Genomic DNA, 54,302 nt, shown 5'->3' with positions numbered 1-54,302 from the left:
CGGCGGCAAGGGTTCCGAGTCGCACTCCGCGACCGTCATCGGCGACACCGTCGGTGACCCGTTCAAGGACACCGCCGGCCCGGCGATCAACCCGCTGATCAAGGTGATGAACCTGGTCTCGCTGCTGATCGCCCCGGCCGTGGTGGCCTGGAGCGTGGGCGACGACCGGAACACCCCGCTGCGGCTCACCATCGCCGTGGTGGCCGCGCTGATCATCGTGGCGGCCGTGGTGTTCAGCAAGCGCAAGGGCGTGGCGATGGACGACTCGGACACCGGTGCGGGCACCCCGGACCAGCGCCCGGAGACGGTCAACGCCTGATCTCCACGGAACGGTTCCCGGTCGGCCGCCGGCCGGCCGGGAACCCCGTGAAACCTGACCGGTGGCAGTTCCACCCGGAGGTCGTACGCTGCAAGCCATGCGTACGCGCCGGGCGGCAACCGCCGGAAAGCTCACGGTGGTCCTGGCCACGCTGGCCCTCGTCGTCGCCGGTTGCGGCGGCCCCAGCCCGCGCGCCTGGGCCGCCTCGGTCTGTCAGGCGCTCAGCCCGTGGCGCGCGGAGATCTCCAAGCTGACCAGCAGCACCCAGCAGCAGATGACCGCGCAGACCACGCCGGCGCAGGCCAAGGAGAACCTGGTGCGGCTCTTCGCCGGGGCCGAGGAGGCCAGCGAGACCGCCCGGCGCAAGGTCGAGGAGGCGGGCGTGCCCGAGGTCGAGCGCGGCACCGAGGTGTCGGCCGGGTTCCAGGGCTCGCTGGGCAAGATGCGGGACGCCTACGGGCGGGCCCGGACCACCATCGACGGGCTCGACACCGCCCAGGCCGGCCCGTTCTACGACGGCGTGCGCGCCGCCGTGGACACGCTCAACAAGGAGTACGACGCGAGCGCGCTGGACACCAGCAAGCTCGACTCACCCGAACTCAAACAGGCCTTCGACGAGGTCCCGGAGTGTCGCTGACGCCACCCGCGAAGAACCCGGCCCGCCAGCCCTCGCTGTTCTCCACCGAGGCGGCCGACCCCGTGCTGGCGGATCTCGCCGGCCTGCTCGCCGGGCCGGGGGAGGTGGTGCGGATGGGCGGCACGGCGCGGCTCTCCGTGGTGGTGGACGCGGCCTGGCGGGTGCACGTGCTGGTCGCCGAGCTGGGCGCCCGGGGGGTGCCGGCGAGCTGGGAGCCGACCGAGGACGGCCGGCACCGGGTGCGCACCGCGTACTCGACCACGCTGGCGCCGCTCGCGCGGGCCTGGCTGCGTGGCACGGCGAAGCGGCCACCGGCCCGGTTCCACCTCGACGGGCGGCGGCTGCGGCTCTGGGCCGCCGCCGCCGGGGCGGCCGAGCCGGGCGGGTTCCGGCTCCGGCTCGGTCCGGCCGACGAGCCGACCTGGCCGGCGGTACGCGCCGCGCTGGCCGCGGTGGGTCTGCCGGCCGCGTTCGTGGAGCCGGAGGAGGGCGGGCCGGCCTACCGGATCGGTGGGCGGCGGGTGACCCGCCTCGCCGAGCTGGTGGGCGAGCGGCCCCGGGCCGCGCCGGCCGCCGACTGGCCCGGCTGAGCCGCCGCGCCACCCCGCCGGCTGTCCGATCACGGACACCCGCTCCGGCGGTTCCGTCCAGGAAAACGACCGGGGTGACCTCCGCCGGGCGGTGTGCGATCGTCACAGTGACCCGCTCGGCGCCCTACCCACGGTGTACGGTGGCGCCGTCCGGCAGGGTTCGGCCGGCGGCCGCCGGAGGAGGCGGCCCGTTTGCCGCCCACGAAACCCGGAACGTGGACGGCGCGTTACGTTGGACGTCCGGGCCACCGGTGGTCCGCGCGGTGCAACACGGCCCGAAGCGGGCATGGCGTAGGAGTGAGGTCGGGGAGAGACGTGCCGAGCAACGCTGGAACCACCCGTCTGGTCATCGTCGAGTCACCGGCGAAGGCCAAGACGATCTCGGGCTACCTCGGCCCGGGGTACGTCGTGGAGGCCAGCTTCGGCCACGTCCGGGACCTGCCCCGCAACGCCGCCGACGTGCCGGCGAAGTACAAGGGTGAGCCGTGGGCGCGGCTCGGCGTCGACGTCGACAACGGCTTCCACGCGCTCTACGTGGTCTCCGCAGACCGCCGCCAGCAGATCAACAAGCTGGTGAAGCTGGCCAAGGAGGTCGACGAGATCTTCCTGGCCACGGATGAGGACCGCGAGGGCGAGGCGATCGCCTGGCACCTGGTCGAGACGCTCAAGCCCAAGGTGCCGGTCAAGCGGATGGTCTTCCACGAGATCACCAAGCCGGCCATCCAGGCGGCGGTGGCCAACCCCCGGGAGATCGACCGCGACCTGGTCGACGCCCAGGAGGCCCGGCGCATCCTCGACCGGCTCTACGGCTACGAGGTCTCCCCGGTGCTGTGGAAGAAGGTCATGCCGAAGCTGTCGGCGGGCCGGGTGCAGTCCGTGGCGACCCGGATCGTGGTCGAGCGGGAGCGCCAGCGGATGGCGTTCCGCACCGCGGAATACTGGGACATCCTGGCCACCCTGGCGGTGGCGAAGCCGGGCGAGGGCCCGCGCACGTTCAACGCCACGCTGGTCGCGTTGAACGGCGACCGGATCGCCACCGGCAAGGACTTCGAGCCGACCACGGGTCGGGTTCGCGCCGGTGCCGGGGTGGTGCACCTCGACGAGGGCGGGGCCAGGGGGCTCGCGGCCCGCCTGGCGGACCGGCCGTTCACGGTCACCCGGGTCGAGGAGAAGCCCTACCGCCGCCGCCCGTACGCGCCGTTCATCACCTCCACGCTCCAGCAGGAGGCGGCCCGGAAGCTGCGGTTCTCGTCGCAGCAGACGATGCGCACCGCGCAGCGGCTCTACGAGAACGGCTACATCACCTACATGCGTACCGACTCGGTGAACCTGTCGGAGACCGCGATCGCCGCGGCCCGCCGGCAGATCGTCGAGCTGTACGGCGAGCGCAGCGTGCCGCCGGAGCCGCGCCGCTACACCGGCAAGGTGAAGAACGCGCAGGAGGCGCACGAGGCGATCCGCCCGGCGGGGGACAACTTCCGCACCCCGGGCGACGTGGCCAAGGAGCTCTCCGGCGAGGAGTTCAAGCTCTACGAGCTGATCTGGCGGCGCACCATCGCCTCGCAGATGACCGACGCGGTCGGCTCCAGCGTGTCGGTGCGGATCCGGGCGGTCTCGTCGGCGCAGGAGGAGGCCGACTTCGGCGCCACCGGCAAGACCATCACCGACCCGGGCTTCCTGCGCGCCTACGTCGAGTCGAGCGACGACGAGAACGCCGAGGCCGAGGACGCCGAGCGTCGGCTGCCCACGCTGGTCAAGGACCAGCCGCTGGCCGCCGACGAGCTGGCCGCGCAGGGCCACCACACCCAGCCGCCGTCGCGCTACACCGAGGCCTCGCTGGTCAAGGCGCTGGAGGAGCTGGGCATCGGCCGTCCCTCCACGTACGCGTCGATCATGCAGACGATCCAGGACCGCGGCTACGTCAACAAGCGCGGCCAGGCGATGATCCCGACGTTCCTGGCGTTCGCCGTGATCGGGCTGATGGAGCGGCACTACCCGCGCCTGATCGACTACGACTTCACCGCCAGCATGGAGAACGAGCTGGACGAGATCGCCGGCGGTGACCACGCCGCGGTCGACTTCCTCACCTCCTTCTACTTCGGCAGCGCCAACGGCGCCGGCGACCAGGCGATCGCGCACGCCGGTGGGCTGAAGAAGCTGGTCACCGAGAACCTCAGCGAGATCGACGCGCGCAGCGTCAACTCGATCCCGCTGTACACCGACGACGAGGGCCGCGAGGTCGTCGTCCGGGTCGGGCGTTACGGGCCGTACCTGCAGCGGGCGCTGCCGGGCGGCGAGCAGCCGGCGCCGGCGGCCGAGGGCGAGGAGGGCGGCGCCCAGGGTGACCGGGCACCGATCCCGGAGGGCCTCGCCCCGGACGAGTTGACCCCGGAGAAGGTGCACGAGCTGTTCCTCGGTGGCGGCGGCGAGCGCAAGCTCGGCGACGACCCGTCGACCGGCGAGCCGATCCTGCTCAAGTCCGGCCGCTTCGGCCCGTACGTGGCCAGCGGCGAGCGGAAGTCGTCGCTGCTGCGCTCCCAGTCGCCGGACGACCTCACCCTGGACCAGGCGCTGCGGCTGCTCAGCCTGCCCCGGCTGGTGGGCGTGGCGCCGGACGGCGTCGAGGTCTTCGCCAACAACGGCCGCTACGGCCCGTACGTCAAGCGCGGTGACGAGTTCCGCTCGCTGGACTCGGAAGACAAGATGTTCACCGTCACGCTGGACGAGGCGCTGGCGTTGCTGGCCGCACCGAAGACGCGCCAGCGCCGGGCCGCCGCGCCGCCGCTGCGGGAGATGGGCGTCGACCCGCTGACCGAGAAGCCGCTGGTGATCAAGGACGGGCGCTTCGGACCGTACGTCACGGACGGGGAGTTCAACGCGTCGCTGCGGCGCGCGCAGACGCCGGAGGCGCTGACGCTGGAAGAGGCGTCGGAGATGCTCGCCGAGAAGCGGGCGAAGGGTCCGGCCCCGAAGAAGAAGGCCACCAAGAAGGCCGCTCCCGCCAAGAAGACGACCGCCGCCAAGAAGACGACCGCCGCCAAGAAGACGACCGCCGCGAAGAAGACGACGGCGGCGAAGACGACCGCGGCCGCGAAGAAGACCCCGGCGAAGAAGGCGGCCCCCCGGAAGGCGACCTCCACCCCCAACGAGTGAAGCCCGGTCGGTGGGCGTGGGCGATGGGCGTGGGCGACGGGCGTGTCGCGCTGGAAACGAGGCATCGCTGTTGAGCGGTATGCCTCCGAGTCATAATTATGACCCGGAGGCATACCGCATTTTTCTGAAGTCTCTTCCGCCGCGCAACACGGAGAGTGATCGAGGTCAGGAGCCGAGCACCTGACGCAGATACGGGTTTCCGAAGATGTTCTTCGGGTCCAGGCGGGTGCGGACGGCTTGGAAGGCGGCGAACTTCGGGTAGGCGGTGGCGAGCGACTCCGCGTCGCGCCAGTGCAGCTTGCCCCAGTGCGGTCGACCGCCCAGCTCGGTCGCCACCTGCTCGAACGCGCGGAAGTACGGCTCGTACGGCATGCCCACGTACTGGTGGACCGCGAGGTAGGCGGAGTCTCGCCCGTAGGAGTGGGAGAGCCAGATGTCGTCGGCGGCGGTGAACCGCACCTCGACCGGGAAGAGCACCTTGAACGGCAACCGGTCGACGATCCGGCGCAGTTCGGTGAGCGCGGTGGGCAGCGCGTCGCGCGGCAGCCCGTACTCCATCTCCACGAAACGGACCCGGCGCGGGGTGCAGAAGACCCGGTCGGAGCGGCCGGTGTAGGTGCGTTCGGTGAGTGCCCGGGCGGAGACGGCGCTGATCCGGGGGGCGAGACCGGGCGCGGCGCGGCCGAGCCGGCAGGCTCCGGCGAAGACGGTGTTGGACAGGAACTCGTCGTCGAGCCAGCCGCGCCAGCGGGGCAGCGGCCGGTCGTCGGCGGGTACCCGGTCGTTGGTCTTGACCTGCACCCGGTCGGTGTAGGGGAACCAGTAGAACTCGGCGTGGTCGTGCGGCTCGTAGAGGCCGGGCAGGTCGTCGAGCACCTCGGCGAGCGCGGCCGGCCGTTCGTGCGCGCGCAGCACGAACGCGTCCACGCAGCTCAGGGTGACCTCGACGAGGACGCCGACCGCGCCGAGGCCGACCCGGGCGGCGTCGAAGACGTCGCGGTTCTGGTCGGCGGAGCAGCGCAGCACCTCGCCGGTGCCGGTGACCAGGGTCAGCCCGGCCACGAACGTGGAGAGGCAGCCGAGCTTGGCGCCGGTGCCGTGGGTGCCGGTGGAGAGCGCGCCGGCGATGGTCTGCGCGTCGATGTCGCCGAGGTTGGGCACCGCCAGCCCGTGGCCGGCGAGCAGGTCGTTGAGCGTGTGCAGGGTCATCCCGGCCGGTACGGTGACCAGGCGGCGCGCCACGTCGACGGTGACGTCGGTCGCCAGGTCGGCGAGGTCGAGCCGGTGCCCGTCGGCGACGGCGGCGGCGGTGAAGGAGTGGCCGCTGCCGACGGCCCGGATCGTCGTGCCGGCGGTGGCGGCCCGGCGGACCGCCTGCGCGACGTCCGCCACGCTCCGGGGGCGCTCGGTGACCAGCGCGGTGCTGTGTTGGTTGCCGGCCCAGTTGGACCAGGCGGCGGGGGGACCGGCCATGGCGAACACTCCTCGACATGAATATGAACTGAATTCATATCAGGAACGTTGTGCCTGGTAAATACCGCAATCGAGCCCGGCTCGTTGTACCGGTAGTCACAGACTCGTGACGTGCAGATATGTTCATCCGTCGAAGGGGGGTGGCGCCGAGTGTCCACACCAGCCGCCACGACCGGGCCGCTGCGTCGGGTACCGGTGCAGGGTCGAAGTGTCGCGCGCGTCCAGCGGATGCTGGACGCCTGCGCCGAGCTCGTCGACGAGGTGGGGTACGAGGGCTTGACCACGACCCTGCTCGCCGAGCGTGCCGAGGTGGCGATCGGGTCGGTCTACCAGTTCTTTCCCGACAAGCGGGCGATCGTGCAGGCGCTGACCCTGCGCACGATGGAGTCCTACCTCCAGCGGCTCGACGAGCGTTTCGCCTCGGACGACCTGACCCACTGGTGGGACGGGGTCGACGCGGCGATCGACGAGTACATCTCGATGCACCGCACCGTCCCCGGTTTCCGTACCCTGCACTTCGGCGACGTGGTCGACCTGCACCTGCTGGACGACCAGCGGGACAACAATGGGGTGATCGCGGAGCAGCTCGCCCGCGTGCTCACCGAGCGGTTCGGTCTGGCCGGGGTGCCCGACCTGCGGTTCCACCTGGAGGTCGCGGTCGAGGCCGCGGACGCCCTGATCAAACTGGCGTTCCGCCGCCGCGCCGACGGCGACGAGCGGGTGCTCGTGGAGGCGAAGGCGCTGATCCGGGAATACCTGCACCGGCAGGTGAACGCCCCGGTGGAGGCCGCGCACCAGGGCTGAGCGGCACGCGAGCGGCGGGTTCCCGAAGTGCGCCGGGGCCCGCCGTCGTCACGTCAGAGGAACGCGTGGCCCTCGCCGCGGTAGGTGGGCACCGTCGCGACCACGGCGTCGCCCTCGATCAGGTGCAGCTCGTTGACGTGCTCGCACACCTCGCCCGCCTTGGCGTGGCGGAACCACACCCGGTCGCCGACCCGCAACGCGTCGGCCGCGTCACCGGTGAGCGGGGTCTGCACCTCGCCGGCGCCCTCCGGGCCGAGCAGCTTCAGCCCGGCGGGCAGCCACGGCCGGGGCAGCCGGCTCTCCGCGGCCGGGCCGGAGGCGATCCAGCCGCCGCCGAGCACGGTGGCCAGCCCGGCCGCCGGCCGCCGGACCACCGCGCAGGCGAAGAACGCCGCCGGGGTCGGCCGCCAGGCACGGTACGCGTCGAAGAGCGTCGGCCCGTAGAGCCCGGAGCCGGCGGTGACCTCGGTGACCGCCGGGTCGGCGCTGGTGGCGGCCACGCTGCCGGTGCCGCCACCGTTGACGAACTCCAGGTCGGCGTGTTCCCGGACGGCGGCGACCGCGGCCGAGCGGCGGGCCAGCAGTTCCCGGTACGACCCGCGCTGGGCGACCCGGATCGCGGAGCCGACCAGCGCCTGCCCGGGCGGGGCGTCGCCGAGGCCGGCGATCTGCGCCTCGTACGACATCAGGCCGACCAGCCGGAAGCCCGGCCGGCCGGCGACGGCGGCGGCGAGCGCGCCGGCCGCCCGGGCGCTGTGCACCGGCGAGCGGCGCACCCCGACGTGCACCCGGCCCCGCAGCGGTCGCCAGGAGGCGTCCAGGTCGAGGCAGACCCGCAGCGCGGGTCGGCCGCCGGGCGGGCAGACCCGGTCGATCAGGTCGAGCTGCCCGGCGTCGTCGATCATCAGGGTGACCGCGTCGGCACGGGCCGGGTCGGCGGCCAGTTCGGCGAGCGCCCCCCGGTGGGCGGTCGGGTAGGCGACCAGCACGTCGTCGGCGACGCCGCCGCGGGCCAGCCAGAGCGCCTCGGGCAGGGTGAAGGCCATCACGCCGTGCCAGCCGGGCCGCTTGAGCGCCCGGGTGAGCAGTTCGCGGACGCGTACGGACTTGCTCGCCACCCGCAGCGGCTTGCCGCCGGCCCGGGCGGCCAGCGCCTCGGCGTTGGCGTCGAACGCGGAGAGGTCGACCACCGCGTACGGCGGGTCGAGGTGGGCGGTCGCCCGGTCGAGACGATCGCGAAGTTCGGCACGGTCGATGGCCACGTCTGCACGCTAACTGTCGGGACGGCAATGCGAAATACCCTCGCGTCTGTCCGGGCTGCGCGCGGTCGCTCCGGCGGCCTAGGCTCGACGAGCAGGCGATGTCACGGGGGGCGACGCCCTCCGCGCGACTAGAGTGTTCCACCGGGGATGCCCAGACCTGGGCCGGCACGTGGAGGTACGGCCATCGAAAGCCAGAAGAACGGCGAGTCGTCCGGCGTGTCGTCGCCCGGCACACAGGCCGACCGGTCCGGCATCGCCGCGATCCGCTCGGTGCTGCGCATCCGGCCGTTCCGCCGGCTGTGGCTCGTGCTCAGCGCGGCCTCCTTCGGCGACTGGCTCGGCCTGCTCGCCACCGCCCTGTTCGCCGCCTCGCAGGTGTCCGGCAGCACGGCCCAGGGCGCGGCCTTCGGCGGCGTGACCGCGATCCGGCTGCTGCCGGCGCTGGTGCTCGGCCCGATCGCGGGCGTCTTCGCCGACCGGTTCGACCGCCGGTGGACCATGGTCATCTGCGACCTGCTGCGCTTCGTGCTGTTCGCCTCGATCCCGCTCTACGCGCTGACCGGTGCCGCCGGTGGCCTGGTGGTCGGCTGGGCGCTGATCGCCACCTTCCTGATCGAGTCGATCACGTTGCTGTGGATCCCGGCCAAGGAGGCGGCGGTCCCCAACCTGATCCCGCGCACCCGGCTGGAGGCGGCCAACCAGCTCACCCTGATCACCACGTACGGCCTGACCCCGGTGGCCGCCGCGATCGCGCTGGCCGTGCTGGACCGCGGCGTACGCGGGGCGGTCGGCGGCGACCTGCCCGACTGGGCCGAGCCGGCCCAGCTCGCGCTCTGGTTCAACGCCTTCTCCCGGCTCGCCACCGCGCTGGTGGTGGCGTTCGGGATCAAGGAGATCAGCGAGGCGCAGCGCGGCGAGGGGGAGCGCGCCGAGCAGAGCATGTTCCGCCAGTTCGCCGAGGGCTGGAAGTTCATCGGCCAGACGCCGCTGGTGCGCGGCCTGGTGCTCGGCATCTTCGGCGCGTTCGCCGGTGGCGGCATCGTGGTCGGCACGGCCAAGTTCTTCGCCAACTCGCTCGGCGCCGGTGACGCCGCGTTCTCGCTGCTCTTCGGGGCGATCTTCGTCGGTCTGGCGCTCGGCATCGGGCTCGGCCCGATGATCGTGCGGGACATGTCCCGCCGTCGCTGGTTCGGCATGAGCATCGTGCTGGCCAGCGCGTCCGTGCTGGTGCTCGCGTTCGCCATCCACCTGTCCATGGCCATCGTCGGCGCGATCCTGGTCGGGGCCGGTGCCGGCATGGCGTTCCTGGCCGGCACCACGCTGCTCGGCGGCGAGGTCGCCGACGAGGTGCGCGGCCGGGTCTTCGCGGTGGTGCAGATCGGCACCCGGCTGGTGCTGATCCTGGCCATCGCGCTGAGCAGCCTCCTGGTCGGCGTCGGCGGTTCCCGCCAGCTCACCATCGCCGACCTGGGCATCTCCATCTCCTCGACCCGGCTTCTGCTGCTCGCCGCCGGTGCGGCCGGCATCTTCGCGGGGATCAGCGCGTTCGGCCAGATGGACGACAAGAAGGGCGTGCCGGTCCTCGCCGACCTGTGGGGCTCGATCCGGGGCCGCCCGCTGATGCCGGCCGAGCCGTTCGTCTCCTCCGGCCTGTTCGTGGTCTTCGAGGGCGGCGAGGGCGCCGGCAAGTCCACCCAGCTCGCCGCGCTCGCCGAGCGCCTGCGTGGCGGGGGCCGGGAGGTCGTGGTGACCCGCGAGCCGGGCGCGACCGGGGTCGGCGAGCGGATCCGCTCGCTGGTGCTGGGCACCGCTGCCGACGACGCGCCGTCGCCGCGCGCGGAGGCGCTGCTCTACGCCGCCGACCGGGCCCACCACGTGGCCACCGTGGTCCGCCCGGCGCTGGTCCGCGGCGCCGTGGTGATCAGCGACCGCTACGTCGACTCGTCCCTGGCCTATCAGGGCGCCGGCCGGACGTTGCCGGTCGACGAGGTCTCCTGGCTCTCCTCCTGGGCCACCGGTGGGCTCAAGCCCGACCTGGTGGTCCTGCTCGACGTCGACCCGCACACCGGGCTGGGCCGGGTGGCGGCCCGCAGCGAGGACGCCGACCGGCTGGAGGCCGAGTCGGTGGCGTTCCACGAGCGGGTCCGCTACGCGTTCCTCGACCTGGCCGCCGGCGACCCGAAGCGTTACCTGGTGCTCGACGCGTCGCGCCCGGTCGGGGAGATCGCCGACGCGGTCGCGCGCCGGGTGGGCGAGTTCCTCGTCGACCCGGCCGGGATCGTGCACCCGCGCCCGGCACAGGGTCCGGACACCTCGGTCCAGCCCGAGTTATCCGAATCGGAGCTGGTGACGATGGAGCAACGCCGAAGATGACGGACGTCTTCGCCGACCTGGTCGGGCAGGACGAGGCGGTGGCGACGCTGCGGCGGGCCGCCGCGTCGGCCGCCGCGCTGCTGCGGGCCGGCGCGCCCGTCGCGACGCCCGCCGGCGGCGGGGACACCGACGGGTACGACGACCTCGACGCGCTCGCCGAGCAGTTCGACGAGCCCGGCGACCCGCGCGCGCTCGGCGCGGGCGCGTCCGGCGGTGACCGAGGCGTGCCTGGCGGTGACCCGGGCGCGTCCGGCGGTGACCCGGGCGCGTCCGGTGGTGGGTCGGGCGAGGTGGCCGCCGCCGGGGCCGACCCGGGCGCCGGGATGACGCACGCCTGGATCTTCACCGGGCCGCCCGGCTCCGGCCGCTCGGTGGCCGCCCGCGCGTTCGCCGCCGCCCTGCAGTGCGTGCACGGCACCGGCTGCGGCACCTGTCCCGGCTGCCACACCACGCTGGCCGGCACCCACGCCGACGTGCGGCTCGTGGTGCCCGAGGGGCTCTCCATCTCGGTCGGCGAGATGCGCGCGCTGGTGCTGCGCGCGGCGAGCACGCCCTCCGGTGGTCGCTGGCAGGTGGTCATCATCGAGGACGCCGACCGGCTCACCGAGGCCGCCGGCAACGCGCTGCTCAAGGCGGTCGAGGAGCCGCCGCCGCGTACCGTCTTCCTGCTCTGCGCCCCGTCCACCCACCCGGACGACATCTCGGTGACCATCCGGTCGCGGTGCCGGGTCGTGCCGCTGCGCCAGCCGCCGGCCGGCGCGGTGGCCGAGATGCTGGTCCGGCGGGACGGCATCGCCCCCGACGTGGCGCAGTGGGCCGCCGCAGCCGCGCAGGGGCACGTCGGCCGGGCCCGGCGGCTGGCCCGCGACCCGGAGGCCCGGCAGCGGCGGGAGGCCGTGCTCGCCGTGCCGCGCCGGCTCACCGGCGTGGGCGCGGCGTTCGACGCCGCCTCGGCGCTGATCGAGGCCGCCGAGGCGGAGGCCGCCGCCTCGGTCGCGGAGGCCGACGAGACGGAGCGGGCGGCGTTGCAGACCGCGCTCGGTGCGGGCGGCACCGGCCGCGGCGCGGCCGGGGCCATGCGGGGCGCCGCCGGCCAGCTCAAGGAGCTGGAGAAGCGGCAGAAGTCGCGGGCCACCCGGGCCCAGCGGGACGCGCTCGACCGGGCGCTGGTCGACCTGGCCGGTTTCTACCGCGACGCGCTCACCGTGGCGCTGCGGGCCCCGGTCGCCCCGGTGCACACCGACACCGCGACGACGGCTGCGGCCGGCGCCCAGAAGTGGGACGCCGAGGGCTCGCTGCGCCGCCTGGAGGCGGTGCTGGAGTGCCGCGCGGCGATCGAGGCGAACGTCAAGCCACGGATCGCGGTCGAGGCGATGATGCTCTCCCTCTGGCGGGGTTGACCGCCCGTCCGCACGCTGTCCACAGGGCATCGACACGCGCGATTGACGTGCGGTACGGTCCGGTGATGCCGCGGTGACCGAGGCGGCACGCTCAGTGAGGGTGGCGCCGGGGTGGGGCCGGCGGCGCCGACCGGCCGGGAGGAGTGCGCCGATGGCGCGGGGGGAGATCGACGAGGCCTGGATCGAGGAGGCGGTGCGGCGCTATCGCCGCATCGAAGCCCAGCAGGCCGAGTTCGACCAGGCGGTCGCCACGGTGGAGGTCACCGTCCGTTCACCCGACGGCCTGGTCGAGGTGGTGGTCACCGCCGGCGGGCGGATCACCGACGTCCGCTTCCTCGGTCCGCTGCACCAGCGCCACCCGCGCGACGTGGCCAACTCGGTGCAGGCCGCGGTCACCGCCGCCGCCGACGCGGCGCAGTGGGCCCGGGAGAAGCTGCACAACGAGACCTTCGCGGCCTACCGGCCGCTGGCGGGAGCCTGACATGGAATCGCTGCGCGCGCTGGCCGCCCGCCTCGACGACGCCGGCGCCACGCTCGCCACGCTGGCCCGCACGGTGACCGCCACCGACCCGCCGCACCCGGCGTTCGGCGCCCAGGCCGCCGGCCGTCCCGGCGAGGTGGGGCGGGCCCTGCACCGGCAGTGGACCGCCGCCACCGCCGACCGGGCGCGTGAGGCGCAGGCCGCCGCCCACCGGCTGGCCGCCGCCGCGGCGGCGCTGCGCAGCGCCGCCGAGCGTTACGCGGCGGCCGACGACGCGGTGGCGCGCCGGCTGGCCCGGGAGGCCTGATGGACGCGCTGGACCGCCTCGCCGAGCCGGGCCTCGACCTGCTCACCCGGGTCGACACGCTGCTCGCCGCCGGTGCGCCCGAGGGGCACCGGCTCTGGCCGCTGCTGCGCCGGATGCAGGTGCTCCCCGGCGCGGCCGTGCGCGAGTTCCTCGAACTGCACCCCGCGCCGCTGACCGGCGCCGGCCACGCCGTGCGCCGGCTCGTCCGGGGATACGACGACGCCTGTGCCGTCCTCGCCGACCAGGTCGCCTGGTCCGGGTCGGCCGCCGCGGCCTACGACGACGCGCGCACCGCGCTGCTCCGGCACCTCGACGAGGGGCCGGAGAGCCTGGTCGGCCGGTTGGAGTCGACCGCGGGCTACGCGGACGCGCTGGCCGGTTGGGTGGAGAGCAGCCGGGCGGCGCTGGCGCGGGCGCTCGCCGAGGTGATCGGCTCGGCCGAGGCGGTCGCCGTGCACGCCGCCGCCCGACCCGGGGTCGAGGCCGGCCCGGCGGGTGCCGCCGCGGCGGCGGAGATCGCCACCCGGGTGCTGGGTGTGCTCGGGGTGGCCTACGACGGGGCCGAGACGTTGCTGCGCCAGTGGGGGCCGAGCCTGGCGGAGACGACCTGGCGGGACCGCGCCGTCGCCGCGCCGCGCCACGGCGGCACCACCCGGATCGGCTACTGACGGTCCACGGCGTCGCACGCCGATCCGGCCGTGGCCGGGCACCGGCGTGCGACGCCGTGGCCTTCCCCTGCACCCCCCGCAGGTATGCCTTCACTCAACGCGGTCGGCCGGCGTTTGTCCCGGGGCCGGCCCAGGTTTCAACCGTCCGGGCGAGGGGTGGACGTCGCTTCGGTCGGGTCGACCGGGATGGATCGCTGCGCGGTGTGACCGGACGGCGACCGGTGAGCCGTCCGGGCGCGCGGGCCCGCGTAGGGTAGGCGCATGGGCATGCTCTGCGCGGTCAGCTTCAACCGGTACGGGCGCCTCTACTACCTCGACCCGGGTGAGCTGCGCCCGCAGGTGGGCGACCGGGTGCTGGTGCCCACCGACGACGGTCCCGAGGTGGCCGAGTGCGTCTGGGCGGCGCAGTGGGTCAGCGAGGACACCGACGGTTTCCCCAAGCTGGCCGGCCCGGCCGGTGACGAGGACATGCGCCGCGACGAGGTGCTGCGCCGGCGCAAGGCCGACGCCAAGGTGGCCGCCAAGCGGCTGATCCGGGAGCACGGCCTGCCGATGAAGGTGGTCGCCGTCGACCATGTCCTCGGCACGCCGGAGACCGGCAGCGACCGCACCACCATCTACTTCACCGCGCCGCACCGGGTGGACTTCCGTTCCCTCGTGCGCGACCTGGGGGCGACCCTGCACTGCCGGGTCGAGCTGCGGCAGCTCTCCGCCCGCGACTCGGCGCGGGTGCAGGGCGGCATCGGCTCCTGCGGGCGTGACCTGTGCTGCGCCACGTTCCTCACCGACTTCGAGCCGGTGACGATCCGGATGGCGAAGGACCAGGACCTACCGCTCAACCCGCTGCGCATCTCCGGCGCGTGCGGTCGCCTGATGTGCTGCCTGAAATACGAGCACCCGCTCTACCAGCGGTTCCAGGAGTCCGCCCCGGCGGTCGGCACCCGCGTCGACACCCCCCAGGGTGAGGGCAAGGTGGTCGGCCACAGCGTCCCGCGCGACGCCGTCACGGTCCGTCTCGACGCCGACGGCTCCCGCTGCCAGTGCAGCCGCGCCTCCGTCTGCGCCCCCCGCCAGTCCCACGACCAGCACTACAACCCCTCCCCCTGACCCACCCCCCGCGCATCCCCCTGGGCGTGGGTCGTGAAGTTGAGGGTCAGGGTCAGCGGAGGGTGATGGGGGGTTCGGCCAGGCGGGGGGCCAGCGGGGTTTTCGGGGTCAGCCAGGAGGCCGTGGGGGACTGGTCGGGGTTGAGCTGCCAGGCGTGGGCGACCCGGTCCAGGGCGATCGGATAGATGGTGAGGGTGCCGTCGGGGTCGAAGCGGAACCGGAGGAACGCCTTCGAGTCCTCGATGCCCTGGCCGGCGAAGAGCTCGTTCAGGTTCACCCCGAACGCGCCCGCCACCAGCAGGTAGAGCGCCACCAACTGGCTGGCGACCAGCCCGCTGACCGGGCCGTACAGCACCACCGCCGCGACCGCCGGCAACGGCCACGGCCACTCGTAGAACGGCAGGTGCAACCAGACCCAGGTGCCGCCGGCCGCCAGCGCCACGTGGGCCACCCCGTGCGCCACCCCGAGGATCCAGTGCCGGGCGTGCCGCTTCCCGCCCGCGCTCGGCGGCTTGGCGAAGAACGCCGCCCCCAGCAGCGTCACCACCAGCATCGCCACCAGCGGGACGCTGAACAGTCGCTGCGCGGTGGAGTCGGCCCGCTGCGCCGCCACCCCGGCCATGGCCAGCATGAGCAGCGTGTGCAGGGTGCCCAGCAGCGTGGTGAAACCCGGGTTGCGGAACGGCAGCCGGCCGAAGATGCCCCAGCCGTACCGGCGGGAACGCGCCTTCTCCGGATAGCGGGCGGCCAGGTCGTACTCGCGGGTGCGGCTGGCGCGCCGGGTCAGCGTGTCCCGCGGCGGCACCTCCAGCTTCTCCGGCAGCCTGTGCGTGGGATACAGGTAGGCGCCACCGCCGCCGCACGTGATGAGCTGCCGCTCCGGGCCCTCGTACCGGGCGTAGTGGTGCAGGTCGCCGGAGACCAGCACCCGGACCTGCGCCCCGGTGGGCGCCACGATGGTACGGATGAAGTAGTCGACCGAGTCGTACGCGTTGGGATGTTCGGCGGCCTTGACCCACGTCGGCGCCGGCACCGCCACGATCACCCGGGACCGTGGGGTGAGCTTGCGGGCCACCTCGTCGAAGTAGGTGAGCTGCGGATCGTCCAGGTACGACCCGGACTGGTCGTCGAGACCCAGCAGCCACCATCCGGCCGGCAGTTCGACAGCGAAGTACGAGCGGTACTGGCCGGTGCCCCAGCCACCGAAGTGGCGGTCCCGGGACCGCACGAACAGGCGCAGGAACGCGGTCAGCCCGTCGTACCAGTCGTGGTTGCCCGGCACCGCGAAGAGCGTCGGGCGTTCCGGCGGCGCGACCGGCAACGCCGCCTGGTACGGGCCCTTGGCCCGGTCCTCGTACGCCTCGTAAGCGGCCGACGGGTAGACCTGGTCGCCGCCCATCACCAGCGTCTGCGCCCGGGGCAGCCGGTGCCCGTCCACGGTCAGCTCCGGCTGGGCGAGCAGGTAGGCGATCGAGTAGGTGGCGTCGAAGCCGTCGCCCAGGTCGGCCACGTAGTCCAACCAGAGCCCGCCGTCCGGCCCGACCTGCCGGAACGTGTCGTCGCCGAACGCGTTCTGGAGTTCCCGCTTGTCCAGGTACGCCCCGAACAGCATGGCCAGCAGCGTCCGCAGGCCGGTGCTGATCAGCAGCAGCGGCGCGAGCCAGGGCACCGGCCGGCGCGGGGTGAACCCCAGCTCTCGCGGGTCCAGGCTGTGCGGCCGACGGGTGGCCCGCTCACCGGGGCGCGTCTCGGGGTCCGGCTGTCGCGGCGGTACGTGATCGTCGCTCACCCGCCGCAGGGTAGTCCGCACCGGGCGGGAAGTCTCTCCCGAGTCGCGCCGGCTGGGCCTTGATGTCCGGTTCCGGACGAGGGGGATCCCGTTCGGCTCCCGGCCGGGCGTGCCGTACACTTGACGATCGTTGCCGCCTTAGCTCAGTCGGCTAGAGCGACGCACTCGTAATGCGTAGGTCGACGGTTCGATTCCGTCAGGCGGCTCGGTACGGAAGCCCAGGTCATCGGCCTGGGCTTCGCCGTTTCCCGAGGCCGGTCACGCCGCCGTCCGTGCTGCCACGGCCGGTCGCGGGCAGTGGCGCGGAGGGGAACCGCCTTGATCGTCCGGGCTAGTGTCCGGCCATGCCTCTCTCCGGCCGCAAGCGGCGGCGAGCATCTCAGCTGCCGCTGTGGCCCAGGTCGACCATGGCCGGCGTCATGGCCTCGACCGCGCTTCTCCTGGCGGGCCTGTTCGCCGATCTGGGACCGCCGCCGCCGGCGGGCGAGTTGGTCCCAGGCACCGTGCTCGCCTTGGAGCAGGATAGCGCCGGCCGCCCTGCCGTGGCGCTGCTCCGAGTCGATGCGACCGACGGACCGGTCTTCTGTGGCATCGACCGAACGGCGTTTCCCGGAGAGCACCTCCCTCGCTTGAACACACAGATGACCGTCGACTACACACCCACCCACTGCGCCCCGGCTCCGGTGTCGCGCGAGTTGCCCCGTTGGCTGCTCCTCACGACGGGCGGTGGCGGACTGGCACTGATGGTGCTCTACCTGCGCCGGGCCGGGCCGATCACCGTAGGCCGATTCATGGCGGCGTGGACCCGGGGCGGCATCGGGCGAGGCAGGTGACCGGCGGGTGGCGCCCGGTGGGACGAGTGAGCGTAGGTGTCGCCCGAGGCAACCCTCGCCTCGGGCCAACGCGTAGATGAGGTGCAGGCCCGACGGAGGAGGACGGTTGGCCGACCGCACCGAGTACGACCAGTTCGTGGTCGACCGATCGCCCCGGTTGCTGCGCGTCGCCTATCTGCTCACCGGCGACTGGGCGGCGGCCGAGGACCTGCTCCAGACGGCCCTGGTCAAGGTCTGGTTCGCGTGGTCCCGGGTACGCGGGGACGCCGAGGCGTACGTCCGTCGGACCATCGTGAACACCTACCTGTCGTGGCGCCGCCGTCGCTGGACCGGGGAGATCCCGCAGGCGGTGCCCGAGCGCGTCGAGGCGGCCGACCGGGTCACGCAGTACGTCGAGCGGGACGCGTTGTGGCGGATGCTCGCGGAGCTTCCCCGGCGGCAGCGGGCGGTCCTCGTGCTCCGCTACTTCGAGGACCTCACCGAGGCGCAGATCGCCGAGACGCTCCACATCAGCGTCGGCACCGTCAAGAGCCAGGCCAGCAAGGGCCTGGCCAAGCTGCGCGCGCACCCCGCACTTGCCGACCGCCGGGACGAGAAGGAGCTCATCCGATGACCGTCGAAGAGGAGCGCCTACGCCGTCTCCTGACGGCGCAGAGCGCGGAGGTTCCGTCCGGCGAGGACCGCCTGATGAAGCTGCACCGTCGCATCACCCGACAGCGGCGGGTGCGCGCCGCCGGCGTCGCCGCCGCCGTGCTGGTGGCGAGCACCGCGACCTCGGTGGGTCTGGTCGCGCGTCAGCCCGTCGACTCGACGCCGTCGCCGCTGGCCAGCACGTCCTCGGCGTCGCCGGCCCCGACCGCCACGCCGGGTCCGGCGCCCACGCCCGCCGGTGAGCTGCTCCCGGAGTACCTCCGCGGGCATCATCGGGTGCTGGCGCGCGAGGTGGTCCTGCCGGGGCAGTCGACCGTCACCCTGACGTTCACGCCGGACGCCACGGACTTCCGGCTGGGCATCAACTGTGACGACCGGCTGCGTGCGGGGGCGGTGCCCGGTCGATCCGACCACCTGATCCAGGTCACGGTCGGCAGGAAGGTCGTCGGCACCGGAGACTGCGGCTCGTCGCTGCTGCCGGGGCCGGCGCTCGTCGACGCCGGGATGAGCGGACACTACGTCCAGTGGAGTGAACTGGGAATCCGTGCCGGGAAGCCGGTGACGATCGTGGTCAGGATCGGCAAGCCGCTGGCGACCGACAACGCGGATGCCCGGCCGGGCGCCGCGACCCACCTCGCCGGCACGATGGCGGTCGGCGTCTACACGCCGGTGCCGTTCGAGCAGTTCCCGATGCCGCCCCGGCCACCCGAACTGGTCGATCTGGACGCCGTCGCCGAGTCGGCGACGGGGAATCCTGGTGTGCCCTTCCCGACCGAACTCGGTGCGGTCGACGCCCGCACCGCCGCGTCGCCGAACGGCTCGTACCGGCTCGACCTGGCCATGCCGCTGCAGTTGAACATCTACGTGTGCGCCGTGGCGCCCGGTCGGATCCGCGTGCTGGTCGACGGGAAGGAGGTGGAGCGGCGGGCGTTCTACGACTGGTCCGGCGAGTGCGGGACAGGAAGCGCGTTGGCCTCCGAGTACGATCTGCCGCCCCGGTTCAAGGTGCCGGTCCGGACCGGGAAACGGGTGACCGTCACGGTCGTCGCCGACAGCTTCGCCGTGGCGGGTTGGCAGGTCGGCTTCGCGCCGGGTCTCGATTGACCGGCGGGCGTCGGGGGAGTGACCGATGAGTTCGGACCGGCCGCGCGGTCCACCTCGATGACCGTTCCTCTTCGCGCAGACCTGGAGTTGCCACCATGGCCGATCCGACCGTGACCGTCAGCCTGCCGATCGCCGACCGCGCGACGTCACACCGCTTCTACGTCGACGCTCTCGGCTGGACGGCCATCGGTGAGCCGGCGGCGGACGGGATTCCCGAGCCGCTGCAGTTCGCCGTGAACGACGGCCTGCGGCTGATGCTGGTGCCGAGCGGGGGCTTCGGTTGGGTGATCGGCGACCACGAGGTCGCCGAGCGGGGCCACAGCGAGTGCGTGCTGAGCTGGGTCGCCGGAGACCCCGACGAGGTCCGGGGGATCGTCGACCGGGCCCGGGTCGCGGGCGCCCGCGTGGTGACGCCGCCGGCCGAGCAGCCGTGGGGCTACACCGCCGCGTTCGCCGACCCGGACGGTCACCTGTGGATGGTGACGACGGCGTGAGGCCGGCGGCACGCGGTGGGACAGAGCCGACCGGGCCGCCCGTACCCGTCGCCGCCGCCGGTGTCCTGCTCGCGCTGCTCGTGGTGGTCGGTTCCTGGGGCGGCATGGTGCTGGTGGTCGCCGGCCGGGTCGTCCCCACCTGGCTGGTGAGCGGCGCCCTGCTGCTCACACCGCTGGTGATCACACCGTTCTGGCACCTCGTCGACAGGTGGGCGCGCGTGCCGGACGACGTGGGACGGAGCGTGCGGATCCGCCGGGTGCTCACGCTGCTGACCGTCCTCGCCTGGCTGGGGACCGGCCTCGGCCTGCTCGACGACCTGTCCGCCACCTACCGCGTGCTGGAGCCGGGCGGACCGGACGGCTGCCGGGCGGTGGCCCGGCAGACGTCGTTCCTCTTCGCCGGCGGTGGTGAGGTGTACGCCGTCCCGGCGACCGGGATCGGATGGCAGGTGAGCACGTGGACCGCCGACGACGGCGGCACCCCGATCACCGACCACGCGTACGAGCTGAGGTGGAGCGACGACGGCGGCAGCCTGATCCTGCACGGCGACGTCGGTCAGCCGGTCTGGCCCGCCCTGCACGAGGTGGACTGCCGCTGACCGCTCTCGCGGGCACCGGCCGCCCCGCCGGTTCCGCTACTGTACGACGCCGAGTACGGGGCCGAAGCTGGCGCTGGTCACCACGTTGAGCGGGCACGGGACGGCCATGAAGATCAGCGAACCGTCGGGCGCGGCCGAGGCGGCCGACTTCTACTACAGCGAGTAACGAAGGGAGCCCGGCGGGCGCGGCCGAATCGGCCGGCCCACCGGGCCCACTCCGGCAGGGCGGAAGAAGGTCTATCGAGGCGGGTACGCGCCGGTCGGCGCGTACTCCGGTTCGGTCTCCGGCGGCGGCGGTTCCTCGTCGGTGTCCGCGCGGTGTCGGGCCGCCGGCTCGGCCGGGCCGACCTCGGCGGACGGCTCGGGGATGCCGCCCGGGGCGATGGTGCCGCGCCAGCCGCCCGACTCCGCCTGGCGACCCTCGATGAATTCCTTGAACCGCTCCAGGTCGGACTCGGCCTGCCGGTCCACCAGGTGCAGCCTCTCGCCGGCCTGCTCGACGAGGCCCTCCGGCTCGTACTCCAGCAGGAGCTGGACCTGGGTGTGGCCGGCGTCGATCGGCGCGAACCGGACCATGCCGGCGTTCGCCTTGCCGCCGGTGGCCGCCCACGCGACCGACCGGTCCGGCACCTGCTCGACGATGGTGGCGTCCCACTCGCGCTGCACGCCGGCGATCTCGGCAACCCAGTGCATCCGCCGGTCGTCGATCTGTCGTACCTCCCGCACGCCGCCCATGAACCGCGGGAAGTCCTCGAACTGGGTCCACTGGTTGTAGGCGGTGCTGACCGGCACGTCGACGTCGATGGACTTCTCCACCTTCCTGGTCATGACCACTCCTTGTCGTCCCGTCGTCTACACCGGATCCGTACCCCGGCGGATCCGGCCTAACCGGCCGGCGTTCAGACGTAGAGCTTCTTCGCGTAGTCGGGGCCGTAGTGCCGTTCCAGGTCGGCCAGGCTCTCCGCGGGCGCCTCGACCTCCTTGACCAGCCGGGGCCGGGTCGGCAGCGCGTCCGGCCGCCAGGTCGCCGGCTGCCACAGCTCGGAGCGGAGGAACGCCTTGGCGCAGTGGTAGAAGATCTGCTCGACGGCCACCTCGACGGCGAGCACCGGCCGGTGGCCCTTGATCTCCATGTCGGCGAACCAGGGCGCGTCGCGCACCAGCCGGGCCCGGCCGTTGATCCGCAGCGTGTCGGTGCGCCCGGGAATCAGGAAGATCAGCCCGACGTGCGGGTTCTGAAGGATGTTGCGGTAGCCGTCGGCGCGCCGGTTGCCGGGCCGCTCCGGGATGGCCACCGTGGTGTCGTCGAGCACCAGCGCGAAGCCGGGCGGGTCACCCTTGGGGGAGACGTCGCAGGCGCCGTCCGCGCCGGCGGTGGCGACCAGGCAGAACGGCGAGGCGGCCAGCCACTCCCGGTCACGCCGGTGCAGCGTGCGGCGTTCCTTCGCCAGCGCCCGCGGCATCGGCGAGCCCAACAGGTCGCGTAGTTCCTCCGGGCTGGTGATCTCGTGCGTCGTCACGTCTGCCTCCCCCGTCCGTTGACCTTGACGACGGTTCCGGCCCGCGACGGGTCGGGATCCGCCATGGTCAGTCTAGGAGCACGTCGGCCGCCGGGTTTGCCCCCGATGTCGCCGGGTAGGGACCGGATCACAGCGCGTGTCCGGACGCGACGGTTGGAGGTCGAGATGGAGAGCCGACTGAAGGTGCTCGGCCATCCCGTGCATCCGATGCTGGTGATGTTCCCGGTCGCGCTCCTGGTGACCGCGGTGATCTTCGACGTGGTCGACACCGTGGGCGGGCCGGACTTCCTCGGCGAGGTCGCCTACTGGAACATCACCGTCGGTCTGATCGGTGGCCTGCTGGCCGCCGTGGCCGGCGCGTTCGACCTGCTCGCGCTGCCGACCGGCACCCGGGCGAAGCGGGTCGGGCTCCTCCACGCCGCCGCGAACATCGCGGTGATCCTGCTCTTCGCCGCCGTCTGGGTGGTTCGTCTCAACGCCGACTCGCGGGCGGCCGGTGGCGCCCTGATCGCCATCGAGGTGGTCGCCGTGGCGATCCTCGGGATCAGCGCCTGGCTCGGCGGCGAACTGGTGGACCGGCTCGGCGTCGGCGTCGACCCGGAGCACGACCTCAACGCGTCCAGTTCGCTGCGACCCGGCCCGGCCAACCAGCGGATCGGAGACGTGCGATGACGGAACCGCGGAGCTGGCTCGGCCGCCAGCAGGGCTGGGACCCGATGGGCGAGCTGCAGTCGCTGCGCTCCGAGCTGAGCCGCCTGGTCGGCGGTCGCTCCGGCACCCCCGACGTGGAGACGTCCGAGGTGGCCGACGGCTGGGAGGTGCTGGTCCGGCTGCCCGGCGTGGCACCGGAGGAGGTGGCCGTCGAGCTGGACGACCGGGAGCTGTGCGTCCGGGCCCGGTCGGAGGCCGAGGTCAACGCCGACCAGGGCATCCCGGGCGGGTTCACCACCCGGGGCTTCGAATACCGCGTCGACCTGCCGTCCCGCGTCGACCCGGAGCGGATCGACGCGGTGATGGACCACGGCCTGCTGCGGGTGCGGCTGCCCCGGGCGGCCCGGCCCGCGCCGCGCACCATCACCGTCGGCCGCACCGGCCCGCACGGCGCCACCGGTCGTACGCCGAGCCGGGCCGACCCGGCCGCGGACCGGGAGCTGCACCACCCGGACACCACTGTCGACGAGATCGACCGTCCCTAGGCGCGCCGTGGACGACCCGACCGACGACCCCCGCTCGGCGCGTGTGTCGCCGCGCCGCGACCCGGGGCCGCCGTGGGTGCTCGGCCCGGTCGGCGAGCGGGTGCCGGACGTCGAGCGGATCGCCGTGCTGCGGGCCAACGCGCTCGGCGACTTCATCTTCGTGCTGCCCGCGCTGGAGGCGTTGCGGGCCGCGTACCCCTCGGCGGAGATCGTGCTGCTCGGCGCGCCGTGGCACGCGGCGCTCTGGCGCGACCGGCCCGGCCCGGTGGACCGGGTGCTGGTGGTGCCGCCGAGGCCCGGCATCCGCGAACCCGGGCCCGACGAGTCTCCGGTCGACCCGGCCGGTTTCCTGGCCGCCGTCCGCGCCGAACGGTTCGACCTGGCGGTGCAGGTGCACGGCGGCGGCGCCAACTCCAACCCGTTCGTCGCCGGCCTCGGCGCCCGGGTCACCGCCGGGCTGCGGGCCGACGACGCGCCGCCGCTGGACCGCTGGCTGCGCTACGTCTACTACCAGCACGAGGTGATCCGCTACCTGGAGGTGGCCGCCCTGGTCGGGGCGCCGGCCACCACCATCACCCCGACGCTGGCGGTCACCGACGCCGACCGGGCCGAGGCCGTCGCGGTGCTCGGCGCGCCCACCCGGCCCCGGGTGGCGCTGCACCCGGGCGCCACCGACACCCGGCGGCGCTGGCCGGCGGAGGGCTTCGCCGAGGTCGCCCGGGAGCTGGTCGCCGACGGGTACGAGGTGCTGGTCACCGGCACGCCCGTGGAGCGGGAGACGGTCGACGCGGTGGTCGCCGCGGCCGGTGTGCCGCTCCGCCCGCAGGTCGGCACGCTGGGGCTCGGCGCGCTCGCCGCCGCGTACGCGGACTGCGCGCTGGTGATCTCCAACGACACCGGGCCGCTGCACCTGGCCGCCGCGGTGGGCGCACCCACGGTGGGGATCTTCTGGGTCGGCAACCTGATCAACGGGGCGTCCCCGCTGCGCGGCCGGCACCGCCCGATCGCCTCCTGGACCACCCGGTGCCCGGTCTGCGGCGTCGACTGCACGCCGGGGATCTACCCGCACCGGCCGGGCGACGGCGACTGCCCGCACCGGGTGTCGTTCGTGGCCGACGTGCCGGCCGTCGAGGTGGTCGAGGCGGCCCGCGAGCTGCTCACACCTCTGCGTTCGACTCGTTGAGCACGACCTCCCACGCCTCCACGTCGCGCTCGGTGACCGTGGTCGGCGACTCCAGGTGATAGGCGCCGCTGGGCAGCACGCCGGCGCCGCCGTGGCGCTCCAGCACCGCGAGCTGGGCGGCCACGTCCTCGCCCTGGTGCCGCTCGGGCAGCCGCTCCCAGAAGTCGAAACCGCCGGCGTCGACCAGCTTGGCCCGGTCGTAGAGCACGCAGCCGCCGATCCAGGAGATCTTGTACGCCCGCCAGGCGCCCGCCGGCAGCGCCAGCTTCTCGGTGACGTGCAGCAGGTTCGCCGCCGGGTGGATCGACGCCCGGTGCCACTCCGGCGTGTCCGGGCGGATCCGCTCCGGTTCCGGGCGGCCCGCCCACTCCTCGTAGTGCCGGTGCGTGTCCGGGCGGACGTCGTCGGCGTAGGAGAGGCCGTGCACCGCGTTGCCGACGAACCCGCAGCCCAGCTCGTCCAGCGCGCCGACCAGCCGGGACAGGCTGCCCGGCTCCAGCCACACGTCGTCGTCGAGGCAGAGCACCGCGTGGGCGGTCGACTGCGCCAGCAGGTAGGAACGGTGCTCGGCCAGCCCGCGCCGGGGCAGCCGCCGGGTCAGCAGCACCGGGTGCCCGCGGTGGCGCAGGGCTCGGACCATGGTGGCCGCCGCCGGGTGCGCGTACGCGGGGTCACCGTCGGACTGGTCGCTGACCACCACCCCGAACCCGGGTACGCCCTCCTGGGCGGCCAGCCCGGACAGGGTGACCGCCAGCTCGGCCGGCCGGTTGCGGGTGGGGATCAGCACGTCGACCCGCCGGGGGTGGCGGAACTGCTCGGGCGCGCCCGGGTCGAGCGGTCGGGTCACGCCGGCCTGCTCTCGCCGACGGTGGGGCCGTGCTGGTGCGACTGGGCGCGGATGCGGTCGATGATCGCCGAGGTGGAGCGGTCCGGCACGTAGCCGAGCGTGCGCACCTGGCCGCCGAGGCGGCGTACCAGCGGTGCCTCCGGCACCATCTCCGGCGGGTAGTCGCCGCCCTTGACGTAGACGTCCGGGCGGACCGCCTCGATCAGCCGGACCGGCGAGTCCTCCTCGAAGATCACCACGTGGTCGACGCAGGCCAGCGCCGCCAGCAGCGCGGTGCGGTCCTCGACCGGGTTGACCGGCCGGTCCTGGCCCTTGAGTCGCCGTACGCTGCCGTCCGAGTTGACCGCCACGATCAGCAGGTCGCCGAGCGCGCGGGCCTGCGTCAGGTAGCGGACGTGGCCCGGGTGCAGCACGTCGAAACAGCCGTTGGTGAACACCACCGACCGGCCCGCCGCGCGGTGCTCGGTGACGAGCGCGGTCAGCTCCTCGGCGCCGACCAGGGCCGGGTGCCCGGCCTCCTCACCGGCGGTGCCCAGCGCGGCGAGCAGGTCCTCCCGCCGGCACACGCAGGTGCCGGTGTCGGCCACGGTGATGGTGGCGGCGAGCTGGGCGAGCTGCGCCGCGGTCGGCAGGCCGGCCTCGGCGGCGAGCGCCAGCGTCATCGCCGCCAGGTACGCGTCACCGGCGCCGACGGCGTGGCTGGCCGGGACCGGGGTGCTGTGGCTGCGCCGGGGTGAGCCGTCGGCGCCGCCGACCACCGCGCCCTCGGTGTCCAGGGTCACCGCCACCACGTCCGCGCCGGTGTGCGCGCGCAGCTCGGACAGGCGCGACTCGGCCAGCACGGCCCGGTCCACACCCTCGCCGGCCGACGCGCTCACGGTCACCCCGGTGCCGGTGACGCTGAGCCCGTTCCCGGTCAACGCCACCCGCTCCTCGCCGGGCGTCGGCTCGCCGGTCGGCCCGGACGCCGCGGAGGGCCCGGCAACGTCGCCGGTGGGTGCCCCGGACGCCGGATGCGGGCTGCCTGCCCGCCCGCCGGCCGGACCGCCGGTCGTGCCGGCTGGACCACCGGCCGGACCGCCGGTCGTGCCGGCTGGACCGCCGGCCGGTCCGCCGGTCATGCCGGCTGGACCGCCGCCCGGTCCGCCGCCCGCGCCGCCGCCCGGTCCGCCGCCCGCACCGCCGCCCGGACCGCCGCCCGCACCGCCGCCCGGGCCGCCGGTCGCGCGGGCCGGGCCGCCGGTCGCGCCGGTCGGGCGTTCGCCGGCGCCGCCGGGCGCGGTGCCGACCACCAGCTCGGACGGGCCGTCGGCATCCGCCGGATGGGCCAGGTGCAGGTCACCGCCGCCACCGACGGCACCCCGCTCGGCCTGGGCGAAGCCGGCGGCGGCGCGGGCCAGCAGCCGGGTCGCCTCGGCGAAGCTGGGGGTCACCACGGTCGGGTTGAGGCCGCGCCAGTCGGCCAGGTCGTGCGCGTCGAGGGCCACCGTGCCGTACCGGTCGCGGTTGGCGACCAGCCAGGCGCGTACCGCCGAGGGCAGCGCACCCAGGCCGTAGTCGCAGACCACGAGCGTGACCGGTCGTCCGGCGGCCACCGCCCGCAGCTCCTCGGTGGCGCAGTGCAGCGCGGTCAGCAGGCGGGCCACACCGTCTTCGTCGAGCGGGTCCTCCGGACCGCCGGAGTCCTCCCGGAGCAGGATCTGGTTGCCGGCGAGCATCCGTCGTTTGACCGGGGTGGGCCGGCCGGGCTGGCTCACCGTACGGTCCCAGACCGCGGCCCGGTCCAGGCAGTCGTGCAGCTCGTCGCCGGCGACGTCGGCGCCGACCGGGGCGACCAGGGCGGCCCGGCCGCCGAGCGCGGCGACGTTGACCGCGGTGTTCGCGGCGCCCCCGGCGGCGGAGATCCGGCGGCGCAGGGTGAGGACCGGCGCGGGGGCCTCCCGGCAGAGGCGCTCCGACTCGGCGAACCGCCACTCGTCCAGCATGGCGTCGCCGATGACCAGCACGGGACGCTCCTGCCAGCTCGCCACCACGGTGGCCAGCCGGCGCTCTTCCGCCGCTGCTCCTGCCATGCCCCTCCGGGTCCCCCGGCGCCGCCCGGCCAAACCTGGCCGGCCGGCGGTCGGGTGCGACGGGGGCCACCCGTCGCGTCCGGTTTCGGGGCATCGGCCGGGGGAACCGTCCAGACACACCCCGGAGAGGAGAAGCAGCATGGCAGCGACACTTCAGGGCAAGCGGATCGCCTTCCTGGCCGCCGACGGCGTCGAGGAGGTCGAGTACACCACGCCTCGCGAGGCGGTGGAGAACGCCGGCGCCCAGGTGGAGCTGGTCTCCATCGAGTCCGGCTCGATCCAGGCGTTCAACCACCTGGACCACGGCAAGCAGTACCAGGTCGACGTCACCACCAAGGAGGCGGACGCCGGAGCGTACGACGCTCTGGTCCTGCCCGGCGGCGTGGCGAACCCGGACTTCCTGCGGACCGACCCGGACGCGGTCCGGTTCGTGAAGTCGTTCTTCGACGCCGGCAAGCCGGTCGGGGTGATCTGCCACGGCCCGTGGACGCTGGTCGAGGCGGACGTGGTGCGCGGCCGCACGATCACCTCCTGGCCGAGCCTGCGCACCGACCTCACCAACGCCGGCGCCAACTGGGTGGACCAGGAGGTGGTCACCGACAACGGGCTGGTCAGCAGCCGCAAGCCGGACGACCTGCCGGCGTTCTGCGCCAAGATCGTGGAGGAGTTCGCCGAGGGTCGGCACGGCGCGCGCTGAAAAACTCGACGTCCCACCGGGGGCATGATCCGCCCCCGGTGGGATAGGAAGCGGGATGACCGCCCAGACCGCCCGTCCCGCCCTGCCCGCCCGCCAGATCCGCCTGCTGATGTTCGGTCTGATGACCGGCATGCTGCTGGCCGCGCTCGACCAGACCATCGTCGGCACCGCGCTGCCCACCATCGTCGGCGAGCTGGGCGGCATCGACCACTACTCCTGGGTGGTCACCGCGTACCTGCTGGCGTCGACCGCCTCGACGCCGCTGTACGGCAAGATGGCCGACCTGTACGGGCGCCGGCCGGTCTTCCTCTTCTCGATCGGCGCGTTCCTGCTCGGCTCGCTGCTGGCCGGGCTCTCGCAGGACATGACCCAGTTGATCGTCACCCGAGGCGTGCAGGGCCTCGGCGCGGGTGGCCTGATGACGCTGGCGTTCGTCATCATCTCGGACGTGGTGCCGCCCCGGGAACGAGGCCGCTACCAGGGCCTGTTCGGTGCGGTGTTCGGCCTGTCGTCGGTGGCCGGCCCGCTGGTCGGCGGTTACTTCGCGGAGACCAACTGGCGCTGGATCTTCTACCTCAACGTGCCGCTGGCGATCCTCGCCATCGTGGTGTGCTGGCACGTCATGCGGCTGGTGCCGTTCCAGCGTCGCGAGCACACGGTCGACTGGATCGGCGCGGCGCTGCTGGTGGTCGGCGTGAGCTGCCTGCTGCTGGCGCTGAGCTGGGGCGGCACCTCGTACGCCTGGGGCTCGGCGGTGGTCGTCGGGTTGTTCGTCGCCGGCGCGGTGCTGGGGGTGGCGTTCCTGCTCCAGGAGGCCCGGACCCGGGAGCCTATCCTGCCGCTGCGGCTGTTCCGCAGCCGCACGTTCGCGCTGGCCAACTCCGCCGGCTTCGTGCTCGGCCTGGTGATGTTCGGGTCGATCATCTTCATCCCGCTCTACCTGCAGATCGTCAAGGGCGCGTCGCCGACCCGCAGCGGTCTGCTGATGCTGCCGATGATGGCCGGCATCATCGTCACGTCGATCCTGACCGGCCGGGCGATGAGTCGGATCGGCCGGTACAAGTGGTTCCCGGTGGTGGGCTCGGCGGTGCTGGTGGCCGGCATGCTGCTGTTCCGCCAGCTCCAGGTGGAGACGTCGCTCTGGCTCGCGTTCGGCTACATGGTGGTGATCGGCGTCGGGCTGGGCCTGTGCATGCAGTCGCTGATCCTGGCCGTGCAGAACGCGGTGGACGTCCGCGACCTGGGCGCCGGCACCTCCTCGGCCACGTTCTTCCGGTCGCTGGGCGGCTCGTTCGGGGTGGCGATCCTGGGCGCGGTGCTGTCCACCCGGCTCAGCTCCGCGCTGGCGGACCGGCTGCCCGGCGCGCTCGCCCAGCTCCCGCCGCGGCAGCGGGCGGCGGTGGCGGCCGGCGGCACGGAGAACATCTCGATCAACGACCCGGCGACGATCCTCGCCCTGCCCGGGCCGGTGCGCGCCGCCATCCAGGCCTCGTTCGTCGAGTCGCTGCACCTGGTCTTCCTGACCACCGGACTGGTCGCGGTGCTGGCGGTGCTGGTCACCCTGGCCATGCCGAACCACCAGCTGCGCGGCGCCGGCCCGCAGGGCGCCACCGGCGGCGCCGACCCGCTGGGCGGTAAGGCCGCCGCTCCGGGTGGCAAGCCGCTGCCGAAGGAGTCGAAGGACGAGGCCGCCGCCGAGATGGAGGCGAAGTCGCAGACGATGCTCTGACGCGACGGCGACGGCGACGCCCGTTCCTGCGCAGTCCAGGAGCGGGCCACGTCCAGGGCATAGCGCCTCCCGCTGCGCCCGCGAACGATGCCCACTCAAGAGCGGTATGACCCTGAGGCATATTTATGCCTCAGGGTCATACCGCTGAAAAGAGCGTTGTTGTTCGCGGCGCGACACGCCGAGCGCCACGACACGCCGTGCGCCTGCCGGAGCAGCGTCACTTCAGGATCAGGCGGTTCGTCTGCTCGAAGACGTCCAGGTCGGCGAGCGTCTCGTGCACGCTGGACGAGAGCGGGGTGGGGAACTCCGCCGGGTGGAAGAAGCCCGCGTCGGTGGTCTCGTCGGTGAACCGGGACAGCTCCCCGTCCCACTCGTCGACCCGGAACGCGGTGGTGAAGACCTGGTAGGTGTGCCCGTACATGTTGGTGTGGGTGCGGTCCGGGCCGGTGTAGAGCGCGAACGCGCTGACCCGCAGCGCGCGTAGGCCGGTCTCCTCGCGGACCTCCCGCACCGCGCAGTCGGCGATCGACTCGCCCAGCTCCATGGCGCCGGCCGGCAGGGCCCACTGGCCGTTGTCGGAGCGTTGGATCAGCAGCACCCGGGCGGCGTTGTCGCGCACCACGGCGCGGGCACCGACGAACATCAGGGTGCGGTCACCGGCCAGCGCGCGGAGCTGCCCGACGTACGAGTCGGCCCACGAGATGCTCACCCGGACAATCTACGCAGCATTCCCGGCCGCCTCGGCCGTTCCGGGGGTTCCGTTGGTGTGAACGGCGACACTACGTTGTTACCCATGCGTAGCACGATGATGGACGCCCCTCTCCAGGTCTCCCGGATCCTCGAACACGGCTCCACCGTGCACGGCGCGGCGGAGGTGGTCACCTGGACCGGCGCCGAGCCCCGCCGGATGACGTACGCGGAGGTGGGCCGCGCCGCCGCCCGGCTGGCGCACGCGCTGCGCGACGAGTGCGGCGTGACCGGTGACGAGCGGGTCGCCACCTTCATGTGGAACAACAACGAGCACCTGGTGGCCTACTTCGCCGTGCCGAGCATGGGCGCGGTGCTGCACACGCTCAACCTCCGGCTCTTCCCCGACCAGGTCGCCTACATCGCCAACCACGCCGAGGACCGGGTGGTGCTGGTCGACGGCACGCTCATCCCGCTGCTCGCCCGGGTGATCGGCGAGTTGTCCACGGTGCGGCACGTGGTGGTGGTCGGCGGCGGCGACCCGGCCCCGCTGGTGGCGGCGGCCGGCGACCGGATCACCGTGCACCACTGGGACGCGCTGCTGGCCGACCGGCCGGACGTCTTCGACTGGCCGGAGGTGGACGAGCGGGACGCGGCGGCGCTCTGCTACACCTCCGGGACCACTGGCAACCCCAAGGGCGTGGCCTACTCGCACCGCTCGATCTATCTGCACTCGCTCCAGGTCTGCATGCCGGAGGGCTTCGGCCTCGGCCCGGGCGACCGGGAGCTGGCCATCGTGCCGATGTTCCACGCCATGTCCTGGGGTCTGCCCTACGCGGCGTTCCTCTCCGGCGCCTCGCTGATCATGCCGGACCGCTTCCTCCAGGCCGAGCCGATCGCCGCGATGATCGCCGCCGAGCGGCCCACGCTGGCCGGCGCGGTGCCGACCATCTGGACCGACCTGCTGGCCTACCTGGACGGCCACGACGTGGACACCTCCTCGTTGACCGAGGTGATCGTCGGCGGTTCGGCCTGCCCGCCGGCGCTGATGCACGCGTTCCACGACCGGCACCACATCGATGTCATCCACGCCTGGGGGATGACCGAGATGTCCCCGCTCGGCTCGGTGTCCCGCGCCCCGGCCGGCGCCACCGGCGACGACGCCTGGCGCTACCGCTACACCCAGGGCCGCGTTCCGGCCGGGGTGGCCGCGCGGATCGTCGGCCCGCTGGGTGAGCCGCTGCCCGCCGACGGGACGTCCGTGGGTGAGCTGGAGGTCCGCGGGCCGTGGGTGACCGCCCGGTACGTCGGCGACGACGTGCCGGACCCCGAGAAGTTCCGGGACGGCTGGCTGCGGACCGGGGACGTCGGCATGCTCTCGCCGGACGGCTACATCACGCTCACCGACCGCGCCAAGGACGTGATCAAGTCGGGCGGCGAGTGGATCTCCTCGGTCGAGCTGGAGAACGCCCTGATGGCCCATCCGGCGGTGCTGGAGGCGTGCGTGGTGGGCGTGCCGGACGAGCGGTGGGACGAGCGGCCACTGGCCACCGTGGTGGTCCGCGAGGGCGCCTCGGTGACCGCCGAGGAGCTGCGGGACTTCCTGGCCGGCTCGGTGGCCCGGTGGCAGTTGCCGGAACGCTGGGCGTTCATCGACGCGGTGCCGAAGACCAGCGTCGGCAAGTTCGACAAGAAGGTGGTGCGTTCCCGCTACGCCGACGGCGGCCTTGAGGTGCGGGAACTGACCGCGCCGTAACACTTTCCGGCGTACCGTCGCCAACACGGGTAGGAACATGTTTCCAACGGACATTCCTCCCAGAGGGCGGCCCCGGCGTTCGCACCGCGCCGGGGCCGCCCGTCCGTTACGGGGTGACCCGCACCGCCATTGTTGCGAAACTTGTTCGCCTCTGTCCCGATGTCGGGGAAATCGCCTACTCGTCGGCGGTGCTGACCAGCACCTTGCCCACCGCGCCGTCCCGCACCGCCTGCTGCGCCGTCGCCGTCTCGGCCAGCGGGTGGCGGTGCAGCGGCAGGCCGGCCTCCTCGCCGACCCGGATCGCGCCCTGCGCCACCGCCGCCGCGATGTCGGTGACCGCCTGCGCCTTGGCCACCTTCGGCGCGGTGTAGACGAGCACGAACTGCCAGCGCGCGTTCGGGCCCATCAGCGGCCGGATCGGCAACGTCACCTCGTCGCCGCCGTCGTCGGCGTAGACGCAGACCGCGCCGCCCGTCCGCAGGATCCGCACGTCGGCGGCGGCGTTACGGGCGGCGGAGACCTCGACGATCGTGTGCACCCCGTCGGGCGCGACCTTGCGGACCTCCTCCACCACGTCCTGCTCGCGATAGTTGATCACGAAGTCGGCCCCGGCCGCGGCGGCGAGCTGCGCCTTCTCCGGCGTGCTCACCGTGGTGATCACACAGGCGTCGGCCCAGCGGGCGAGCTGGATCGCCGCGTTGCCGACCGCGCCCGCCCCGCCCTGCACCAGCACCACGTGGTCGCTCAACGCGCCGGCGTGCAGCTTGTCCGGCATGAACTCGCCGGCGGTCAGGCAGCGGTGCGCCGTCATGAACGGGATGCCCAGCGCCGCGCCCAGGTCGAACGAGGCCGAACCCAGCGGCACCGCGTGCCGGACCGGGACCACGGTGTACTCGGTGGCCGTGCCCCAGGGGCGTTGCCACGCCGCCTCCCACACCCAGACCCGCTCGCCGATCAGGATCCGGTCGACGCCCTCGCCGACCGCCTCGACCACCCCGGCGCCGTCCTGGTGCGGGATCTGCCAGCCGGCCGGCAGCGGCCACACCTCACGGGCCTTCCAGTCCGTCGGGTTCACCCCCGAGACGGCCATCCGCACCAGCACCTCGCCCGGCCCCGGCTCCGGCACCGGCCGCTCCACCAGCTGGAGCACCGAGGCGTCCCCGCTGCGCTCGTACACGATCGCCCTCATCGCCGTCCCTCCGCCGTCGTCGTCGAATGCGCTACCCGAACCGCACGCGAACATGCCGGCCCTCGCTCAGCCCAACCCGTCCAGCAGCTCCGGGGTGAGCGCGTCGATCGAGGGGAGCAGCACGGCCGCGAGCGCCTCGGCGTCCGGATCCAACGGGTACGAACCGTGCGGCACCGCCACCACCCGGCACCCGGCCGCCGCCGCCGAACGGACCCCGTTCGACGAGTCCTCCACCGCCACGCACCGGGCCGGGTCGACGCCCAGCCGCGCCGCCACCGCCAGCCACACGTCCGGCGCCGGCTTGCCCCGGGCGGTCTCCTCGGTCGACAGCGTCGCCCCGAACGCGACGGCCAGGCCGGTCGCGTCCAGCGCGGCCGCGATGAGCCGGGTCGGCGACGAACTGGCCAGCCCCAGCGGCCACCGCGCGGCCACGCCGCGCACCACCGCGTCGGCCCCGTCGATCAGCGGTACGCGCTCCGCGTAGCGCCGGGCCATCTCGGCCACCACCTCGGTGGCGACCTGCTCGGCCGACCGGTCGACGCCCAACTCGCCGCTCAGGTAGCCGGCCCACTCGCCGGTGCTCATGCCCATCAGCCGCCGCTGCGTGTCGGGTTGCCAGGTGCCCCCGTGCGCGGCCACGTACGCCCGCCGGACCTCCTCCCAGACCGGCTCCGAGTCCACGATCACGCCGTCCAGGTCGAAGAGCACCGCGTCCACCATGCCGCCATCCTGCCCCAGTCGGCCCGGCTCAGCTCGGCAGCGTCGCCTCGGCGGAACGCTGCGCCGGCAGGCCGATCGGGGCCTTCGGCGGGATGATCGTGCGGCACCGGGTCGCGATCGGTTCGAGCAGCTCCCGCAGCCGGCCGGTACGCTCCGCGCCCAGCGCCCGCCACGGGCCGGACGCGGCCCGGTCGGTGGCCTCCTCCACGGCCCGGAACGCGGCCGTGGAGTGCGCGGTCGGGCCGCGGTCCTCAGTCAGCCAGCCCTTGTCGACCAGCCGCGCCTCGGCGGCGGACCACTCCTCGTCGGTCCAGCCCCGGGCCGGCTGGTGGAACTCGCGGAACTGGTCCACCCGGCACCGCCAGGCCACCACCTCGACCGGGTCCAGGCCGGTGCCCACCAGCGCCGCCACGTGCCCGTCGCCCCGGTGCTCGCGCAGCGTGGCGGCGGCCTGCCAGAGCCGGGCCAGCGGGTATTCCCCGCGGGGCAGGGCGGCGTTGACGGCGCCGAGCACCCGCCCGGCCGTGTCCACCCGTCCGGCCGCCTCCTCCAGCAGGCCGGCGACCTCGACGAGGTGCGACTCGGGCAGCTCGTAGGTGAACTCGGCGAGCGCCTGCACGGCGCCGGTGAGCCGGGCCCGTAGGGCCTCCTCCGGGGCGGCCAGCCGCCACACCGACGGCAGCGCCCGGGCCACCATCGGCGGCGCGAAGCTGAAGAACGCCGCGGTCACCGTCGGCGCGTCGACCGCACCGAGCGGCGCGGCCCGGCCGGCGAAGTAGCCGCGCCAGTAGCCGCGCAACCCGACCGCCTCGAACGCGGCGCGGGCGCGCGGGTGGAAGTAGGTCACCGCGTGGACCGGCTCGAAGAGCGTCCACATCTGCCGGGCCACCCCGGGGTCGTCCAGCGCCGCCACGTGCACCTCCGCGTCGGTATGCAGGTCACCGCGAGCGGTCGGACCGCCCGCGGTGACCATGAACCTACTGCCGGTGGGTGACCGGGCGGAAGCCTGGAGTGATCTACTGCGCAGCCAGCACGTCGACGACGAAGCGCAGCGGGCCGGCCGGACGGCCGCCCTCGGCCTTGTCGCCGTACGCCAGCGCGGCCGGCAGGTCCAGCTGCACCCGGCTGCCCACCGGCACACCGACCAGGCCCTGGTCCCAGCCCTTGATGACCTGGCCCACGCCGATCGGGAAGGTGGCCGGCTGGCCGTTGTCCCAGGACGCGTCGAACTGCTTACCGTCCTTGTAGAAGACGCCCACGTAGTTCGTGGTGATGGTCTGCCCGGCCTTGACCGCCGGTCCGGTGCCCTTGACCAGGGTGGTGACGGTCAGCTTCTTCAGCTCGCCGGTGCCGGGCTTCACGGTCGGCTTGGTCTTCAGCGCCGGGTCGATGTTGGCGGGCAGCTCCGGCGCGGGCGGCGCGCTGGGCTCGACCTGGTCGGCGGGCGCGCTGGGGCTGGCCGCGGAGGCGTTGCCGGCCGGCTTGTCGTCGTCCCCGCTGTTCAGCCAGACGAGGCCACCGACCAGGGCCACCACGGCGAGCACGCCGGCCGCCGCGCCCAGCATCGACTGCCGGCGCCGTCGCGCCTCGGCGGCCTTCTTCTCGGCCAGCTGGGCGGCCAGCCGCCGCCCTGCCTTGGTGGCCGGGGCGGCCTGGTCCTCCGACCGGTTCTCCACACGCTCGCTCACGTCGACTCCCTGCAGGTGGGTGGATGCGCGCAAACGGTACCCGCCCACACCCCCGCAGTGCGGAAAGGCGGGGGCCCTTCTTAACGCATTCGGTATAGGCGGGGCCCCTTCCGCACACCTCAGCCCTCGGCGGGCACGACCATGAAATCGGTGACGAACCTCGCGACCCGGCCGTCCGCGCCGCGACCCACCCAGGTGCCGTAGCAGCCGTCGCCCCAACCCGACCAGACCGTCAGCACGTTCGCGCCGGTCGCCTCGTCCACCACCACGTCGACCAGGCCGGGGACCGGACCGCGGCCGGGCTCCCCGTCCTCGGCGAGGAAGACCTCCTCGATCCGGTCGTGGTCCCAGCCCTCGACGACGGCGAGGGCGTCCCGGTCGGCGAGGGTGCCGGTGCCGGCGTCCACGCCGTACCCGAAGAAGTCGTCCGGTCCCAGCGCACCGACGTCCTGGCCGTCCACGACGGCCATCTCCCACTGCGCGACCGGCTCGTCCCGGACGACGACCTCCAGCGCCGCCACCCGCCGGTCGGTCCCGCCGCCGTCGTGGCGCACCGACGACACCCAGGCGCGCGCCGGGTAGCGGCCCGGCGCGACCGAGACGGTGTACGGATCGCTCTCCGGGCAGACCAGCGGATCGCACCCCACCAGATGCCCGGTCGGCAGCACCACCTCACCGGCCGGGTACGCCTCGAGCACGTGCTCGGACGTCCCGTCCACGAATCGGGCGCCCGGGGTGAGCAGCCGCGCGAAATCTGGGGTGTACGGCATCGGAACGGTCCTCTCGCTGGCTGACGGCCGGCGGAGCGTACCGGCGGCGGCCGACAACCGACCGGGGTACGTTCTCGACCATGGCGATCCTCACCGAAGAAGATGTGGCCCTGCTCGGCGAGCCGCAGCTCGCGCACGTGGCCACCATCGAGTCCGACGGCACCCCGCACGTCACCCCGGTGTGGGTGGACACCGACGGCGAGCACATCGTGTTCAACACGGCCAAGGGCCGGCAGAAGTATCTGAACATGGCCCGTAACCCGGTGGTCGCGGTGTCCGTGGTGGACAAGGCGGACGACTTCCGCACGCTGTGGGTCAAGGGCACCGCCGAGTTCGTCACCGAGGGCGCCGACGAGCACATCGACCGGATGGCGAAGAAGTATCTCGGCCAGGACACCTACCCGTGGCGGCGTCCCGGCGAGGAGCGCGTCATCGTCCGGATCACGCCGACGGAGAAGCTCGGCCGCGGGTGATGACGAGGGGCCCCGGCCTGTACCGGAAACGTCAAGCGGGGCCCCCTCCTTGCACCTCAGGCGGTTTTCTTGCGGGCGGGAGCCTTCTTCGCGGTCTTCTTCGCCGGCTCGGCCTTCTTCGCCGTGGCCTTCTTCGCGGCGGTCTTCCTGGCGGCGGTCTTCTTCGCCGGCTCGGCCTTCTTGGCCGGGGTCTTCTTCGCGGCGGTCTTCTTCGCCGAGCGGGCCGACGAGATCGGCGTCGGCTCGGCCCCGCCGCCGGACGGCGCCTCGCCCCGGGCCGCCCGGGCCCGCTCGACCGACGCCTTCAGCGCGGCCATCAGGTCCACCGCGGCGGCCGGCGCGGCCTCTTCCTCCTCCGGCTGCACCACCTCGCGGCCCTCCACCTTCGCGTCGATGACCTCCTGCAGCGCGGCCCGGTAGTCGTCGGTGAACGCGTCCGGCTCGAACTCGCCGGCCATCGAGTCGATCAGCGAGCTGGCCATCGCCAGCTCGGGCGGGCGGACCTTCAGGTCCTCGTCGAGGAAGCCGAAGTCGGGCCGGCGGATCTCGTCCGGCCAGAGCATGGTGTTGAGCAGCAGCACCCCCTCGCGGACCCGCAGGGTGGCCAGCTGCTCCCGCTGGCGCAGCGCCACCTTGACGATCGCCACCCGCTCCGAGTCGGTCAGCGCGTCGCGCAGCAGCACGTACGGCTTGGTGGCGGTGCCCTCCGGTTCGAGGAAGTAGGCCTTGTTGTAGAGGATCGGGTCGACCTGCTCCGCCGGCACGAACTCCAGCACGTCGATCGCGTGCGAGGTGCTCAGCGGCAGGTCGGCGAAGTCCTCGTCGGTCAGGATGACCATCTCGCCGCCGCCGATGTCGTAGCCCTTGGCGATGTCGTCGTAGGTGACCTCCTCGCCGCAGACCGAGCAGGTGCGCTTGTAGCGGATGCGGCCGCCGTCCTCGCGGTGCACCTGGTGGAACCGGATGTCCTTCTCCTCGGTGGCGGAATAGACCTTCACCCCGATCGACACCAGGCCGAACGACACCGCTCCCTTCCAGATCGCCCGCATCCCCGCTCCTCTCCCCGGCTGAACACCAGAATCGCAAACGATCGAACCTGACGCACGCCCTTCGGCGTGCAACTACAGTCGAGAGGTGCCCGGCGCGCCGCTGAAGCCGATGCTCGCGATGACCGGGCAGCTCCCGGCCGGTGCCGCGTGGGCGTACGAGTTCAAGTGGGACGGGGTCCGCGCGCTCGCCGACATCTCCCACGGCGACCGGCACTTCTACGCCCGGTCCGGGGTCGAGATCACCACCGCGTACCCGGAGCTGCTGAACCTGGCCGAGCAGGTCGACGACGCGCTGCTCGACGGCGAGGTGGTGCTCTTCACCGACGGGCAGCCCTCGTTCACCGCGCTGGCCGAGCGGATGCACGTGCGCAACCCGGCCAAGGCGGCCCGGCTCGCGGCGACCGTGCCGGTCACGTACATGATCTTCGACCTGTTGCGGCTCGACGGCGTGGACCTGACCGCCCGGCCGTGGCGGGAGCGACGGGCGGCGCTGGAGTCGCTCGGGCTCGGCGCCGCGCGGTGGGCGGTGCCGCCGGTCTTCACCGACGGCCCGGCCACCTGGGCGGCGGCCGGCGAGCACGGGCTGGAGGGGGTGATGGCCAAGCGGGCCGACTCGCTCTACCGGCCGGGGGTGCGCTCGCCGGACTGGGTGAAGGTGAAGCTGGAGGTCACCGGCGACTTCGTGGTCGGTGGCTGGCGGCCCGGCGCGCGCCGCGTCGGTGGGCTGCTGGTGGGCGTGCCCGGGCCGGACGGGCGGCTCGTCTACCGGGGGCGGGTCGGCGGCGGGATCGGCGCGGCGATCGAGCGGGAGCTGCTGCGTGAGCTGGAGCCGCTGCGCAGCGGCACGTCGCCGTTCGCCGCGGGCGTGCCGCGCGAGGATGCCCGGGGTGCGATCTGGGTATCTCCCCGGGTCGTGGTGGAGGTCAAGTACGGCCAGCGCACGCCGGACGGCCGGCTGCGCTTCCCGCGGATCCTGCGCCTGCGCCCGGACAAGCCGCCCGAGGAGGTCGACGATGCCGGCTGACCGGTTCAAGGTCGAGGTCGGGGGGCGTGCGCTGGAGCTGTCCAACCTGGACAAGGTGCTCTTCCCGCAGGCCGGCTTCACCAAGGGCGAGGTGATCGACTACTACACCCGGATCGCCCCGGTGCTGCTGCCGCACCTGACCGACCGGGCGCTCACCCGGATCCGCTTTCCCAACGGCGTCGACGGCGGCTCGTTCTTCGAGAAGAACGCACCCGCCGCGACCCCCGGTTGGGTACGCACCGAGAACCTGCCCGCCCCCGGGTCGAGCAAGGGGCGGGAGACCATCGACTACGTGGTCTGCGACGACCTGCCCACGCTGGTCTGGCTGGCCAACCTGGCCGCGTTGGAGCTGCACACGCCGCAGTGGAAGATCGGCGCGCACCCGGACGTGATGGTGGTCGACCTGGACCCGGGCGCCCCGGCGGCGCTGAGGCAGTGCTGCCAGGTGGCGTTGCTGATGCGCGACCGGCTGGCCGACGACGGGGTCGACGCCTACCCGAAGACGTCCGGGAAGAAGGGCATGCAGCTCTGCTGCCCGATCGCCGGCACGCAGGACGCGGAACTGGTCTCCGGCTACGCCCGGCGGATCGCCCGGGAGCTGGAGCAGGCGCACCCGAAGCTGATCGTGTCGAAGATGGCGAAGAACCTGCGCCCCGGCAAGGTCTTCATCGACTGGAGCCAGAACAACGCGGCGAAGACGACGGTGGCGCCCTACTCGCTGCGGGCCCAGCCGGTGCCGGCCGTGTCCACGCCGCTGACCTGGGACGAGGTGGAGGCGGGTGCGGCCGGCAAGCGGCCGTCGACCCGCCCCTGGACCGCGACCGAGGTGCTCAGGCGGGTGGCGAAGCAGGGTGACCTGCTGGCGCCGCTGCTCGACGGCGGTCCCGAGCTGCCCGGCTGAGCCGCCACCACGCGCCGCCGACCAGGAGCACCACGAGCACGCTGACGGCCACGTCACCCACCAGGTCCGCCGCCGGGCTCGACGGGGCGTAGGTCGGCACGTCGTACGCGGAGACGGCCGCGGCGAGCACGCTCGCCGAACCGGCGGCGAGCACGTGTCGTTGTCCCCAGTCGGTCCGCCGCGACCAGCGGGTGAGCAGGACCGCGGTGACCGTCGCGAGCGCGAGCGCCAGCCCGATCCCCGGCCAGCCCGGCACGATCGCGGCGCCCAGGTAGGCGACCAGCACCACCGCCCCCGGCCAGACCGGCCAGGGCGCGGCCGGCGGCCGGTGGGCCACCGTGGGCTCCGACCCGGTGCCGGCCGACCGCGCCGCGTCGACGCCCGGGCCGGTCGCGCCGGCCGTGGCGAGGCGCGGATCGGCCGCGCCGCTGAAGCCGGGGCGCGGTCCGCCGGCGGGGCGCCGGGCCCGCCGCAGGGCGACGGCGATCAGGGCCAGCGCCAGGCCGGTGGCGAAGACGAGTTGGATCGGCGAGGCCAGGAAGCCCTTGCGGCCGCCGTCGTCGGCGAAGACCAGCAGGCTGCCGCCGAGCCAGAGCAGCGCGGTCACGGCCAGCCCCGGACGGCCGAGCCAGGGCCGCGACCGGCGGGCCGCACCGAGGTACGACTCGACCAGCGCGATCGCCGCGCAGATGGTCAACGCCACGTGGTTGCCGACGTAGTCGACCGCCTGCCGGGCGCTGAACCCGAGACCGGGCACCAGCGTCGCCTCGGCGGCGGCGCGGGTGTCGGCGAACTGGGTGTCGTCGAGGAAGCCGGGATTGAACAGCGACTGGTCGACCAGGCCGGCCTGGACCACGCCGAAGGCGGCGGCGAGCAGGACGATCCCCGGCCAGCCCAGCCCGAGGCGCCGGGCGGTCTCCCGGATCAGCAGCGCGGCGCCGCCGTACATGGGGGCGAGCAGGACCACCACGAACGGCATGCCGAGGAGGGTGAAGCCGCCCCAGACGCACTCCGCGGTCCAGGGCGCGAGCAGCAGCAACGCGACCGCCGGGGCGAGCCGGCGGCGCAGCGGTTCGGTCGTCATGCCCGAACCGTGCCGTAGCCGGCCGGCCCGTCGATACGGCCGTCGGCCGACCGGACCCACGACCAAAGTCGACGGTCGTGGATCCGGTCGGCGTCGGCTCTAGAGGGCGAACAGCAGCGCGGCGTCGAGGAGTACGACCACGGCGGTGGCGAAGTGGACGCCGAAGGCGACGGCCCGGGTGCCGCCGTGGCGGAGCACGATGACCGTGTCGCCCAGCGGGGCCAGCGCGACGACCAGCATGAACCAGGCGACCGCCTCGGCGCTGGTGAACGCGATCAGGGCGAGACCGACCAGGCCGTAGGTGAGGTCGCGGACGCCCTTGACCGTGAGGTAGGCGGGATCTCCCTGGCCCTCCGCGGCCGGGACGCCGTAGCCGGCGGCGGAGGCGCGCGGTGCCACGAGGAAGCGGACGCCGATGAACGTGATGAAGAGGCTGAGGACGATGGCGAGCCCGTAGGCGAGGGGGCTGAGCATGACCGACTCCAAAAGCTAGCGCTGCTAGATGTGAAGGCGACGCTAGCAGAGCGCTGGCAAGATGGCTAGCGGTGCTAGGATGGCGGTCATGTCGATTCAGGCGCGCCGGGAGCGGGAGCGGGCGGAACGCGAACGGGCGATCATCTCCACCGCCCGGGACCTGGCCGAGTCGGAGGGCTGGGACGCGGTCACCACCCGCCGGCTCGCCGCCGAGATCGAGTACAGCCAGCCCGTCCTCTACAGCCACTTCAAGGGCAAGGACGCGATCATGGCCGCCGTCGCCGTGGAGGGCTTCGGCAACCTGGCCGACGACCTCACCACCGCCCGGGCCGACGCGACCGACCCGCGCCGCACGGTGGCCGACGTCGCCGCGGCGTACGTCTCGTTCGCCGAGCGCCGGCCCGCCCTCTACGACGCGATGTTCACCCTCGCCGTCGAGCTCCCCTTCGCCAGTCAGGAGGTGCCGGTCGACCTCGCCCGGGGCTTCGCCCAACTGGCCGAGGCACTGCGCCCGTTCGCCGGTGACGACGACCTGGAGACGTTCACCGAGACCTTCTGGAGCGGGCTGCACGGCCTGGTCACGCTGATGCGCAACGGGCGGCTGCGACGGGCCGGACACGAGCGGCGGCTGGCCCTCCTGGTCGACCGGTTCGCCCGGCTAGGGTGAGCTGACCGCAACGGAGGAGCGCACCCGATGGCCGCACCCGTACCCACCGCCGTGCCGACCGACGAGCCGCTGTTCAGCTACCGCGACGACGTGACCGGCGAGCGCGCCGATCTCGACGCGGCGCAGCTGGGGGCATGGACGGCCCGCAGCGCCGGGCTGCTCCGCGACGGCTGCGGGCTGCGCCCCGGCGACCGGGTGGCCGTGCTGCTGCCGCCGCACTGGCGCACCGCGGCGGTGCTGCTCGGCGCCTGGTCGGTCGGGCTGACGGTCTCCTTCCGGCCCCGGGCGCTGGCCGGGCTGCCGGTGCTGGAGCCGGGCGCGGACCGACCGTACGACGCGGTGTTCGTGACCCCGGAACGCCTCGACGACTGGCTGGAGGACGTGCCGGAGGGGACCCACCGCTACCTGGTCGGCACCGGCCCGGGCCCGCTCGACGAGGTGCCGCCGGGCTGGCTGGACTGGTCGGCCGAGGTGCTGCGCCACCGCGCCGACCCGCCGAACTACACCGCCGTCGACCCGGCCGGTCCGGCCACCCCGGACGGCACCAGCTTCGGCGCGTGGCGGCACCTGGCCGCGGAGGTCGCCACGCAGCTCGACCTGCGCCCCGGCGACCGGCTGCTGGTCGACGCCGCCGCGCACGAGCAGCCGCTGAAGTGGCTGCTGGCCCCGCTGGCCGCGGGCGCTTCGGTCGTCGTCCACGCCCACCTCGACCACTCCCGGTTGGACGCCCACCTCGCTGCCGACCGGGCCACCCGCGTCCTCTGAGCCGCAGATCGGGGGGCACCCGGGTGGGCATCGGTTCGCCTACCATGCCCGGGGAGCGCACCGGGAGGGCATCATGGCCGATTTCACCGTGGATCCGGACGACGTCCGCATCCATGGGCGGACGCTGGGCCGCACCGTCGCCGAGGACTACGCGCAGCGGGCGGAGGAGATCTCCCGGGACAGCGTCATCGACCCGCCCGGGTTCGGCATCGCTCTGTCGCCGTTCGAGGCGCTCTACATCCAGCACGTCGGGTTCCTGATCGACGACGTGCGCGGCGCGGCCGACGTGTGCCGGCAGATCGGCGCGACGCTCGGGGTCGTCGCCGACCAGTACGAGCGCGCGGAGGACCTGCACGTCAGCGGGTTCGGCGGCACGCCGGCCCCGATGGGCACCTACGGCGACGCGTACGGCCGGACGGGCACCGCGCAACTCGCCACCGACCCGGCGGCGCTCGGCGCCGCCGCCACCGTCGGCGCCACGATCACGCTGGCCGAGATCGGCGGGATCGTCGGTGGCATGGCGGCCTGCGCGGCGCTCTGCCCCACCTTCGTCATCGGCCTGGCCGGGGCCGTGCTCTTCGTCGCCAACCCGCTGGGCATCGCCCAGGCCGGCGCCGACCTGATCCGCCACGGCGACCAGCTCCAGAAGGCGTTGAACGCCAACTTCGACAAGATCTGCTCCGCCGCCACCGGCACCTGGAAGGGCGAGGGCAAGGACAGCTTCGTCATCATGGCCACGAAGCTCAAGGCACACCTGGACGAACTCGGCGCGTACATCCGGATCCTCGGCGAGGCGCTGCACTCCCTGGAGATCGCCCTCAGCGGCCTGTGGATCGCCCTGGGCGCGATGACCGTGCCGTTCCTGACCTGGCTGATCGCCATGCGCGCCGCCGAGCTCATCCCCGGCGCCGCCGTCGCCCTCGAACCGCTCATCCAGGCGGCCGGGGCGGCCGTGGCCAGCTCGGTCACCTCGATGGTGGCGGCTGTCGGCGCGGTGGGCGGGCTGGCCCTGGCGCTGGTCAACGGCCTCGCCAAGGACTTCCTCAAGTTGATGACGCTGCCGGACGATGGCACGGCCGGCACTCCGGACCTGACCGAGTTCCGCGTCGGCGAGAACTTCGCCTGAGCCGTGCGAGAGAAGACGCCATGATCGACCCGGACGCCCGGCGCCGCATCGAGGGCATGGCCGAGCAGGCCAACCGGTTCGCCGCCACCATGTCGGATCTCACCGGCGAGGGCAGCGACGATGCGGGGCTGGTGCGGGCGTCGTGCGCCGCCAGCGGCCGCCTCGTCGACATCGAGCTGGCCGCGGAGACCCGACGGATGCAGACGTACGAGCTGCGCGAGGCGATCCTCGCTGCCAGCGGCCGGGCCGCCGATTCCGCCGCCGCGAAGCTGGCCGAGGTGGTGGCGCAGATGACCGGCGGCGCCGACGTGTACGGCGGCGACGCCGTCCGCCAGGCCCGCGAACAGGTGGCCCAGTACCAGCGGCTCGTCGACGCGCAGCGGGAGAAGCTCGAACAGCTCCGCGCCGATCTCGGCCGGTCATGAGCCGCGCGACCGCGGAACTGCACCTGCGTCGCCCGCTGCTGCGGGTGCTCGGCGCGCTGCGCCCGGTCCACGCCGGCTACCAGATGCGCCCGGCGATCCTGCTCCCGCTCCTCGCCCTCGCCGCGGTCGCGTTCGTGCTGCTCGTCATCGTCGGCGCGCCGCTGGGCCGGCGCGGCTCGGCGTTGCCCTACGTCCTCGCGTTCGTGGTGGCGGCGGCGATCGCGCTGCCGTACCCGGTCCTGACCCTCGCCGCGGTGACCTGGTACGCGTACGGCGCCGGGCACCCGATGCTCTCGGTCGCGGACGGGGAGGTCCGGGGCCGGCTGCGTGGCGTGTGGGCCGGTGAGGTCGCCGCCGCCGATCCGACCGACCCGTCCTGGTGGGACCTGCGGTTGCCGATCGCCGCGCTCCCCGGCGTGCGGGTGGATCGCGACCGGCCCGGTGGCCCGCTCCTCATCCTCGACCTGCCGTCCGAGGCGGCGGCGACGCTGCTGGCCGACGAGGACGCCGGCACGCTGGCTCGACACTGGAACGAGCGGGTGGACAGTCCGGCCGCCTGGCAGGTCGGCCTCTACGTCGGCCGGCTGCGCCGCGAACGCCAGCTCCGCGCCCTGCTCGCCGCACTCGGCGTGCAAGGAGGGGTGCAAGGAGGGGCCCCCTCTTAACGCCTCCGGTATAGGCGGGGCCCCCTTTTAACACTCGGGAGAACAGTGGACGGGTTGACCTGGCGGGAGTTGGGCGAGGCGGACCTGCCGGCGCTGGCCGGGCTGGCCGAGGCGGCCCTCGCCGCCGACGGCGGGCTGCCGCTGCTCACCACCACACCGCTGCTGCGGGCGCGACTGCTGCAACCGCGTACCCTCGGCGCCTGGCGCGGCGGCGACCTGGTCGCCGCCGTGAGCGTCGACGCGGACCGCACGCCGGCCACCGCCACCGGGTTGGTGCATCCGGCCTGGCGAGGGCGGGAGTTCGGCGCCCGGCTGCTGGACTGGGCCGAGGAGCAGGCGGCCGACGCGGACCTGCTGCTCACCACCGAGACGTGGACCGCCGGCGCGGAGGCGCTCTTCACCGCGCGCGGCTACTCGCGGACGTTCCTCGAGTGGGTGCTGCGGCACGACCTCCACGCGCCGCCCGACGTGCCCGCGCCGGACGGCGTGACGGTGCGGCCGGCGACGCTCGGGCCGGAGCTGTTCGGCGCCTACCGCGCGTCGTTCGCCGACCGGCCCGGGTTCGCCGAGCCGGCGGTGGACGAGTGGCTGGGTGACCTGCGGGACGACGACGACTTCCGGCCGGAGCTGTCGCTGATCGCGCGCGGGCCGGACGGGGACGCGGTCGGTTTCGTCACCGTGCTCGGCGACTGGATCGACCAGGTCGGCGTGGTGCCCGACTGGCGTGGCCGGCGGATCGGCGCGTACCTGGTGGCGCGCGTGCTGGGTGGCCTGGCCGAGGCGGGCGCGGACGGCGCGTGGCTCTGCGTCAACGACGACAATCCGGCGGCCGGGTTGTACCGCCGGCTCGGGTTCCACGACGCCGGCCGTCGGGCCCGCTACCTGCGCCGCTGACCGTGCCCGGGTCGGGTCGTCGGTGCGCGACCACGGGCGCGTGGCCCGCGCGATCGCCGACGGTGGTGACGTCGACGTCGACCGAGCGCTGACGGCCGTCGGCTGGTGCTCTCTCCGGCGCCTACGAACGTGATGGCGCGGATGGGTCATCGTCGCCGAAGCCAGGGCGCGCGGCGGGCGCAGGTAGCCACGTGATCCACCGGCAGCGCACACCGGCCGCCACCGTCCGGCAGCGGTCGATCGCAGAAGACCCAATGGCGTACGCACTGCGCGTCCTCCGCCGACACGGTCACCCCGCCCGGCTCCACCCGCGCGGTGAGCTGGGCCAGCACGCGAGTCGCGGTGCGCGCGAAGATGCGTGCCCGGTGCAGGTCCGGCGCGGTCACCGGCAGGTGGATCACCCAACGCTCGGTCATCGGTGCCGCGTCGACGGTGCGCCGGGCCAGGCGTAGAACGCGAGCGGGAGGAACGGGTTGCGCACGAGGTGACCGCCCTTCGGAAGGTGGTAGCGGTAAGGCGGCTTCCGCTGTTCGGGGGCGGCGGAGCGCGGTGGGTGAGGTCTCGGCGGCGATGCGAGACCGGTACGAGAGGTGCCAACCGACCGCAACAGCACCGCATCACCGAGAGCGACGCTACCGATACCGAGTCACCTATGTCAACGACGTCTTTGAGTCACCTACCCATCTAGGTCACCAGTGCTACATGCGTTGCCTCTGTCGAAGTCGTTGATCGATACTGGGCAGGCCAACCGACTGCAAGGGGCCTGACGTGCCTATCCCGCCCACGATGGACGAACTACTCGCCGACCTCTCGAAGAAGATCAAGGATGGCACCTATCCGCCTGGCTCTCAGCTTCCGTCCGGGCGGAAGTTGGCGGACGACTACGACGTGTCGCAGTCAACGATCAGCCGGGCCGTGGCGAAGCTGCGGGAGCGGGGTGTGCTGGTGGGTCGTCCGGGCCGAGGCGTCTTCGTCGCCGAGTCCGATCGTCGCTGACCATGTGAGATCTTGGTATGGATCGGCCCCGGGAGGGGCCATCTCGTACCAAGATCTCCGCGCCGTTCAAAAGCTGAAACGCGAATCTCCGTGGGTAGGAGGAGCGCACGGTCGGCATCCGGTGAGTCATCCACGCCATCAAGTTTGTAGGGACCAGAGGCAGTGCCGTCGGGCGCGCCCGGGGGTGTTGTGAACGCCGTTGACGTGGTCTTATGTCGGGACGACGACGTCATCGATCCGCAGCTTTGACAACCCCGCGTCGGTGTTCCTTCCTGCCTCTCGAAAGGTGCAGCGATGCACAGGAAACCGACAATCCACCTGGCAGTGCTGGCCGCTGCCGCCGCCACGTTCCTCACCGCCGGCGGCGCGCCCGCCACCGCCTCCGCCGCCCCGACGACGGCGGCGACCTGCGCGCCGGGCGCCGACACGCACAGCGCCGCCCGGATCCGCGAGGGCGCCACCGCCCAGGAGCCGGCGCTCTACTCGACGAACGAGGCCAAGGCGTACGGCGTCATCAAGGACGTGCCGCGGCTGGCCAACGGCAGCGTCACCGTGCCGACGATCTTCCACATGATCTCCGACCACGAGTTGGGCGCGGCCGAGAAGGCCCGCTGGAACACGCTGATCGCGGCGCAGATGACCGTGCTCAACGACTCGTACGCGGGCCGGACCGCGGCCGACGCCTCGGACACGCCGTTCCGGTTCTCGCTGGTCGACACCACGTGGACCGTGAACAGCGCCTGGTACACGGTGGTGCCGGGCAAGAACGAGCGGGACATGAAGAAGGCGCTCTACACCGGCGACTCGCGCACGCTCAACGTCTACGCGGCGAACATCGGCGGCGGGCTGCTCGGCTGGGCATACTTCCCGAAGGGCTACAACAACGGCCGCGACTACATCGACGGCGTGGTGATGCTCGACGAGTCGATGCCCGGCGGCACGGCCGGCAAGTACGCCGAGGGCGACACGCTCACCCACGAGGTGGGGCACTGGCTGATGCTGGAGCACACGTTCGCGCACGGCTGCTCCGCGTCCGGCGACTTCGTCGCCGACACGCCGCGTGAGGCGGCGCCGCAGTTCAACTGCCCGGTCGGGGCGGACACCTGCACCGCGCCGGGGCTGGACCCGATCCACAACTTCATGGACTACACGCAGGACTCCTGCATGAACATGTTCACCCCGGGCCAGGCCGACCGGATGAGCGACGCCTGGGTCGCGTTCCGCGCCGGCGGCCAGGGCTGACCGCGAGGCCGGGCGGGTCGCACGACAGCGGCCCGCCCGGCGTCCGCGCCGGTCAGTCGACGCTCGGCAGCGGAGGGCCGAGCACGTCGTCGGCGTCCACGATGGTGTACGCGTACCCCTGCTCGGCGAGGAAACGCTGCCGGTGCGCCGCGTACTCGGTGTCGATCGTGTCCCGGGACACCACCGTGTAGAAGTGCGCCTGCCGGCCGTCGGCCTTCGGCCGCAGCACCCGGCCCAGCCGCTGGGCCTCCTCCTGCCGCGACCCGAACGTGCCGGACACCTGGATCGCCACCGCCGCCTCCGGCAGGTCGATGGAGAAGTTCCCCACCTTCGAGATCACCAACGTGCGGATCTCACCGGACCGGAACGCGTCGAACAACCGCTCCCGTTCCTTGTTCGTGGTCGAGCCCTGCACGATCGGCGCGTCCAGGTATTCGCCGAGCTGGTGCAACTGGTCGAGGAAGCCGCCGATCACCAGCACCTGCTCCTGCGGGTGCCGCTCCACCAGGGCACGGACCACCGGCAGCTTGGTGCGGGCGGTCGCCGCCATCCGGTAGCGCTCCTCCGCCTCCGCCGTCGCGTACGCCATCCGCTCCGCGTCGGTGAGCGTCACCCGTACCTCGGTGCACTCCGCCGGGGCGATCCAGCCCTGCTGCTCGATGTCCTTCCACGGCGCGTCGTACCGCTTCGGGCCGATCAGGCTGAACACGTCGCCCTCCCGGCCGTCCTCGCGTACCAGAGTCGCGGTGAGGCCGAGCCGGCGGCGGGCCTGCAGGTCCGCCGTGAAGCGGAAGATCGGCGCGGGCAGCAGGTGCACCTCGTCGTAGACGACCAGGCCCCAGTCGCGGGCGCCGAACAGGTCCAGGTGGGTGAACGCGCCGCCGCGCCGCGAGGTGAGCACCTGGTACGTGGCGATGGTGACCGGGCGGATCTCCTTGCGCTCGCCCGAGTACTCGCCGATCTCCTCCTCGGTCAGCGACGTGCGGGCGATCAGCTCCCGCTTCCACTGCCGGCCGGCCACCGTGTTGGTGACCAGGATCAGCGTGGTCGCCTTCGCCTCCGCCATCGCCGCGGCGCCGACGAGCGTCTTGCCGGCGCCGCACGGCAGCACCACCACGCCGGAGCCGCCGGCCCAGAACGCCTCGACCGCCTCCCGCTGGTAGGAGCGCAGGGTCCACGGCCTGCCACCGTCCTTGCCGGACTCGGCCAGCTCGATCTGGTGCGCCTCGCCGTCGACGTAACCGGCCAGGTCCTCGGCCGGCCAGCCGAGCTTGAGCAGCGCCTGCTTGAGCCGGCCCCGCTCGGACGGGTGCACCGCGATGGTGTCGTCGTCGAGCTTCGCGCCGAGCATGCCGGCGAGCTTCTTGCTCTTCGCCACCTCGATCAGCACCACCCGGTCCAGGGCGCGCAGCACCAGCCCGTGCGCCGGGTCGTTGGCGAGTTGGAGGCGGCCGTACCGGTCCATGGTCTCGGCCACGTCCACCAGCAGGCCGTGCGGCACCGGATAGCGCGAGTACTTGATCAACGTGTCGACCACGCCCTCCGCGTCGTGGCCGGCGGCCCGCGCGTTCCACAGGCCCAACGGGGTGAGCCGGTAGGTGTGCACGTGCTCGGGCGAGCGCTCCAACTCGGCGAAGGGCGCGATGGCCATCCGGCAGGCCTGCGCGTCCGGGTGGTCGATCTCCAGCAGCAGCGTCTTGTCCGACTGCACGATCAGTGGTCCACCGCTCACGCCGCGTCCTCCTCGCATGGTCCGGGATCCGTGCCCGCACGGCGGCTGACCTGCCGAAGGCGGACCATCCAGTGTTGCACGCCGGAGAACGCCGGAAAAAAGTCTCGCTGGACAGGCAACGTCATACTTCTGCCACACGTCTAGCAAGCGGGACAACTGTCCAGGGAGGGCCCATGCAGCGTGTCCGGTTCTTCGCCCGGGTCGCCGGCCTGGCGGTGGTCGTGCTGGTCGGCGTCGGCGCGTGCGCGCTCGATCCGCAGACGGAGGGCGCCGGGGGCACTACCCCCGCGCCGGTCGGGCTGACGGAGGGAGCATCGGGGGCGAGCGCGCCGCCCACGCCCGAACGGTCGGCGACGTCCCCGTCGGCGCAGCCGAGCCGGACGGCCACGCCGAAACCCTCCCGGTCGCCGTCGGCGACGGACAAGCCCAAGCCCAGGCCGTCCCGGTCCGCCGGATGCCCGCAGGGGGAGCACCAGCGGGCCGTGGAGAGCTACCTGAGCCGGCTGGGCGGTTTCGGGACGCTGACCGTGGACGGCACGCAGTCGGCCGCCGACTGCACCGCGATCAAGAAGTTCCAGATCCGGTACGGCATCAGCCCGGCCTCCGGGCGCGCCGGCCCCACCACGTACGACGTGGCGAAGCGGCTGGCCGGCACGGACGTGTCGCGCTGCCGGGCGGGTTCCCGGCTCACGTTCTGCGTCGACCTGACCCGGCAGACCGTGTGGGCGATGCGCGGCGGGCGGGTGGTGCTCGGCCCGACGGTCACCCGCACCGGCATGTCCGGCTACGCCACGCCGGCCGGCACCTACTCCGTCGGCGGCCGGAACCCGCGCGAGTGGTCCAACCCGTACGAGGTGTGGCTGCCCTACTGGCAACAGTTCAACGGCGGGATCGGCTTCCACGAGACCACCACCTACCTGCACAACGGCGCGATCGGCTCGCACGGCTGCGTGAACCTGCTGCACCGCGACGCGGTCCGCCTCTGGGAGCTGGGCTCGATCGGCACCCGCGTCGTGGTGATCGGCCGCCGCCCCGGCACCTGAGCCCGCCCGCCCCGTGACCGGAGCGCCCGGATCAGGGTTTTAACCCCTGTCCGCGCGGTTCGGTCGGTGCCACTCTGGAAGCCGGGTCCACCACGGGGCGGGGAGGGGCTGGCATGACCGTCGATCAGGACGTGCTTCCCGAGGACGAGCGGACGCAGCAGCAGGTCTCCACGGCGGCGATGGTCGGTTACGCGGCCGCCGCCGTGGGCGTGTTCGGTTGGTTCCTGTTCGGGCTGCTGGTGCAGCGGCAGGGCTTCGTCGACTCGGTCGGCGAGTCGGCCGGCGCGGCGTTCGCGCTGCTGCTGGCCGTCTCGGTGATCGGCACGCTGCGACGCAACGGGGAATAGCCGTTCACTCCTCCAACACGGCGGCCGTGATCCGGTGCAACGCGAACGTGTGCAGCATCTCGGTGCGGTCGTCCTCGGCGCGCAGGTAGCCGGCGCCGATCGACACCGGCCGGACCAGCCGCGACGCGGTCGCCCCGTGCGCGTCGACGTAACCGACCCAGACCAGCGCCTTGTCGCGTACCGCCTGCTGGAGCACGGCCAGCGCGTCGCTGTGCCCGGTCACCGGCGTCGGGCCGGTGGTCGCCGTCGCGCCGCGGACCACCGCCGGGGCCCGCCGCGCCACCCGGGCCGCCGTGTCGCCCCGGCGCATGTGCTCCACCACGCCGAGCAGGCGGGGCATCGGCAGCTTCGGCGTGGCCAGCGGGTCCACCGCGCGACCGGCGAGCGGTGTCCGGGCCGGTGCCCGCCGGGTCTTCGGCCGGGCCAGCACCGTCGCGCCGCTGGCGTCCTCGGGCACCGGGGCGTACCCGGCGTCGCGCAACGCGAGCAGCATCCGGTTCACCTGGTAGGGCGTGACCAGCACCGTCGGGGCGAGCCGGCGGAACGCCAGCGACTCCAGCCGCCGGTCCGCCTGCACCTCGGTGAGCAGCGCCTCGTCGTCGCTGCGCACGTACCCGCCGGCCGAGCCGACCCGCAGCCCGCCGTGCTTGCGGGCCACGTCGTCGACCAGGTAGGTCAGCCCCTGGGGCACCGGGGTGCGGGACCGGCGGCGGAACAGCGCGTGCAGGTCGTCGGCGGTGTAGCCGGCGTCGAGCGCCCGCCGGATGCTCGCCGTGGTGACCCGGTGCACGCTCGCCCCGCCCGCCGACTCGTGCTCGGCCACCACATCCAGCTCGGCGGCGAGCGCCGGGTCGGGCGGGCCGGGCACCACCACACTCAGGTCGGCCTGTACGAGCACGTGGTCGACCGGGGCGGGGAGCAGCCCGTCCAGTGCGCGTACCGCAGTGGACGGGTCGCCCGACTCGGCGTCGGAGCGCAGCCCCAGCGGGTCGTCGCCGCGCTCGTCGGCGTCGGCCAACTCGGCCAGCAGCAGCCGCCCGTAGGAGGTGAGCGCGCCCAGCCCGGTCACCCCGAGTCGGGCCGCCTCGGTGAGCACCTCGCGGTGCGCCGTCTCCCGCCCCCGGGCCCGGCGGGGGGCCCGCCAGTCCAGCAGTTCCAGCACCTCGTCCGGGGTCGGCGCGGTGGCCTGCGGCAGGTCGGACAGCACGGCGAGGACCGCTCGGCGGGCGGCCGGCGCGCCGGCGCGTTCCGCCTCGGGCGAGAGCACCGAGATCGGCCGGTCCCGGTCGTCCCGCTGGCCGACCAGGCCCACCTGGCGGGGCATCGCCAGCCACGCCCGGGCGAGCTGCTCCCAGCGCTGTGCCAGCGACGCCGCGCGCCACACCTCGTAACCGCCGGTGGGCAGGATCTGCTGGTCGCCGCCGTAGCGGGTGGTGGCCGCGCCGGTCAGCTCCAGCTCACCGGTCAGCCCCGCCGCGTACGCCACCTCGAAGATCAGCGCGGTGGTCGGCTCGTCCAGCCCGAGACCGCGGGCGAGCCGGCGCAGGTCGCGTACGCCGACGCCGCCGGAGCGCAGCACCGGGGCCGGCTCGACGACCAGCGCCTCCAGCAGCGCCTCGGTGTACCGGACCACCTCCATGGTCTGCCCGGCGCCGGCCGAGTCGACGGCCTTGATCTCGCGGGGCGGGCCGGAGACCGCCGGCGGGCCGGTGCGCAGCGGGCCGAGCGGTCCGGCGTCGCGGCGCAGCACCAGCCCCACCTCACGGGGCAGTTCGACAGTGCCGTGCGGGCCGCCGGACATCCGCACCAGCAGCCGGTGCTCGACCAGCCAGCGGATCGGGGAGCCGGTGGGCGCGCCGCCGTTGACCAGGTCGGGCGGGAGCACGTCCTCGACGCCGGTGGCGGGCGCCTCCAGCGCGCCCGGGGCCACGGTGCCGACCGGCGGCCCGGCGGCGAGCCGGTCCAGGACCGCCCGGGCCGAGGGCGGCGCGGCGAGCAGCGTCCGCCGCAGCTTCGCCGGGTCCGCGCAGAGGGCCGCCGCGCGGGGGTCCAGCTCCGCCGCCGGCCGGCCCAGCCCGGCGGGGTACGGGGAGACCTCGTCGACGCCGCCGACCACGTACAGGTCGTGCTCGGGGCCGTACAGCAGGAACCGGGCCCGGAGCCGGTCGATCGCGGCGCGGACCGCGGTCGGGGCGGGCGGGTGCGGCCCGGCGGTGGCCATGGCGAGGATCTGGTCGGTGGAGGTGGCACCCTCGGGGCCGCGGGTGAGCCGGGCGGCGTCGAGGATCTGCAGGGTGAACTGGTCCAGTCCGTCGAGGGCACGGGCCACCGAGACCCGGGACTGGGCGCGCAGGGCGAGGGCGGACACATCGGCCGGCACCGGCACGACGAGGTCCGGCCGCAGCTGGAGCAGGGCGGCCAGGGACTCGTCGGGGAGGGCCCGCAGGTGGTCGGCGAGTGAGGTGGTCATCGTCGTACCACGCTAGCCCGCTGGGTAGGTTCTCGGCATGTCTCCGCTGATGGTCGGCTTCGACCTCGACATGACCCTGGTCGACTCCCGCCCGGGCATCGCCGCCGCCTATCGGGCGTTGACCGAGCGCACCGGCGTGCCGGTGGACGCGGAACTGGCCGTGTCCCGGCTGGGCCCGCCGCTGCGTACCGAGCTGGCGCACTGGTTCCCGCCGGAGCGGATCGAGGAGGCGGTGACGCTCTACCGCGAGCTGTATCCGGCGTACGCGATCACTCCGACGGTGCCGATGCCGGGTGCGGAGGCCGCGCTGCGCGCGGTACACGAGCGCGGCGGGCGGGTGATGGTGGTGACCTCCAAGATCGGGCGGTTGGCGAAACTGCACCTGGACCACCTGGGGCTGGCCGTCGACGAGTTGGCGGGGGACCTGTTCGCGGAGCAGAAGGCGACCGCGTTGCGGGAGCACGGCGCGACGCTCTACGTGGGCGACCACGTGGCCGACATGGCGGCGGCGCGGGCGGCCGGAATCCCGGGCGTGGGAGTGGCGACCGGCCCCTGCCCGGTGGCGGAGTTGAGCGCGGCGGGCGCCCACCTGGTGCTCAATGATCTTGTCGAATTCCCGAAGGCGGTCGACCGGATCATCGGGCTAGCCTTGGAGGGGTAGACGGTTCGAGTGGAGCGGGGTTCGACAGGTGCCGACGGGTCGAGTGAAGTGGTACGACGCGGCCAAGGGATACGGGTTCGTCACCAGTGACGAGGGTGGCGACGTGTTCCTGCCGAAGGGCGCGCTACCGGCGGGTGTCGCCGACCTCAAGGGTGGCCAGCGGGTC

The 54,302-nt window shown here is 73.6% G+C and carries 55 protein-coding genes, 1 tRNA gene and 1 pseudogene (2 of these 57 running past the window's edge); 38 read left to right on the top strand and 19 right to left on the bottom strand.

Annotated features, from left to right (window positions below):
* The 4 genes from GA0070213_RS13890 to topA all read left to right on the top strand — a co-directional run.
* Positions 1 to 319: the end of a sodium-translocating pyrophosphatase gene (locus tag GA0070213_RS13890; protein WP_091062767.1), read on the top strand. The gene continues 2,030 nt to the left of window position 1, outside the view; 319 of the gene's 2,349 nt are visible here — the last part of the coding sequence; the start codon falls outside the window, past its left edge; the stop codon is at positions 317 to 319.
* Positions 320 to 416: 97 nt separating this feature from the next.
* Entirely contained in the window at positions 417 to 956 is a 540-nt protein-coding gene (locus GA0070213_RS13885) for a hypothetical protein (protein ID WP_091062765.1), read from the top strand.
* Positions 947 to 1,546: a hypothetical protein gene (locus GA0070213_RS13880; RefSeq protein WP_091062763.1), complete on the top strand. Its 600-nt coding sequence runs from the start codon at positions 947 to 949 to the stop codon at positions 1,544 to 1,546. Before GA0070213_RS13885 ends, GA0070213_RS13880 begins: the two co-directional genes overlap by 10 nt.
* Positions 1,547 to 1,861: 315 nt before the next feature.
* Complete coding sequence (gene topA / locus GA0070213_RS13875; protein WP_091062761.1) at positions 1,862 to 4,699, top strand: type I DNA topoisomerase; 2,838 nt, start codon at positions 1,862 to 1,864, stop codon at positions 4,697 to 4,699.
* Between the two features lie 165 nt (positions 4,700 to 4,864).
* Here topA and GA0070213_RS13870 read toward each other — a convergent pair whose 3' ends face one another.
* Entirely contained in the window at positions 4,865 to 6,181 is a 1,317-nt protein-coding gene (locus GA0070213_RS13870; protein ID WP_425412828.1) for a D-arabinono-1,4-lactone oxidase, read from the bottom strand.
* Positions 6,182 to 6,400: 219 nt separating this feature from the next.
* Here GA0070213_RS13870 and GA0070213_RS13865 point away from each other — a divergent pair, with 219 nt between their 5' ends.
* The gene (locus GA0070213_RS13865; protein WP_091062759.1) at positions 6,401 to 6,976 is read left to right on the top strand and encodes a TetR/AcrR family transcriptional regulator; all 576 of its coding nucleotides are present in this window, start codon (positions 6,401 to 6,403) and stop codon (positions 6,974 to 6,976) included.
* A 53-nt stretch (positions 6,977 to 7,029) separates the two neighbouring features.
* Here the strand turns inward: GA0070213_RS13865 and GA0070213_RS13860 are convergent, their stop codons facing one another.
* Positions 7,030 to 8,238, bottom strand: coding sequence for an amino acid deaminase/aldolase (locus tag GA0070213_RS13860; protein WP_091062757.1), 1,209 nt, complete (start codon positions 8,236 to 8,238; stop codon positions 7,030 to 7,032).
* Positions 8,239 to 8,385: 147 nt separating this feature from the next.
* Here GA0070213_RS13860 and tmk point away from each other — a divergent pair, with 147 nt between their 5' ends.
* The 6 genes from tmk (at position 8,386) to GA0070213_RS13830 (ending at position 14,574) form a co-directional block, all read left to right on the top strand.
* The gene (gene tmk / locus GA0070213_RS13855; protein ID WP_281182292.1) at positions 8,386 to 10,611 is read left to right on the top strand and encodes a dTMP kinase; all 2,226 of its coding nucleotides are present in this window, start codon (positions 8,386 to 8,388) and stop codon (positions 10,609 to 10,611) included.
* Positions 10,608 to 12,011, top strand: coding sequence for a DNA polymerase III subunit delta' (locus GA0070213_RS13850; RefSeq protein ID WP_091062755.1), 1,404 nt, complete (start codon positions 10,608 to 10,610; stop codon positions 12,009 to 12,011). The genes tmk and GA0070213_RS13850 overlap by 4 nt, the downstream gene beginning before the upstream one ends.
* A 151-nt stretch (positions 12,012 to 12,162) precedes the next feature.
* Positions 12,163 to 12,492, top strand: coding sequence for a YbaB/EbfC family nucleoid-associated protein (locus GA0070213_RS13845; protein WP_091062753.1), 330 nt, complete (start codon positions 12,163 to 12,165; stop codon positions 12,490 to 12,492).
* Position 12,493: 1 nt separating this feature from the next.
* Positions 12,494 to 12,799, top strand: coding sequence for a hypothetical protein (locus GA0070213_RS13840; RefSeq protein ID WP_091062751.1), 306 nt, complete (start codon positions 12,494 to 12,496; stop codon positions 12,797 to 12,799).
* Positions 12,799 to 13,467, top strand: coding sequence for a hypothetical protein (locus GA0070213_RS13835; RefSeq protein ID WP_091062748.1), 669 nt, complete (start codon positions 12,799 to 12,801; stop codon positions 13,465 to 13,467). The genes GA0070213_RS13840 and GA0070213_RS13835 overlap by 1 nt, the downstream gene beginning before the upstream one ends.
* 261 nt (positions 13,468 to 13,728) lie before the next feature.
* On the top strand, positions 13,729 to 14,574 hold the full coding sequence (locus tag GA0070213_RS13830; protein WP_091062745.1) for a PSP1 domain-containing protein: 846 nt from the start codon (positions 13,729 to 13,731) through the stop codon (positions 14,572 to 14,574).
* A gap of 52 nt (positions 14,575 to 14,626) precedes the next feature.
* Here the strand turns inward: GA0070213_RS13830 and GA0070213_RS13825 are convergent, their stop codons facing one another.
* Positions 14,627 to 16,483, bottom strand: a complete 1,857-nt coding sequence (locus tag GA0070213_RS13825; protein ID WP_425412827.1) for a metallophosphoesterase family protein — start codon at positions 16,481 to 16,483, stop codon at positions 14,627 to 14,629.
* A gap of 12 nt (positions 16,484 to 16,495) precedes the next feature.
* Here GA0070213_RS13825 and GA0070213_RS13820 point away from each other — a divergent pair.
* From GA0070213_RS13820 to GA0070213_RS13795, 6 genes are all read left to right on the top strand, one after another.
* Positions 16,496 to 16,569 (top strand) — tRNA-Thr (locus tag GA0070213_RS13820).
* A 201-nt stretch (positions 16,570 to 16,770) separates the two neighbouring features.
* Positions 16,771 to 17,196 carry a hypothetical protein gene (locus GA0070213_RS13815; protein ID WP_091062742.1) on the top strand — a complete coding sequence of 142 codons (426 nt, stop codon included), beginning with the start codon at positions 16,771 to 16,773 and terminating at the stop codon, positions 17,194 to 17,196.
* Between the two features lie 106 nt (positions 17,197 to 17,302).
* A complete protein-coding gene (locus tag GA0070213_RS13810) occupies positions 17,303 to 17,809 on the top strand; it encodes a SigE family RNA polymerase sigma factor (protein ID WP_245716380.1) in 507 nt (168 codons plus the stop codon).
* Positions 17,806 to 18,951, top strand: coding sequence for a hypothetical protein (locus GA0070213_RS13805; RefSeq protein ID WP_091062739.1), 1,146 nt, complete (start codon positions 17,806 to 17,808; stop codon positions 18,949 to 18,951). Before GA0070213_RS13810 ends, GA0070213_RS13805 begins: the two co-directional genes overlap by 4 nt.
* A gap of 95 nt (positions 18,952 to 19,046) precedes the next feature.
* Positions 19,047 to 19,445: a VOC family protein gene (locus GA0070213_RS13800; RefSeq protein WP_091062737.1), complete on the top strand. Its 399-nt coding sequence runs from the start codon at positions 19,047 to 19,049 to the stop codon at positions 19,443 to 19,445.
* The gene (locus GA0070213_RS13795; RefSeq protein WP_091062734.1) at positions 19,442 to 20,044 is read left to right on the top strand and encodes a hypothetical protein; all 603 of its coding nucleotides are present in this window, start codon (positions 19,442 to 19,444) and stop codon (positions 20,042 to 20,044) included. The genes GA0070213_RS13800 and GA0070213_RS13795 overlap by 4 nt, the downstream gene beginning before the upstream one ends.
* Positions 20,045 to 20,425: 381 nt before the next feature.
* Here GA0070213_RS13795 and GA0070213_RS13790 read toward each other — a convergent pair.
* Positions 20,426 to 20,872 (bottom strand): annotated as a pseudogene (locus GA0070213_RS13790) (SRPBCC family protein); the annotation flags it as partial.
* A gap of 71 nt (positions 20,873 to 20,943) precedes the next feature.
* Positions 20,944 to 21,507: a pyridoxamine 5'-phosphate oxidase family protein gene (locus GA0070213_RS13785; protein ID WP_245716400.1), complete on the bottom strand. Its 564-nt coding sequence runs from the start codon at positions 21,505 to 21,507 to the stop codon at positions 20,944 to 20,946.
* Positions 21,508 to 21,729: 222 nt separating this feature from the next.
* Between GA0070213_RS13785 and GA0070213_RS13780 the strand changes: the two genes are divergently transcribed.
* From GA0070213_RS13780 to GA0070213_RS13770, 3 genes are read left to right on the top strand one after another with little or no spacing between them, the layout of a single operon-like run.
* On the top strand, positions 21,730 to 22,236 hold the full coding sequence (locus tag GA0070213_RS13780; RefSeq protein ID WP_091063178.1) for a DUF2231 domain-containing protein: 507 nt from the start codon (positions 21,730 to 21,732) through the stop codon (positions 22,234 to 22,236).
* Positions 22,233 to 22,760, top strand: coding sequence for an Hsp20/alpha crystallin family protein (locus GA0070213_RS13775; protein WP_091062727.1), 528 nt, complete (start codon positions 22,233 to 22,235; stop codon positions 22,758 to 22,760). Before GA0070213_RS13780 ends, GA0070213_RS13775 begins: the two co-directional genes overlap by 4 nt.
* A 43-nt stretch (positions 22,761 to 22,803) precedes the next feature.
* Positions 22,804 to 23,943, top strand: a complete 1,140-nt coding sequence (locus tag GA0070213_RS13770) for a glycosyltransferase family 9 protein (protein WP_425412830.1) — start codon at positions 22,804 to 22,806, stop codon at positions 23,941 to 23,943.
* Here the strand turns inward: GA0070213_RS13770 and GA0070213_RS13765 are convergent.
* A complete protein-coding gene (locus GA0070213_RS13765; RefSeq protein ID WP_091062725.1) occupies positions 23,918 to 24,790 on the bottom strand; it encodes a glycosyltransferase family 2 protein in 873 nt (290 codons plus the stop codon). The genes GA0070213_RS13770 and GA0070213_RS13765 overlap by 26 nt on opposite strands.
* A complete protein-coding gene (gene rfaE2 / locus GA0070213_RS13760) occupies positions 24,787 to 26,862 on the bottom strand; it encodes a D-glycero-beta-D-manno-heptose 1-phosphate adenylyltransferase (protein ID WP_091062723.1) in 2,076 nt (691 codons plus the stop codon). The genes GA0070213_RS13765 and rfaE2 overlap by 4 nt, the downstream gene beginning before the upstream one ends.
* 139 nt (positions 26,863 to 27,001) lie before the next feature.
* Between rfaE2 and GA0070213_RS13755 the strand changes: the two genes are divergently transcribed.
* Both GA0070213_RS13755 and GA0070213_RS13750 read left to right on the top strand, forming a co-directional pair.
* Complete coding sequence (locus GA0070213_RS13755) at positions 27,002 to 27,559, top strand: type 1 glutamine amidotransferase domain-containing protein (protein WP_091062721.1); 558 nt, start codon at positions 27,002 to 27,004, stop codon at positions 27,557 to 27,559.
* Positions 27,560 to 27,614: 55 nt separating this feature from the next.
* The gene (locus GA0070213_RS13750) at positions 27,615 to 29,288 is read left to right on the top strand and encodes an MDR family MFS transporter (RefSeq protein WP_091062719.1); all 1,674 of its coding nucleotides are present in this window, start codon (positions 27,615 to 27,617) and stop codon (positions 29,286 to 29,288) included.
* 217 nt (positions 29,289 to 29,505) lie between these two features.
* Here GA0070213_RS13750 and GA0070213_RS13745 read toward each other — a convergent pair whose 3' ends face one another.
* Entirely contained in the window at positions 29,506 to 29,997 is a 492-nt protein-coding gene (locus tag GA0070213_RS13745) for an NUDIX domain-containing protein (protein ID WP_091062717.1), read from the bottom strand.
* An 84-nt stretch (positions 29,998 to 30,081) separates the two neighbouring features.
* Here GA0070213_RS13745 and GA0070213_RS13740 point away from each other — a divergent pair, with 84 nt between their 5' ends.
* Positions 30,082 to 31,731 carry a long-chain fatty acid--CoA ligase gene (locus tag GA0070213_RS13740; RefSeq protein ID WP_091062715.1) on the top strand — a complete coding sequence of 550 codons (1,650 nt, stop codon included), beginning with the start codon at positions 30,082 to 30,084 and terminating at the stop codon, positions 31,729 to 31,731.
* A gap of 175 nt (positions 31,732 to 31,906) precedes the next feature.
* Here GA0070213_RS13740 and GA0070213_RS13735 read toward each other — a convergent pair whose 3' ends face one another.
* The 5 genes from GA0070213_RS13735 to GA0070213_RS13715 all read right to left on the bottom strand — a co-directional run bounded on the left by GA0070213_RS13735 (position 31,907) and on the right by GA0070213_RS13715 (position 36,098).
* On the bottom strand, positions 31,907 to 32,920 hold the full coding sequence (locus GA0070213_RS13735; RefSeq protein ID WP_091062713.1) for an NADPH:quinone reductase: 1,014 nt from the start codon (positions 32,918 to 32,920) through the stop codon (positions 31,907 to 31,909).
* A 66-nt stretch (positions 32,921 to 32,986) separates the two neighbouring features.
* Positions 32,987 to 33,640, bottom strand: coding sequence for an HAD family hydrolase (locus GA0070213_RS13730; RefSeq protein ID WP_091062710.1), 654 nt, complete (start codon positions 33,638 to 33,640; stop codon positions 32,987 to 32,989).
* Positions 33,641 to 33,668: 28 nt separating this feature from the next.
* Positions 33,669 to 34,517 carry an SCO6745 family protein gene (locus GA0070213_RS13725; protein WP_175441343.1) on the bottom strand — a complete coding sequence of 283 codons (849 nt, stop codon included), beginning with the start codon at positions 34,515 to 34,517 and terminating at the stop codon, positions 33,669 to 33,671.
* 139 nt (positions 34,518 to 34,656) lie between these two features.
* Complete coding sequence (locus tag GA0070213_RS13720) at positions 34,657 to 35,361, bottom strand: FKBP-type peptidyl-prolyl cis-trans isomerase (RefSeq protein WP_425412826.1); 705 nt, start codon at positions 35,359 to 35,361, stop codon at positions 34,657 to 34,659.
* 86 nt (positions 35,362 to 35,447) lie between these two features.
* Entirely contained in the window at positions 35,448 to 36,098 is a 651-nt protein-coding gene (locus tag GA0070213_RS13715; RefSeq protein WP_091062704.1) for a DUF4241 domain-containing protein, read from the bottom strand.
* Positions 36,099 to 36,178: 80 nt separating this feature from the next.
* On the opposite strand from GA0070213_RS13715, the gene GA0070213_RS13710 reads away from it, so the two are divergent.
* Positions 36,179 to 36,571, top strand: a complete 393-nt coding sequence (locus tag GA0070213_RS13710; RefSeq protein WP_091062701.1) for a PPOX class F420-dependent oxidoreductase — start codon at positions 36,179 to 36,181, stop codon at positions 36,569 to 36,571.
* Positions 36,572 to 36,627: 56 nt separating this feature from the next.
* Here the strand turns inward: GA0070213_RS13710 and ku are convergent, their stop codons facing one another.
* Positions 36,628 to 37,620: a non-homologous end joining protein Ku gene (gene ku, locus GA0070213_RS13705; RefSeq protein ID WP_091062699.1), complete on the bottom strand. Its 993-nt coding sequence runs from the start codon at positions 37,618 to 37,620 to the stop codon at positions 36,628 to 36,630.
* Between the two features lie 85 nt (positions 37,621 to 37,705).
* Between ku and ligD (GA0070213_RS13700) the strand changes: the two genes are divergently transcribed.
* Positions 37,706 to 38,644 (top strand): non-homologous end-joining DNA ligase, encoded by a 939-nt coding sequence (ligD, locus tag GA0070213_RS13700; RefSeq protein WP_091062697.1) that lies wholly within the window; start codon positions 37,706 to 37,708, stop codon positions 38,642 to 38,644.
* Positions 38,634 to 39,545, top strand: a complete 912-nt coding sequence (gene ligD / locus GA0070213_RS13695) for a non-homologous end-joining DNA ligase (RefSeq protein ID WP_091062695.1) — start codon at positions 38,634 to 38,636, stop codon at positions 39,543 to 39,545. The genes ligD (GA0070213_RS13700) and ligD (GA0070213_RS13695) overlap by 11 nt, the downstream gene beginning before the upstream one ends.
* Here ligD (GA0070213_RS13695) and GA0070213_RS13690 read toward each other — a convergent pair.
* Together GA0070213_RS13690 and GA0070213_RS13685 are read right to left on the bottom strand one after the other, a co-directional pair.
* Positions 39,475 to 40,629, bottom strand: coding sequence for a hypothetical protein (locus tag GA0070213_RS13690; protein WP_091062694.1), 1,155 nt, complete (start codon positions 40,627 to 40,629; stop codon positions 39,475 to 39,477). The two genes, ligD (GA0070213_RS13695) and GA0070213_RS13690, sit on opposite strands and share 71 nt — an antisense overlap.
* Positions 40,630 to 40,728: 99 nt before the next feature.
* Entirely contained in the window at positions 40,729 to 41,103 is a 375-nt protein-coding gene (locus GA0070213_RS13685; protein ID WP_091062692.1) for a DUF4267 domain-containing protein, read from the bottom strand.
* 88 nt (positions 41,104 to 41,191) lie between these two features.
* Between GA0070213_RS13685 and GA0070213_RS13680 the strand changes: the two genes are divergently transcribed.
* The 6 genes from GA0070213_RS13680 (at position 41,192) to GA0070213_RS13655 (ending at position 45,645) form a co-directional block, all read left to right on the top strand.
* Positions 41,192 to 41,770: a TetR/AcrR family transcriptional regulator gene (locus tag GA0070213_RS13680; protein ID WP_091062690.1), complete on the top strand. Its 579-nt coding sequence runs from the start codon at positions 41,192 to 41,194 to the stop codon at positions 41,768 to 41,770.
* Positions 41,771 to 41,797: 27 nt separating this feature from the next.
* Positions 41,798 to 42,535 carry a TIGR03089 family protein gene (locus GA0070213_RS13675; RefSeq protein WP_091062688.1) on the top strand — a complete coding sequence of 246 codons (738 nt, stop codon included), beginning with the start codon at positions 41,798 to 41,800 and terminating at the stop codon, positions 42,533 to 42,535.
* A 73-nt stretch (positions 42,536 to 42,608) separates the two neighbouring features.
* Positions 42,609 to 43,661, top strand: a complete 1,053-nt coding sequence (locus GA0070213_RS13670) for a hypothetical protein (RefSeq protein WP_091062685.1) — start codon at positions 42,609 to 42,611, stop codon at positions 43,659 to 43,661.
* A 20-nt stretch (positions 43,662 to 43,681) separates the two neighbouring features.
* A complete protein-coding gene (locus tag GA0070213_RS13665) occupies positions 43,682 to 44,086 on the top strand; it encodes a YbaB/EbfC family nucleoid-associated protein (RefSeq protein ID WP_091062683.1) in 405 nt (134 codons plus the stop codon).
* Positions 44,083 to 44,751: a hypothetical protein gene (locus tag GA0070213_RS13660; protein WP_091062681.1), complete on the top strand. Its 669-nt coding sequence runs from the start codon at positions 44,083 to 44,085 to the stop codon at positions 44,749 to 44,751. Before GA0070213_RS13665 ends, GA0070213_RS13660 begins: the two co-directional genes overlap by 4 nt.
* Positions 44,752 to 44,796: 45 nt before the next feature.
* Positions 44,797 to 45,645 (top strand): GNAT family N-acetyltransferase, encoded by an 849-nt coding sequence (locus GA0070213_RS13655; RefSeq protein ID WP_091062679.1) that lies wholly within the window; start codon positions 44,797 to 44,799, stop codon positions 45,643 to 45,645.
* Between the two features lie 146 nt (positions 45,646 to 45,791).
* On the opposite strand, the gene GA0070213_RS13650 is transcribed toward GA0070213_RS13655, so the two are convergent.
* Positions 45,792 to 46,061 (bottom strand): hypothetical protein, encoded by a 270-nt coding sequence (locus GA0070213_RS13650; protein ID WP_091062677.1) that lies wholly within the window; start codon positions 46,059 to 46,061, stop codon positions 45,792 to 45,794.
* 370 nt (positions 46,062 to 46,431) lie between these two features.
* Between GA0070213_RS13650 and GA0070213_RS13645 the strand changes: the two genes are divergently transcribed.
* Complete coding sequence (locus GA0070213_RS13645; RefSeq protein ID WP_091062675.1) at positions 46,432 to 46,641, top strand: winged helix-turn-helix domain-containing protein; 210 nt, start codon at positions 46,432 to 46,434, stop codon at positions 46,639 to 46,641.
* A gap of 294 nt (positions 46,642 to 46,935) precedes the next feature.
* On the top strand, positions 46,936 to 47,883 hold the full coding sequence (locus tag GA0070213_RS13640; RefSeq protein WP_091062674.1) for a zinc metalloprotease: 948 nt from the start codon (positions 46,936 to 46,938) through the stop codon (positions 47,881 to 47,883).
* Between the two features lie 52 nt (positions 47,884 to 47,935).
* Here GA0070213_RS13640 and GA0070213_RS13635 read toward each other — a convergent pair whose 3' ends face one another.
* A complete protein-coding gene (locus GA0070213_RS13635; RefSeq protein WP_091062670.1) occupies positions 47,936 to 49,615 on the bottom strand; it encodes a DNA repair helicase XPB in 1,680 nt (559 codons plus the stop codon).
* Between the two features lie 173 nt (positions 49,616 to 49,788).
* Here GA0070213_RS13635 and GA0070213_RS13630 point away from each other — a divergent pair, with 173 nt between their 5' ends.
* Positions 49,789 to 50,658, top strand: coding sequence for a L,D-transpeptidase family protein (locus tag GA0070213_RS13630; protein ID WP_091062668.1), 870 nt, complete (start codon positions 49,789 to 49,791; stop codon positions 50,656 to 50,658).
* 113 nt (positions 50,659 to 50,771) lie between these two features.
* Positions 50,772 to 51,005 (top strand): hypothetical protein, encoded by a 234-nt coding sequence (locus tag GA0070213_RS13625; RefSeq protein WP_091062666.1) that lies wholly within the window; start codon positions 50,772 to 50,774, stop codon positions 51,003 to 51,005.
* Positions 51,006 to 51,009: 4 nt separating this feature from the next.
* Here the strand turns inward: GA0070213_RS13625 and GA0070213_RS13620 are convergent, their stop codons facing one another.
* The gene (locus GA0070213_RS13620; protein ID WP_091062664.1) at positions 51,010 to 53,475 is read right to left on the bottom strand and encodes a helicase-associated domain-containing protein; all 2,466 of its coding nucleotides are present in this window, start codon (positions 53,473 to 53,475) and stop codon (positions 51,010 to 51,012) included.
* A gap of 37 nt (positions 53,476 to 53,512) precedes the next feature.
* On the opposite strand from GA0070213_RS13620, the gene GA0070213_RS13615 reads away from it, so the two are divergent.
* Both GA0070213_RS13615 and GA0070213_RS13610 read left to right on the top strand, forming a co-directional pair.
* Positions 53,513 to 54,136, top strand: a complete 624-nt coding sequence (locus GA0070213_RS13615; RefSeq protein WP_091062662.1) for an HAD family hydrolase — start codon at positions 53,513 to 53,515, stop codon at positions 54,134 to 54,136.
* Positions 54,137 to 54,164: 28 nt separating this feature from the next.
* A protein-coding gene (locus GA0070213_RS13610; protein WP_073826071.1) for a cold-shock protein crosses the window boundary here: on the top strand, positions 54,165 to 54,302 show its start. It continues 249 nt past the right edge of the window; the window shows 138 of its 387 coding nt (coding positions 1–138); its start codon is at positions 54,165 to 54,167; its stop codon lies beyond the right edge, outside the window.

This window comes from Micromonospora humi (assembly GCF_900090105.1).
GTDB lineage: Bacteria > Actinomycetota > Actinomycetes > Mycobacteriales > Micromonosporaceae > Micromonospora > Micromonospora humi.
The sequence above is the reverse complement of the archived record's forward strand: the minus strand, read 5'-3'. Positions and strand labels throughout refer to the sequence as shown.

What these genes read in the sequence shown, in the direction of transcription:
- GA0070213_RS13885 (WP_091062765.1), top strand. Translation starts at nt 417, where the DNA reads ATGCGTACGCGCCGGGCGGCAACCGCCGGAAAGCTCACGGTGGTCCTG.
- GA0070213_RS13865 (WP_091062759.1), top strand. Translation starts at nt 6,401, where the DNA reads ATGCTGGACGCCTGCGCCGAGCTCGTCGACGAGGTGGGGTACGAGGGC.
- tmk (WP_281182292.1), top strand. Translation starts at nt 8,386, where the DNA reads ATGCCCAGACCTGGGCCGGCACGTGGAGGTACGGCCATCGAAAGCCAG.
- GA0070213_RS13850 (WP_091062755.1), top strand. Translation starts at nt 10,608, where the DNA reads ATGACGGACGTCTTCGCCGACCTGGTCGGGCAGGACGAGGCGGTGGCG.
- GA0070213_RS13845 (WP_091062753.1), top strand. Translation starts at nt 12,163, where the DNA reads ATGGCGCGGGGGGAGATCGACGAGGCCTGGATCGAGGAGGCGGTGCGG.
- GA0070213_RS13840 (WP_091062751.1), top strand. Translation starts at nt 12,494, where the DNA reads ATGGAATCGCTGCGCGCGCTGGCCGCCCGCCTCGACGACGCCGGCGCC.
- GA0070213_RS13835 (WP_091062748.1), top strand. Translation starts at nt 12,799, where the DNA reads ATGGACGCGCTGGACCGCCTCGCCGAGCCGGGCCTCGACCTGCTCACC.
- GA0070213_RS13830 (WP_091062745.1), top strand. Translation starts at nt 13,729, where the DNA reads ATGGGCATGCTCTGCGCGGTCAGCTTCAACCGGTACGGGCGCCTCTAC.
- GA0070213_RS13815 (WP_091062742.1), top strand. Translation starts at nt 16,771, where the DNA reads ATGGCCGGCGTCATGGCCTCGACCGCGCTTCTCCTGGCGGGCCTGTTC.
- GA0070213_RS13805 (WP_091062739.1), top strand. Translation starts at nt 17,806, where the DNA reads ATGACCGTCGAAGAGGAGCGCCTACGCCGTCTCCTGACGGCGCAGAGC.
- GA0070213_RS13800 (WP_091062737.1), top strand. Translation starts at nt 19,047, where the DNA reads ATGGCCGATCCGACCGTGACCGTCAGCCTGCCGATCGCCGACCGCGCG.
- GA0070213_RS13785 (WP_245716400.1), bottom strand. Translation starts at nt 21,507, where the DNA reads ATGCCGCGGGCGCTGGCGAAGGAACGCCGCACGCTGCACCGGCGTGAC.
- GA0070213_RS13780 (WP_091063178.1), top strand. Translation starts at nt 21,730, where the DNA reads ATGGAGAGCCGACTGAAGGTGCTCGGCCATCCCGTGCATCCGATGCTG.
- GA0070213_RS13775 (WP_091062727.1), top strand. Translation starts at nt 22,233, where the DNA reads ATGACGGAACCGCGGAGCTGGCTCGGCCGCCAGCAGGGCTGGGACCCG.
- rfaE2 (WP_091062723.1), bottom strand. Translation starts at nt 26,862, where the DNA reads ATGGCAGGAGCAGCGGCGGAAGAGCGCCGGCTGGCCACCGTGGTGGCG.
- GA0070213_RS13755 (WP_091062721.1), top strand. Translation starts at nt 27,002, where the DNA reads ATGGCAGCGACACTTCAGGGCAAGCGGATCGCCTTCCTGGCCGCCGAC.
- GA0070213_RS13750 (WP_091062719.1), top strand. Translation starts at nt 27,615, where the DNA reads ATGACCGCCCAGACCGCCCGTCCCGCCCTGCCCGCCCGCCAGATCCGC.
- GA0070213_RS13740 (WP_091062715.1), top strand. Translation starts at nt 30,082, where the DNA reads ATGCGTAGCACGATGATGGACGCCCCTCTCCAGGTCTCCCGGATCCTC.
- GA0070213_RS13735 (WP_091062713.1), bottom strand. Translation starts at nt 32,920, where the DNA reads ATGAGGGCGATCGTGTACGAGCGCAGCGGGGACGCCTCGGTGCTCCAG.
- GA0070213_RS13730 (WP_091062710.1), bottom strand. Translation starts at nt 33,640, where the DNA reads ATGGTGGACGCGGTGCTCTTCGACCTGGACGGCGTGATCGTGGACTCG.
- GA0070213_RS13725 (WP_175441343.1), bottom strand. Translation starts at nt 34,517, where the DNA reads ATGTGGACGCTCTTCGAGCCGGTCCACGCGGTGACCTACTTCCACCCG.
- GA0070213_RS13715 (WP_091062704.1), bottom strand. Translation starts at nt 36,098, where the DNA reads ATGCCGTACACCCCAGATTTCGCGCGGCTGCTCACCCCGGGCGCCCGA.
- GA0070213_RS13710 (WP_091062701.1), top strand. Translation starts at nt 36,179, where the DNA reads ATGGCGATCCTCACCGAAGAAGATGTGGCCCTGCTCGGCGAGCCGCAG.
- ku (WP_091062699.1), bottom strand. Translation starts at nt 37,620, where the DNA reads ATGCGGGCGATCTGGAAGGGAGCGGTGTCGTTCGGCCTGGTGTCGATC.
- ligD (WP_091062695.1), top strand. Translation starts at nt 38,634, where the DNA reads ATGCCGGCTGACCGGTTCAAGGTCGAGGTCGGGGGGCGTGCGCTGGAG.
- GA0070213_RS13690 (WP_091062694.1), bottom strand. Translation starts at nt 40,629, where the DNA reads ATGACGACCGAACCGCTGCGCCGCCGGCTCGCCCCGGCGGTCGCGTTG.
- GA0070213_RS13685 (WP_091062692.1), bottom strand. Translation starts at nt 41,103, where the DNA reads ATGCTCAGCCCCCTCGCCTACGGGCTCGCCATCGTCCTCAGCCTCTTC.
- GA0070213_RS13680 (WP_091062690.1), top strand. Translation starts at nt 41,192, where the DNA reads ATGTCGATTCAGGCGCGCCGGGAGCGGGAGCGGGCGGAACGCGAACGG.
- GA0070213_RS13675 (WP_091062688.1), top strand. Translation starts at nt 41,798, where the DNA reads ATGGCCGCACCCGTACCCACCGCCGTGCCGACCGACGAGCCGCTGTTC.
- GA0070213_RS13670 (WP_091062685.1), top strand. Translation starts at nt 42,609, where the DNA reads ATGGCCGATTTCACCGTGGATCCGGACGACGTCCGCATCCATGGGCGG.
- GA0070213_RS13665 (WP_091062683.1), top strand. Translation starts at nt 43,682, where the DNA reads ATGATCGACCCGGACGCCCGGCGCCGCATCGAGGGCATGGCCGAGCAG.
- GA0070213_RS13660 (WP_091062681.1), top strand. Translation starts at nt 44,083, where the DNA reads ATGAGCCGCGCGACCGCGGAACTGCACCTGCGTCGCCCGCTGCTGCGG.
- GA0070213_RS13650 (WP_091062677.1), bottom strand. Translation starts at nt 46,061, where the DNA reads ATGACCGAGCGTTGGGTGATCCACCTGCCGGTGACCGCGCCGGACCTG.
- GA0070213_RS13645 (WP_091062675.1), top strand. Translation starts at nt 46,432, where the DNA reads ATGGACGAACTACTCGCCGACCTCTCGAAGAAGATCAAGGATGGCACC.
- GA0070213_RS13640 (WP_091062674.1), top strand. Translation starts at nt 46,936, where the DNA reads ATGCACAGGAAACCGACAATCCACCTGGCAGTGCTGGCCGCTGCCGCC.
- GA0070213_RS13630 (WP_091062668.1), top strand. Translation starts at nt 49,789, where the DNA reads ATGCAGCGTGTCCGGTTCTTCGCCCGGGTCGCCGGCCTGGCGGTGGTC.
- GA0070213_RS13625 (WP_091062666.1), top strand. Translation starts at nt 50,772, where the DNA reads ATGACCGTCGATCAGGACGTGCTTCCCGAGGACGAGCGGACGCAGCAG.
- GA0070213_RS13620 (WP_091062664.1), bottom strand. Translation starts at nt 53,475, where the DNA reads ATGACCACCTCACTCGCCGACCACCTGCGGGCCCTCCCCGACGAGTCC.
- GA0070213_RS13615 (WP_091062662.1), top strand. Translation starts at nt 53,513, where the DNA reads ATGTCTCCGCTGATGGTCGGCTTCGACCTCGACATGACCCTGGTCGAC.